The sequence below is a fragment of the Amycolatopsis sp. NPDC045836 genome (assembly GCF_056431745.1).
The window spans coordinates 1-55,621 of record NZ_JBWKKF010000033.1 but is presented as its reverse complement, the minus strand read 5'-3'; the positions used below and the strand labels follow the sequence as shown (position 1 = coordinate 55,621).

The 55,621-nt window shown below is 71.6% G+C and carries 58 protein-coding genes and 1 pseudogene (1 of these 59 cut by a window edge); 30 read left to right on the top strand and 29 right to left on the bottom strand.

The window, feature by feature from the left end; genetic code table 11:
- The 3 genes from aceE to AC07EG_RS37475 all read left to right on the top strand — a co-directional run.
- On the top strand, positions 1 to 59 hold the final stretch of the coding sequence (aceE, locus tag AC07EG_RS37485; RefSeq protein WP_478258018.1) for a pyruvate dehydrogenase (acetyl-transferring), homodimeric type. 2,749 nt of this gene lie to the left of the window's left edge; only the last 59 of its 2,808 coding nucleotides appear in the window; the start codon falls outside the window, past its left edge; the stop codon is at positions 57 to 59.
- 77 nt (positions 60 to 136) lie between these two features.
- Entirely contained in the window at positions 137 to 1,348 is a 1,212-nt protein-coding gene (locus AC07EG_RS37480; protein WP_478258017.1) for an alpha-hydroxy acid oxidase, read from the top strand.
- 485 nt (positions 1,349 to 1,833) lie between these two features.
- Entirely contained in the window at positions 1,834 to 3,444 is a 1,611-nt protein-coding gene (locus AC07EG_RS37475; RefSeq protein ID WP_478258016.1) for an L-lactate permease, read from the top strand.
- Here AC07EG_RS37475 and AC07EG_RS37470 read toward each other — a convergent pair.
- The 3 genes from AC07EG_RS37470 to AC07EG_RS37460 all read right to left on the bottom strand — a co-directional run bounded on the left by AC07EG_RS37470 (position 3,425) and on the right by AC07EG_RS37460 (position 5,412).
- Positions 3,425 to 4,060, bottom strand: a complete 636-nt coding sequence (locus AC07EG_RS37470; protein WP_478258015.1) for a nicotinamide mononucleotide transporter family protein — start codon at positions 4,058 to 4,060, stop codon at positions 3,425 to 3,427. The genes AC07EG_RS37475 and AC07EG_RS37470 overlap by 20 nt on opposite strands.
- Before the next feature lie 160 nt (positions 4,061 to 4,220).
- A complete protein-coding gene (locus tag AC07EG_RS37465) occupies positions 4,221 to 4,988 on the bottom strand; it encodes a membrane protein (protein WP_478258014.1) in 768 nt (255 codons plus the stop codon).
- Positions 4,989 to 5,253: 265 nt separating this feature from the next.
- Positions 5,254 to 5,412 carry a hypothetical protein gene (locus AC07EG_RS37460; protein WP_478258013.1) on the bottom strand — a complete coding sequence of 53 codons (159 nt, stop codon included), beginning with the start codon at positions 5,410 to 5,412 and terminating at the stop codon, positions 5,254 to 5,256.
- Between the two features lie 93 nt (positions 5,413 to 5,505).
- Between AC07EG_RS37460 and AC07EG_RS37455 the strand changes: the two genes are divergently transcribed.
- The 7 genes from AC07EG_RS37455 (at position 5,506) to AC07EG_RS37425 (ending at position 11,533) form a co-directional block, all read left to right on the top strand.
- Complete coding sequence (locus tag AC07EG_RS37455; RefSeq protein ID WP_478258012.1) at positions 5,506 to 6,438, top strand: SPFH domain-containing protein; 933 nt, start codon at positions 5,506 to 5,508, stop codon at positions 6,436 to 6,438.
- A gap of 4 nt (positions 6,439 to 6,442) precedes the next feature.
- A complete protein-coding gene (locus AC07EG_RS37450; protein WP_478258031.1) occupies positions 6,443 to 6,664 on the top strand; it encodes a type II toxin-antitoxin system antitoxin in 222 nt (73 codons plus the stop codon).
- A 17-nt stretch (positions 6,665 to 6,681) separates the two neighbouring features.
- Positions 6,682 to 7,896 carry a PucR family transcriptional regulator gene (locus tag AC07EG_RS37445; protein ID WP_478258011.1) on the top strand — a complete coding sequence of 405 codons (1,215 nt, stop codon included), beginning with the start codon at positions 6,682 to 6,684 and terminating at the stop codon, positions 7,894 to 7,896.
- 158 nt (positions 7,897 to 8,054) lie between these two features.
- A complete protein-coding gene (locus AC07EG_RS37440; RefSeq protein ID WP_478258010.1) occupies positions 8,055 to 8,978 on the top strand; it encodes an ACP S-malonyltransferase in 924 nt (307 codons plus the stop codon).
- Entirely contained in the window at positions 8,975 to 9,958 is a 984-nt protein-coding gene (locus AC07EG_RS37435) for a beta-ketoacyl-ACP synthase III (protein WP_478258009.1), read from the top strand. The genes AC07EG_RS37440 and AC07EG_RS37435 overlap by 4 nt, the downstream gene beginning before the upstream one ends.
- Before the next feature lie 64 nt (positions 9,959 to 10,022).
- Complete coding sequence (locus AC07EG_RS37430) at positions 10,023 to 10,268, top strand: acyl carrier protein (protein ID WP_478258008.1); 246 nt, start codon at positions 10,023 to 10,025, stop codon at positions 10,266 to 10,268.
- Positions 10,269 to 10,300: 32 nt separating this feature from the next.
- A complete protein-coding gene (locus AC07EG_RS37425; protein ID WP_478258007.1) occupies positions 10,301 to 11,533 on the top strand; it encodes a beta-ketoacyl-[acyl-carrier-protein] synthase family protein in 1,233 nt (410 codons plus the stop codon).
- 65 nt (positions 11,534 to 11,598) lie between these two features.
- Here AC07EG_RS37425 and AC07EG_RS37420 read toward each other — a convergent pair whose 3' ends face one another.
- Both AC07EG_RS37420 and AC07EG_RS37415 read right to left on the bottom strand, forming a co-directional pair.
- Complete coding sequence (locus tag AC07EG_RS37420) at positions 11,599 to 12,201, bottom strand: hypothetical protein (RefSeq protein ID WP_478258006.1); 603 nt, start codon at positions 12,199 to 12,201, stop codon at positions 11,599 to 11,601.
- 21 nt (positions 12,202 to 12,222) lie between these two features.
- Positions 12,223 to 12,726: a DUF3145 domain-containing protein gene (locus AC07EG_RS37415; RefSeq protein WP_478258005.1), complete on the bottom strand. Its 504-nt coding sequence runs from the start codon at positions 12,724 to 12,726 to the stop codon at positions 12,223 to 12,225.
- A gap of 223 nt (positions 12,727 to 12,949) precedes the next feature.
- Here AC07EG_RS37415 and AC07EG_RS37410 point away from each other — a divergent pair, with 223 nt between their 5' ends.
- A complete protein-coding gene (locus AC07EG_RS37410; protein WP_478258004.1) occupies positions 12,950 to 14,593 on the top strand; it encodes a hypothetical protein in 1,644 nt (547 codons plus the stop codon).
- Between the two features lie 7 nt (positions 14,594 to 14,600).
- Here AC07EG_RS37410 and AC07EG_RS37405 read toward each other — a convergent pair whose 3' ends face one another.
- Positions 14,601 to 15,992, bottom strand: a complete 1,392-nt coding sequence (locus tag AC07EG_RS37405; protein ID WP_478258003.1) for a dihydrolipoyl dehydrogenase family protein — start codon at positions 15,990 to 15,992, stop codon at positions 14,601 to 14,603.
- A 27-nt stretch (positions 15,993 to 16,019) separates the two neighbouring features.
- On the opposite strand from AC07EG_RS37405, the gene AC07EG_RS37400 reads away from it, so the two are divergent.
- Positions 16,020 to 17,135 (top strand): Lsr2 dimerization domain-containing protein, encoded by a 1,116-nt coding sequence (locus tag AC07EG_RS37400; RefSeq protein ID WP_478258002.1) that lies wholly within the window; start codon positions 16,020 to 16,022, stop codon positions 17,133 to 17,135.
- A gap of 40 nt (positions 17,136 to 17,175) precedes the next feature.
- Here AC07EG_RS37400 and AC07EG_RS37395 read toward each other — a convergent pair whose 3' ends face one another.
- The 4 genes from AC07EG_RS37395 to AC07EG_RS37380 form a co-directional block, all read right to left on the bottom strand.
- Positions 17,176 to 18,558 carry an NAD(P)(+) transhydrogenase (Re/Si-specific) subunit beta gene (locus tag AC07EG_RS37395; protein WP_478258001.1) on the bottom strand — a complete coding sequence of 461 codons (1,383 nt, stop codon included), beginning with the start codon at positions 18,556 to 18,558 and terminating at the stop codon, positions 17,176 to 17,178.
- Complete coding sequence (locus AC07EG_RS37390; RefSeq protein ID WP_478258000.1) at positions 18,555 to 18,851, bottom strand: NAD(P) transhydrogenase subunit alpha part 2; 297 nt, start codon at positions 18,849 to 18,851, stop codon at positions 18,555 to 18,557. The genes AC07EG_RS37395 and AC07EG_RS37390 overlap by 4 nt, the downstream gene beginning before the upstream one ends.
- On the bottom strand, positions 18,851 to 19,951 hold the full coding sequence (locus tag AC07EG_RS37385) for a Re/Si-specific NAD(P)(+) transhydrogenase subunit alpha (RefSeq protein ID WP_478257999.1): 1,101 nt from the start codon (positions 19,949 to 19,951) through the stop codon (positions 18,851 to 18,853). Before AC07EG_RS37385 ends, AC07EG_RS37390 begins: the two co-directional genes overlap by 1 nt.
- 110 nt (positions 19,952 to 20,061) lie before the next feature.
- The gene (locus AC07EG_RS37380) at positions 20,062 to 20,688 is read right to left on the bottom strand and encodes a TetR family transcriptional regulator (protein WP_478257998.1); all 627 of its coding nucleotides are present in this window, start codon (positions 20,686 to 20,688) and stop codon (positions 20,062 to 20,064) included.
- Between the two features lie 123 nt (positions 20,689 to 20,811).
- Here AC07EG_RS37380 and AC07EG_RS37375 point away from each other — a divergent pair, with 123 nt between their 5' ends.
- The 6 genes from AC07EG_RS37375 to AC07EG_RS37350 are packed head-to-tail and all read left to right on the top strand — an operon-like array spanning position 20,812 to position 25,604.
- Positions 20,812 to 21,885 carry a ferredoxin reductase gene (locus tag AC07EG_RS37375; protein ID WP_478257997.1) on the top strand — a complete coding sequence of 358 codons (1,074 nt, stop codon included), beginning with the start codon at positions 20,812 to 20,814 and terminating at the stop codon, positions 21,883 to 21,885.
- Between the two features lie 16 nt (positions 21,886 to 21,901).
- Entirely contained in the window at positions 21,902 to 23,020 is a 1,119-nt protein-coding gene (locus AC07EG_RS37370; RefSeq protein ID WP_478257996.1) for a fatty acid desaturase family protein, read from the top strand.
- Between the two features lie 15 nt (positions 23,021 to 23,035).
- Positions 23,036 to 23,236, top strand: a complete 201-nt coding sequence (locus AC07EG_RS37365; RefSeq protein WP_478257995.1) for a hypothetical protein — start codon at positions 23,036 to 23,038, stop codon at positions 23,234 to 23,236.
- A 49-nt stretch (positions 23,237 to 23,285) separates the two neighbouring features.
- The gene (locus tag AC07EG_RS37360) at positions 23,286 to 24,521 is read left to right on the top strand and encodes a sensor histidine kinase (protein ID WP_478257994.1); all 1,236 of its coding nucleotides are present in this window, start codon (positions 23,286 to 23,288) and stop codon (positions 24,519 to 24,521) included.
- A gap of 11 nt (positions 24,522 to 24,532) precedes the next feature.
- Positions 24,533 to 25,177, top strand: a complete 645-nt coding sequence (locus AC07EG_RS37355) for a response regulator (protein WP_478257993.1) — start codon at positions 24,533 to 24,535, stop codon at positions 25,175 to 25,177.
- Positions 25,178 to 25,193: 16 nt separating this feature from the next.
- Entirely contained in the window at positions 25,194 to 25,604 is a 411-nt protein-coding gene (locus AC07EG_RS37350) for a secondary thiamine-phosphate synthase enzyme YjbQ (RefSeq protein ID WP_478257992.1), read from the top strand.
- On the opposite strand, the gene AC07EG_RS37345 is transcribed toward AC07EG_RS37350, so the two are convergent.
- Positions 25,542 to 26,531 (bottom strand): YhgE/Pip domain-containing protein, encoded by a 990-nt coding sequence (locus AC07EG_RS37345; RefSeq protein ID WP_478257991.1) that lies wholly within the window; start codon positions 26,529 to 26,531, stop codon positions 25,542 to 25,544. The two genes, AC07EG_RS37350 and AC07EG_RS37345, sit on opposite strands and share 63 nt — an antisense overlap.
- Before the next feature lie 104 nt (positions 26,532 to 26,635).
- Here AC07EG_RS37345 and AC07EG_RS37340 point away from each other — a divergent pair, with 104 nt between their 5' ends.
- On the top strand, positions 26,636 to 27,346 hold the full coding sequence (locus AC07EG_RS37340; protein WP_478257990.1) for an HAD family hydrolase: 711 nt from the start codon (positions 26,636 to 26,638) through the stop codon (positions 27,344 to 27,346).
- Here the strand turns inward: AC07EG_RS37340 and AC07EG_RS37335 are convergent.
- Positions 27,324 to 28,094: a DUF8017 domain-containing protein gene (locus AC07EG_RS37335; RefSeq protein WP_478257989.1), complete on the bottom strand. Its 771-nt coding sequence runs from the start codon at positions 28,092 to 28,094 to the stop codon at positions 27,324 to 27,326. The two genes, AC07EG_RS37340 and AC07EG_RS37335, sit on opposite strands and share 23 nt — an antisense overlap.
- Complete coding sequence (locus tag AC07EG_RS37330) at positions 28,091 to 29,839, bottom strand: proline--tRNA ligase (protein ID WP_478257988.1); 1,749 nt, start codon at positions 29,837 to 29,839, stop codon at positions 28,091 to 28,093. The genes AC07EG_RS37335 and AC07EG_RS37330 overlap by 4 nt, the downstream gene beginning before the upstream one ends.
- Positions 29,840 to 29,941: 102 nt before the next feature.
- Between AC07EG_RS37330 and AC07EG_RS37325 the strand changes: the two genes are divergently transcribed.
- On the top strand, positions 29,942 to 30,307 hold the full coding sequence (locus AC07EG_RS37325) for a VOC family protein (RefSeq protein ID WP_478257987.1): 366 nt from the start codon (positions 29,942 to 29,944) through the stop codon (positions 30,305 to 30,307).
- Positions 30,308 to 30,321: 14 nt separating this feature from the next.
- On the top strand, positions 30,322 to 31,221 hold the full coding sequence (locus AC07EG_RS37320) for a 2-hydroxyacid dehydrogenase (RefSeq protein ID WP_478257986.1): 900 nt from the start codon (positions 30,322 to 30,324) through the stop codon (positions 31,219 to 31,221).
- A 644-nt stretch (positions 31,222 to 31,865) separates the two neighbouring features.
- Here AC07EG_RS37320 and AC07EG_RS37315 read toward each other — a convergent pair.
- The gene (locus AC07EG_RS37315; protein ID WP_478257985.1) at positions 31,866 to 32,846 is read right to left on the bottom strand and encodes a GNAT family N-acetyltransferase; all 981 of its coding nucleotides are present in this window, start codon (positions 32,844 to 32,846) and stop codon (positions 31,866 to 31,868) included.
- A 67-nt stretch (positions 32,847 to 32,913) separates the two neighbouring features.
- Here AC07EG_RS37315 and yaaA point away from each other — a divergent pair, with 67 nt between their 5' ends.
- Complete coding sequence (gene yaaA, locus AC07EG_RS37310) at positions 32,914 to 33,657, top strand: peroxide stress protein YaaA (RefSeq protein ID WP_478257984.1); 744 nt, start codon at positions 32,914 to 32,916, stop codon at positions 33,655 to 33,657.
- Here yaaA and AC07EG_RS37305 read toward each other — a convergent pair.
- The 3 genes from AC07EG_RS37305 to AC07EG_RS37295 are packed head-to-tail and all read right to left on the bottom strand — an operon-like array spanning position 33,644 to position 36,733.
- Complete coding sequence (locus tag AC07EG_RS37305; RefSeq protein WP_478257983.1) at positions 33,644 to 34,756, bottom strand: NAD(P)/FAD-dependent oxidoreductase; 1,113 nt, start codon at positions 34,754 to 34,756, stop codon at positions 33,644 to 33,646. The two genes, yaaA and AC07EG_RS37305, sit on opposite strands and share 14 nt — an antisense overlap.
- A gap of 40 nt (positions 34,757 to 34,796) precedes the next feature.
- Complete coding sequence (locus AC07EG_RS37300) at positions 34,797 to 36,332, bottom strand: phytoene desaturase family protein (RefSeq protein ID WP_478257982.1); 1,536 nt, start codon at positions 36,330 to 36,332, stop codon at positions 34,797 to 34,799.
- A complete protein-coding gene (locus AC07EG_RS37295) occupies positions 36,329 to 36,733 on the bottom strand; it encodes a cupin domain-containing protein (RefSeq protein WP_478257981.1) in 405 nt (134 codons plus the stop codon). The genes AC07EG_RS37300 and AC07EG_RS37295 overlap by 4 nt, the downstream gene beginning before the upstream one ends.
- 219 nt (positions 36,734 to 36,952) lie before the next feature.
- On the opposite strand from AC07EG_RS37295, the gene AC07EG_RS37290 reads away from it, so the two are divergent.
- Both AC07EG_RS37290 and AC07EG_RS37285 read left to right on the top strand, forming a co-directional pair.
- Positions 36,953 to 37,906: a serine protein kinase RIO gene (locus AC07EG_RS37290; protein ID WP_478257980.1), complete on the top strand. Its 954-nt coding sequence runs from the start codon at positions 36,953 to 36,955 to the stop codon at positions 37,904 to 37,906.
- A gap of 324 nt (positions 37,907 to 38,230) precedes the next feature.
- Positions 38,231 to 39,688 (top strand): DEAD/DEAH box helicase, encoded by a 1,458-nt coding sequence (locus AC07EG_RS37285; RefSeq protein ID WP_478257979.1) that lies wholly within the window; start codon positions 38,231 to 38,233, stop codon positions 39,686 to 39,688.
- Positions 39,689 to 39,740: 52 nt separating this feature from the next.
- On the opposite strand, the gene AC07EG_RS37280 is transcribed toward AC07EG_RS37285, so the two are convergent.
- Positions 39,741 to 40,436, bottom strand: a complete 696-nt coding sequence (locus AC07EG_RS37280) for a PIG-L deacetylase family protein (RefSeq protein ID WP_478258030.1) — start codon at positions 40,434 to 40,436, stop codon at positions 39,741 to 39,743.
- Between the two features lie 65 nt (positions 40,437 to 40,501).
- On the opposite strand from AC07EG_RS37280, the gene AC07EG_RS37275 reads away from it, so the two are divergent.
- The gene (locus AC07EG_RS37275; RefSeq protein ID WP_478257978.1) at positions 40,502 to 41,662 is read left to right on the top strand and encodes an 8-amino-7-oxononanoate synthase; all 1,161 of its coding nucleotides are present in this window, start codon (positions 40,502 to 40,504) and stop codon (positions 41,660 to 41,662) included.
- On the opposite strand, the gene AC07EG_RS37270 is transcribed toward AC07EG_RS37275, so the two are convergent.
- Together AC07EG_RS37270 and AC07EG_RS37265 are read right to left on the bottom strand one after the other, a co-directional pair.
- The gene (locus tag AC07EG_RS37270) at positions 41,659 to 42,081 is read right to left on the bottom strand and encodes a GNAT family N-acetyltransferase (protein WP_478257977.1); all 423 of its coding nucleotides are present in this window, start codon (positions 42,079 to 42,081) and stop codon (positions 41,659 to 41,661) included. The two genes, AC07EG_RS37275 and AC07EG_RS37270, sit on opposite strands and share 4 nt — an antisense overlap.
- A 58-nt stretch (positions 42,082 to 42,139) precedes the next feature.
- A complete protein-coding gene (locus AC07EG_RS37265) occupies positions 42,140 to 42,919 on the bottom strand; it encodes a S1 family serine peptidase (protein ID WP_478257976.1) in 780 nt (259 codons plus the stop codon).
- Between the two features lie 243 nt (positions 42,920 to 43,162).
- Here AC07EG_RS37265 and AC07EG_RS37260 point away from each other — a divergent pair, with 243 nt between their 5' ends.
- From AC07EG_RS37260 to AC07EG_RS37245, 4 genes and pseudogenes are all read left to right on the top strand, one after another.
- Complete coding sequence (locus AC07EG_RS37260; protein WP_478257975.1) at positions 43,163 to 43,891, top strand: M15 family metallopeptidase; 729 nt, start codon at positions 43,163 to 43,165, stop codon at positions 43,889 to 43,891.
- Positions 43,892 to 43,959: 68 nt separating this feature from the next.
- Positions 43,960 to 45,354: a mycothione reductase gene (locus AC07EG_RS37255; protein ID WP_478258029.1), complete on the top strand. Its 1,395-nt coding sequence runs from the start codon at positions 43,960 to 43,962 to the stop codon at positions 45,352 to 45,354.
- A gap of 361 nt (positions 45,355 to 45,715) precedes the next feature.
- Positions 45,716 to 45,804 (top strand): annotated as a pseudogene (locus AC07EG_RS37250) (IS5/IS1182 family transposase); the annotation flags it as partial.
- Between the two features lie 24 nt (positions 45,805 to 45,828).
- Entirely contained in the window at positions 45,829 to 46,044 is a 216-nt protein-coding gene (locus AC07EG_RS37245; protein WP_478258032.1) for a hypothetical protein, read from the top strand.
- Between the two features lie 15 nt (positions 46,045 to 46,059).
- Here the strand turns inward: AC07EG_RS37245 and AC07EG_RS37240 are convergent, their stop codons facing one another.
- Positions 46,060 to 47,301, bottom strand: coding sequence for a CynX/NimT family MFS transporter (locus AC07EG_RS37240; RefSeq protein WP_478257974.1), 1,242 nt, complete (start codon positions 47,299 to 47,301; stop codon positions 46,060 to 46,062).
- Positions 47,302 to 47,375: 74 nt separating this feature from the next.
- Here AC07EG_RS37240 and AC07EG_RS37235 point away from each other — a divergent pair, with 74 nt between their 5' ends.
- Positions 47,376 to 48,032 (top strand): FadR/GntR family transcriptional regulator, encoded by a 657-nt coding sequence (locus AC07EG_RS37235; protein WP_478257973.1) that lies wholly within the window; start codon positions 47,376 to 47,378, stop codon positions 48,030 to 48,032.
- On the opposite strand, the gene AC07EG_RS37230 is transcribed toward AC07EG_RS37235, so the two are convergent.
- The 8 genes from AC07EG_RS37230 to AC07EG_RS37195 form a co-directional block, all read right to left on the bottom strand.
- Complete coding sequence (locus AC07EG_RS37230; protein WP_478257972.1) at positions 48,016 to 49,782, bottom strand: helix-turn-helix domain-containing protein; 1,767 nt, start codon at positions 49,780 to 49,782, stop codon at positions 48,016 to 48,018. The genes AC07EG_RS37235 and AC07EG_RS37230 overlap by 17 nt on opposite strands.
- A 4-nt stretch (positions 49,783 to 49,786) precedes the next feature.
- Entirely contained in the window at positions 49,787 to 51,130 is a 1,344-nt protein-coding gene (locus tag AC07EG_RS37225) for an MFS transporter (protein WP_478257971.1), read from the bottom strand.
- Between the two features lie 31 nt (positions 51,131 to 51,161).
- Positions 51,162 to 51,908 (bottom strand): SDR family oxidoreductase, encoded by a 747-nt coding sequence (locus AC07EG_RS37220; RefSeq protein WP_478257970.1) that lies wholly within the window; start codon positions 51,906 to 51,908, stop codon positions 51,162 to 51,164.
- Between the two features lie 95 nt (positions 51,909 to 52,003).
- Positions 52,004 to 52,861: a type I methionyl aminopeptidase gene (gene map / locus AC07EG_RS37215; protein ID WP_478257969.1), complete on the bottom strand. Its 858-nt coding sequence runs from the start codon at positions 52,859 to 52,861 to the stop codon at positions 52,004 to 52,006.
- A gap of 33 nt (positions 52,862 to 52,894) precedes the next feature.
- The gene (locus AC07EG_RS37210) at positions 52,895 to 53,338 is read right to left on the bottom strand and encodes a hypothetical protein (RefSeq protein ID WP_478257968.1); all 444 of its coding nucleotides are present in this window, start codon (positions 53,336 to 53,338) and stop codon (positions 52,895 to 52,897) included.
- Complete coding sequence (locus AC07EG_RS37205) at positions 53,338 to 54,192, bottom strand: GNAT family N-acetyltransferase (protein WP_478257967.1); 855 nt, start codon at positions 54,190 to 54,192, stop codon at positions 53,338 to 53,340. The genes AC07EG_RS37210 and AC07EG_RS37205 overlap by 1 nt, the downstream gene beginning before the upstream one ends.
- Before the next feature lie 84 nt (positions 54,193 to 54,276).
- Positions 54,277 to 54,675 carry a VOC family protein gene (locus AC07EG_RS37200; RefSeq protein WP_478257966.1) on the bottom strand — a complete coding sequence of 133 codons (399 nt, stop codon included), beginning with the start codon at positions 54,673 to 54,675 and terminating at the stop codon, positions 54,277 to 54,279.
- A gap of 5 nt (positions 54,676 to 54,680) precedes the next feature.
- Positions 54,681 to 55,511, bottom strand: coding sequence for a helix-turn-helix domain-containing protein (locus AC07EG_RS37195; protein ID WP_478257965.1), 831 nt, complete (start codon positions 55,509 to 55,511; stop codon positions 54,681 to 54,683).
- Between the last annotated feature and the right edge of the window lie 110 nt (positions 55,512 to 55,621).

Genomic DNA, 55,621 nt, shown 5'->3' with positions numbered 1-55,621 from the left:
ACCGCATCGACGACGTCACCGCGGCCGGTCCGCAGACCTCGGACGCTGGGAACGCCTGACCCGAGGTGCTACAAAGGGCCCCGGCAGACATCTGATGTCTGCCGGGGCCTTCTGCTCGGGAAAGGGAGATGATCGCGTGACGAAGCGCCGCCTGCCGCGTCCGGCCGAACTGGCCGAGATCCTGCGCCCGAAGCCGTTCGTGCTCAACCCGACCGAGCGCAGGCTGGCCAGTGCGCACACGATCGCCGACCTGCGCACCATCGCGCGCCGGCGCAGCCCGCGGGCGGTGTTCGACTACACCGACGGCGCGGCCGAGCTGGAGGACAGCCTGCTCCGCGCGCGGCAGGCGTACCGGCGGGTGGAGTTCCAGCCGCACGTGCTGCGTGATGTGTCCGAAGTGGACACCTCGACGGAGATCCTCGGCAAGCGGTCCGCGCTGCCGTTCGCCTTCGCCCCCACCGGGTTCACGCGGATGATGAACCACGAGGGCGAGCCGGCGGTGGCCAGGGTCGCCGAGCGGGCGGGTATCCCGTACGCGTTGTCGACCATGGGGACCACGTCGATCGAAGCCGTCGCCGAGGCGGCCCCGGATGCGCGGAAGTGGTTCCAGCTCTACGTCTGGCGCGACCGCGAAGCGGGCAAGGACCTGGTGCAGCGCGCCGGCGAGTGCGGGTACGACACGCTCCTGCTGACCGTGGACGTGCCGGTCGGCGGGGCGCGGATGCGGGACGTGCGCAACGGCCTGACCATTCCGCCCGCGCTGACCCTGAAGACCTTCGCCGACGGGGCGCTGCACCCGGCGTGGTGGTTCAACCTGCTCACCACCGAGCCGCTCACCTTCGCGTCGCTGACCTCGTGGAACGGCACCGTCGCGGAACTGCTGAACGCGCTGTTCGACCCGGCGCTGAACTTCGACGACCTGGTCTGGCTGCGGGAGCTGTGGCCGGGGAAGCTGGTGGTCAAGGGCATCCAGAACCCGGCGGACGCGCGGGAGGTGGTCAAGCTCGGGGCGGACGCGGTGATCGTGTCGAACCACGGCGGCCGCCAGCTCGACCGCGCCCCGACACCGCTCGAAATGCTGCCGCGGGTGCTCGACGCCGTCGAGGGCGGTGGTGAGGTGTGGCTGGACGGCGGCATTCTCTCCGGCGCCGACATCGTCGCCGCCATCGCGAACGGCGCCGACGCCTGCCTGGTCGGCCGGGCCTACCTGTACGGCCTGATGGCCGGTGGCGAACGCGGGGTGCAGCGGGCACTGGAAATCCTGCAGACCGAGATCGTGCGGACCCTGCGCCTGCTCGGGGTGCGGAACCTCGGCGAATTGACCAGGCAGCACGCCCTCATCCGCTGACCGGGTCCCTGGAACCCCAGATTCGCTTGTCGGATTGTTCAACAATCCTCCAAGCAAATGACAGGACGAGCGACTGGGAACTCCAAGGATCATGCCGCACGCGGCCCTGGTGGATTGTTCAACAATCCTCCGGGCGGACGATGGGACGAGCAATCAGAGCCACCGGGGAACGGTGCCGTGTACTTCTGTGGGATTGTTCAACAATCCTCTAAGAGAACCGGGTGAGCCCACTGGGAACGCGTCAACAAGACGCTCAGCACGTGCTTCACCCAGAAGGCTCGCAAGCGAAGAGCCGCGCGTTCATGGACTTGGAGGATCGACCCCACGCCCTCCCGTCGGATTGTTCAACAATCCCACAGGAGTACGTCGGGAAAATTTACGAGCCGGAACGCCACCCTTGACGATCCGCCAAAACGTGACCAAGATCTCCGCCAGTCGGCGAAAGTCTGTTTTCACGATGCGAAATCGGTGAAAAGAGGTCCGAGGTGTTCGTCCAGGAACTCGCCCCGCTCGGCTCGCTCGCCCTGTCCGCGCTCGTCGCCGCCCTGCCGTTGGCCACCGTGCTCGTGCTGCTCGGCGCGGTCCGGCTCAAGGCGCACTGGGCCGGGCTGATCGGGCTCGCGGTGGCCGCCGTGGTCGCGGTCGCGGTGTTCGGCATGCCGGTCGGCCAGGCCCTCTCCGGCGCGGTCCAGGGCGCGGCCTTCGGCCTGTTCCCCATCCTGTGGATCGTGGTCAACGCCCTCTGGATCTACCGGCTCACCGTGCGCACCGGGCACTTCGACGTGCTGCGCCGGTCGTTCGGCCGGATCTCCGACGACCCGCGCATCCAGGCGCTGATCATCGCGTTCTGCTTCGGCGGGCTGATGGAGGCGCTGGCCGGGTTCGGCGCACCCGTGGCCATCTCCACGGTGATGCTGGTGGCACTGGGCTTCGCGCCGGTGAAGGCGGCGATCGTGGCGCTGGTGGCCAACACCGCGCCGGTCGCGTTCGGCGCGATGGGCACCCCCGTGGTCACGCTCGCGCAGGTCACCGGCCTGCCGCTGGAGAGCGTGTCGTCGATCGTCGGGCGTCAGACGCCGTTGCTGGCGGTGGTCGTGCCGTTGTTGCTGGTGCTGATCGTGGACGGCCGTCGCGGCCTCCGCGAGACCTGGGTCCCGGCGCTGACCTGCGGGCTCGCGTTCGGCTTCGTGCAGTTCCTGGCGTCGAACTTCGTCTCGGCGCAGCTGGCCGACATCGGGGCCGCGCTCGCCGGGGTCGCCGCCGTGGTGCTGGTGCCGTCGGCGCGGAAACCGGCACGGGCGGAGGTCCGCGCGGCCGTGCTCACCGGATCGGCCACCGAGTCCTTCGACGGCCGCGACGAACGCGGTGACGTGGTCAAGGCCTACGCGCCCTACCTGCTGATCATCGCCATCTTCTCGATCGGGCAGCTGCCGCCGGTGAAGAAGCTGCTGGACTCGGCCACCTGGAAGTTCGACTGGCCCTTCCTGGACGTGGTCGCGCCGAACGGCAAACCCGTCTCCGGCAACACCTTCAGCCTGCCGCTGCTGAACACCGGCGGCACCCTGGTGCTGCTCGCCGGGATCGTCACCGCGGTGGTGCTGAAGGTGAGGCTCGGGGACACCGCCCGCGAGTGGGGCGCGACCGTGCACGAACTGCGGTTCGCCGTCCTGACCGTGACCAGCGTGCTGGCGCTGGCGTACGTGATGAACCTGTCCGGGCAGACCACCACCATCGGCAACCTGATCGCCGGGGCCGGTGGCGCGCTGGCCTTCCTCTCCCCCATCCTCGGCTGGTTCGGCGTGGCGGTCTCCGGCTCGGACACCTCGGCGAACGCGTTGTTCGGCGCCCTGCAGGTGACCGCGGCGAACCAGGCGGGCTTCTCCCCCGACCTGCTGGCCTCGGCGAACAGCTCGGGCGGGGTGCTCGGCAAGATGATCTCCCCGCAGAACCTGACCATCGCCTGCGCGGCGGCGCAGCTGACCGGCCAGGAGGGCAACCTGCTGCGGAAGGTGCTGCCGTGGAGCCTCGGGCTGCTGCTGGTGATGTGCTTGATCGTGGCCGGTCAGGCCGGTTTCCTCAGCTGGATGCTGCCGTGAGCCGGTCGGCGAGGACCTGCTTGGCGGTGCGGTTCCAGCTCCACCAGCCGTGCACCACCAGCACCGCGAACACCAGGTAGACCGCGGCGGAGAACCACAGCCCGGAGGCGATCTGCAGCGGCACGCCGACCGCGTCGACCACCAGCCACACCAGCCAGAACTCGACCAGGCCGAGCCCCTGCGCGGCGAAGGCGACCAGGGTGCCGATGAAGATGGCGGCGTCCGGCCACGGCGCCCACGAGGCACCGAGCAGGTGGAGCACCAGGGCCATCGCGGCGGTGCCCGCGGCGAGCGCGCCGAGCAGGACCAGCCGTTCGGTGCGGCTGCCCTTGCGGACCACCACGCCGTAGACCGGGTCGCGGCGGCGGGTCCACGCCCACCAGCCGTAGACGGAGATGGCCAGGATCGCCACCTGCCTGCTCGCCAGCCCGCCCAGGTGCGCGGAGAGGTAGACGGCGAACAGCAGCACGGTCGCGCCCACCTGCACCGGCCAGGTCCACAGGGTGCGGCGTTGCGCCAGGAAAACCACCGCGAGCGCGCACAACTGCCCGGCCAGTTCGGCGATGGAAACCCACTGGCCGAAAACGGTCAGCCCGTGGTTCAGCAAGAAGTCCACCCCGTGCTCCTTCCGTCACCGCACCCAACATGCTCCTCCCACGCCGCATTCCCAAGTGCCTTGTGAGGGGGTAGACACGAATGTGGCCTCCGGGCGCAACGCCTCGGAAGCCACATTCGTGTCGCGAGTTCCGCGACGGTTCCGGATCAGCTGGTCGGGGTCAGCGTTCCGGTTGCTCGATGCCCGCGGGCGGGGTCGGGGCGTCGGTGGCGGTGGTGCGGCCGCTGGCGTGCCTGGCCCCGCCGTCGGCCCCGCCGGAACCGCCGCCGAACTGCGCCTGCAGGCCGTCCAGCCAGCCTTCCCAGCGTTGCTGCGCCGGTTTGACCAGGCCGCCGCCGAAGCCCACCACGATCACCCCGCCGACGGTGGCCAGCACGGTCACCAGCACCGGCGTGGTCACCGTGGTGGCGATGTCGATCTGGTTCAGCGCCGCGATCACCCCGAAGGCCAGGATCAGGTATTGGGCGAGGCCGGCCACCAGCCCGCTCGCCCGGCGGCCGGCCAGCGCGCCGGCGATCAGGTCGCGCACCGCCTTCCCGATGGCCGCGGCCACGACCAGCAGCACGATCGCCACCGCGATCCGCGGCAGGAACGCGATCACGTCGTTGAGCAACTGGCTCACCGGGTTGGCCTCACCGAATACGCCGAACGCCAGCTGCAGCGCGATCAGCAGAATGAAGTAGTACACCAGCTTCGAGATGATGCCGGTGGCGTCGACATTGGCTTTCTTGAGCATCCCGGAGAGGCCGGTTTTCTCGACGAGTTTGCCGAAACCGAGCTTGCCGAGCACCAGGCTGAGCGCTTTTGCCACGGCTTTGGCGATGAGCCAGCCGATCAGCAGGATGATCAGGAAACCGATCAATTTCGGGACGAACGTGGCCACCAGGTTCCACGCCTGCCCCAACCCGTCTTTGAGCTGCTCACCCACAGTGCCCTCCTCGCTCCTCCGGCGAACTCCGCTTTCGGCAAGCCTTGAACACCGGCCAGGCGGCGGCAACTCGGCGTGGGCACGATCGGGTGAGACCAGTGGCGCGAACAGAAAAGTCAGGCCATAGTTGAACTACCGGTGGGGACCGGGGAGACGAGGCCGCTCGGCGCAGCGTAAAACGCAGGCGCCGGGCGGCCTCGAGTTATTTCGGGGTCCTCCCGCGCGGCCGGGGCCGAGTGTTTTTCACCTTTCTTTCAGCCCGCGTTCAGCAGCGCGCCGCGGTCAGTGCCAACTCGGTCACCAAGCGCCACACCAGTCCCGGCCCGCCCGGTTCGGCGAAGACCAGCTTCGCCACCGTCACCGCGCAGGCGGCCAGCACGATCAGCAGCGCGTCCCCCACCACGGCCGTCCGCGTCGGAACCATGCCATCACCCCTGCCCTCGACTGCTATTAAAGTGATATCACTATGCTAGGCTTCGACGCGGGGCACAAGCCCGAGGCAGCAGGAGGACGGAAGATGACCAGCGAAGTTCTGGAGCAGGTGGAGATGCCGACCCCGCAGACGCGGGAGCGCGAGGTCCGGGCGGTGAACGGCTACCCGATGTTCGCCGTGTCCGCGGCCGGGGTGCTCGGCGGGCTGGCGCTGGCCGGGTTCGGTCTGGTGCAGGTGATCGACGGCAGCCGGGGCCTCGGGGTGGCGATGCTCGTGCTCGGCGCGCTGGTTTTCCTCACCGGCGGTGTGCTCGGCCTCGGCCTGACCCCGGTCGCCCCCGGTGAGGCGCGGGTGATCCAGTTCCTCGGCCGCTACACCGGCACCCTGCGCAACGACGGGCTGCAGTGGGTCAACCCGTTCACCGACCGGCACCGGGTCTCCACCCGGATCCGCAACCACGAGACCGCGGTCGCCAAGGTCAACGACGCCGACGGCAACCCGATCGAGATCGCCGCGGTGGTGGTCTGGCAGGTCGCCGACACCGCGCAGGCGATGTTCGAGGTGGACGACTTCGTCGAGTTCGTCGGCATCCAGACCGAGACCGCGATCCGGCACATCGCCAACAACTACCCCTACGACGCGCACGGCCAGGACAGCCTTTCCCTGCGGGACAACGCCGACGAGATCACCGAGAAGCTCTCGGCGGAGATCGGCGCCCGGGTGGCGTCGGCGGGGGTGGACGTGATCGAATCGCGGATCACGCACCTGGCCTACGCGCCGGAGATCGCCCAGGCCATGCTGCGGCGCCAGCAGGCGGGTGCGGTGGTGGCGGCCAGGCAGCGCATCGTCGAGGGCGCGGTCGGCATGGTCGAGATGGCACTGGACCGGCTCGCCGCGCACGACGTGGTGGAACTGGACGAGGAGCGCAAGGCGGCGATGGTGAGCAACCTGCTGGTGGTGCTGGTCGGCGATCGCGACACCCAGCCGGTGGTCAACGCCGGGACCCTCTACCAGTAGGCCACTGGTGACCGAACGCAAGAAGGTCCTGCTGCGGCTCGATCCCGCCGTGCACGACGCCATCGCCCGCTGGGCCGGGGACGAGCTGCGCAGCACCAACGCGCAGATCGAGTTCCTGCTCCGGCAGGCGCTGGCCGACGCCGGCCGGTTGCCGGGCAACGCGGGCCGGATGCGGCCGAGGGGTCGACCGCGCAAGTCGGAGCCGGACGGCGGCGGCGCGGACTGAACTACGATCTGGGCACCATGACCGCACCCACCCCCCGCCGTCACGTCGAGAAGCGGCACGGCCTGTCCGCGAAGACGCTGCGCCGCCTCGAACGCGCATCGGGCAGGCTGGCCGCGGCCAGCGTGGCCGCGATGGAGGAGCGGTTGCCCTGGTTCGGCCGGATGTCGGCCGACCAGCGGGCCAGTGTGCTGCTGATCACCCAGTCCGGGGTGGCCGGGTTCGTCGGCTGGCTGCGGGATTCGCAGGAAGCGCTGAAGTTCACCACCGACGCCTTCCGCGGGGCCCCGGCCGAGCTCTCGCGCTGGCTGAGCCTGCGGCAGGCGGTCGGCCTGGTCCGGCTGGCGATCGAGGTGTTCGAGGAGCAGCTGCCCGAATTCGCCGCCGACGACAGCGAACGCGCCGCGCTGACCGAGGCGATCCTGCGCTACGGCCGGGAAATCGCCTTCGCCGCGGCCAATTCCTACGCCGCCGCGGCGGAGGCCCGCGGGGCGTGGGACGCGCGGCTGGAAGCGCTGGTGGTCGACGGCATCGTGCGTGGGGACGCCGAGGAGTCGGTGCTCTCCCGGTCCTCCGCCCTCGGCTGGGAACAGGCGGCCGAGGCGACCGTGCTGGTCGGCACCCCGGCGTCGGACGACCCGCCCGCCGTGGTGTTCGACGTGCGCAGCCGGGCGGCCCGGATCGGCCGCCCGGTGCTGCTCAGCGTGCAGGGCTCGCGGCTGGTCGTGGTGGTGGCCGGGCCGACCGAGGGCGGGCCGAAGGAACGCGAGGTGCTGGCGAAGCTGGCCACCGCCTTCGCCGACGGCCCGGTGGTCGCCGGGCCGACCGTGCCGAGCCTGGCCGAGGCGCACACCAGTGCCGTCGAGGCGTTGTCCGGCCTGCGCGCGGTGGTCGGCTGGCCGGGCGCGCCCCGGCCGGCGCGGTCGTGGGAGCTGCTGCCGGAACGCGCGCTGGCCGGTGACCCCGAAGCCGAACGCCAGCTGATCGAGGAGATCGCGCGCCCGCTCGAAGAAGCGGGCACCGCTCTGCTGCAGACGGTGGAAACCTATCTGGAAAGCGGCGGGGTGCTGGAGATCTGCGCCAGGACGCTGTTCGTGCACCCCAACACCGTGCGGTACCGGTTGCGCCGGGCGGCCGAGCTGACCGGGCGGCACGCGGCCGACCCGCGGGACGCGCTCGTGCTGCGCATCGCGCTGACCGTGGGCAGACTGGCCAGAGCCCGCGGGATTTGGTGACGCGGCTCACGAAAATTCTGCTCGAACCCGACAAGACATCGGGTTAACAGCGGGACATCCCCGCGTCACATTTGTAGGGTCTCCACAAATCCGGCGAGACGACTTGGTGAGCGGCGGCATGATAGGGAACGGGGCCTAGCGTGTTCCCTAGAGAGGTGATGACCGCCCTCCTCGCGCCCGGACAGGGCTCCCAGGCCCCCGGCATGTTCACGCCATGGCTCGAGTTCGACGGTGCGCGCGAACTCGTCCAGCGCTGGTCCGACCGCGTCGGCCTGGACCTGGTCCGGCTCGGCACCGAGGCGGACGCCGACGAGATCCAGGACACCGCCATCGCGCAGCCGCTGATCGTCGCGCTGGCCCTGCTGGCCGGCCGGCAGCTGGAGGCGCGTGGCCTGGTGGCCGCGGACGCGCCGGTGGCCGGGCACTCGGTCGGCGAACTGGCCGCCGCCGCGATCGCCGGGGTGTTCCCGGCGGAGGAGGCGGTCGCGCTGGCCGCCGTGCGCGGCGCCGAGATGGCCAAGGCGTGCGAGGCCGAGCCCACCGGCATGGCGGCGGTCATGCTGGGCGAGCCCGAAGCCGTGGTGGCCTGGCTGACCGAGCAGGGACTCACCCCCGCCAACCAGAACGGCGCCGGCCAGATCGTGGCCTCCGGTGCCGCGGCCGCGATCCAGAAGATCGTCGCCGAACCGCTGGCGGGCACGAAGGTGCGCGCGCTCAAGGTGGCCGGCGCCTTCCACACCCACTACATGGCCCCGGCCGAGGCCGCGGTGCGCGAGCACGCCGGTGGGATCCCCACCGCCGACCCGGTCCGCCCGCTGCTGTCCAACGCGGACGGCACCGTGGTGACCAGCGGCGCGGAGTACCTGGAGCGGCTGATCACCCAGGTGACCAGCCCGGTGCGGTGGGACCTGACGATGCAGGGCCTGGCCGGGCTCGGTGTCACCCGTACCGTGGAACTCCCGCCGGCCGGCACGCTGACCGGATTGGTCAAGCGCCAGCTCAAGGGCACCGTGACCAGCCCCATCGCGCTCAAGACGCCGGGTGATCTGGCGAAACTGAGCGACCAGGAGGACACCGAATGAGCCAGCGCCCCGCGCTGCGACTACCGCAAGGTTCCACCGCCAGCCGCATCCTCGGCGTCGGCAGCTACCAGCCGGAGCGGGTCGTCACCAACGACGACCTGTCCCAGCTGATGGACACCAGCGACCAGTGGATCCGCGACCGGGTCGGCATCGTCGAGCGCCGGTTCGCCGAGAAGGACGAGCTGCTGGTGGACATGGCGGTCACCGCCGGTTCCCGGGCGGTGGCCGACGCCGGTCTCGATCCGTCCGAAGTGGACACCCTGATCCTGCCCAACTGCACCATGCCGACGCTGATCCCGAACGCGGCCGCCCAGGTGGCCGAGCGGATCGGTGCGTCGAAGGCGGGTGCGTTCGACCTGAACGCCGCCTGCGCCGGGTTCTGCTACGGCCTCGGCGTGGCGTCCGACCTGATCCGGGCGGGTTCGGCCAAGCACGTGCTGGTGATCGGCGCGGAGAAGCTGACCGACTCGGTGGACCCGACCGACCGCGCCAACGCGATCATCTTCGCCGACGGCGCCGGTGCCGCGGTGGTCGGCCCGTCCGACGAGCCGCGCATCGGGCCGGTCGCCTGGGGCAGCGCGGGCGACCTGGTGCACACCATCTACATGCGTGACGAGAAGTACATCTACCAGGAGGGCCAGGCGGTCTTCCGGTGGGCGACCACGCAGATCGCGCCGATCGCCCTGCGCGCGCTGGAGGTCGCCGGACTGCAACCGTCCGATGTGGACGTGCTGATCCCGCACCAGGCCAACCTGCGCATCGTCGAGGCGATCGCGAAGAAGCTGCGGGCCAAGGGGGCCCGCGAGGACATGGTGGTCGCCGACGACATCCGCTACAGCGGCAACACCTCCTCCGCCTCGATCCCGCTCGCGCTGGACCACATGCGCACCGCGGGCACGGTCAAGAGCGGTGACGTGGTACTCATGGTCGGGTTCGGGGCCGGGCTCTCGTACGCCGGCCAGGTTGTCATCTGCCCGTAACCCCCAGCACCCCGGCCGGGCACCGGCCGGAAACAAACCTCAGGTAAACAGGAAAGGGATAGCAGTGGCTGACAAAGAAGAGATCCTGTCCGGTCTGGCCGAGATCGTCGAAGAGGTGGCCGGGGTGGCCCAGGACGACGTGAGCGCCGACAAGTCCTTTGTGGACGACCTGGACATCGACTCGCTGTCCATGGTGGAGATCGCCGTGCAGGCCGAGGACAAGTTCGGCGTCAAGATCCCGGACGACGAGCTGGCGAACCTCAAGACCGTCGGCGACGCCGTGAACTACGTCGCCTCGAACTCGAAGTAACACCTGCCGGTGCCGACCTCGGGGAGTAACCGATGAGCAACAACGACGTCGTGATCACCGGGCTGGGCGCGACCACGCCCCTCGGCGGAGACGTCGCGTCCACCTGGGACGGTCTGCTGACCGGCCGCAGCGGGGTCTCCACCCTGCACGCCGAATGGGTCGAGAAGTTCGGCCTGCCGGTGAAGATCGCCGCCCAGCTCGCGGTCGAGCCCACCGAGGTGCTGCCGAGGGTGCAGGCCCGCAGGCTGGACCGCAGCGAGCAGGTCGCGGTGATCGCGGCTCGCCAGGCGTGGGCGGATGCCGGGCACAACGAGGACACCGTCGAACCCGAACGGCTCGCCGTCGTGGTCGGCACCGGTATCGGCGGCGCGAACACGCTGCTCGACCAAGATGATCTGCTGGAGACCACCGGGCTGCGCAAGGTTTCGCCGCTGACCGTGCCGATGCTCATGCCGAACGGGCCCGCGGCCCACGTCGGCCTGGAGCTGAAGGCCAGGGCCGGTGTGCACGCGCCGGTGTCGGCCTGCGCCTCGGGGGCCGAGGGGCTGGCCTGGGGCTGGCGCATGCTCAAGACCGGTGAAGCCGACGTGGTGGTGGCCGGTGGCGCCGAGGCGTGCATCGCGGCGATCACCATGGCCGGGTTCGCCCAGGCCCGCACGATGAGCACCCGCAACGACGACCCCGAGCGCGCGTCGCGCCCGTGGGACGTCAACCGCGACGGGTTCGTGCTCGGCGAGGGCGCCGGCATCATGGTGCTGGAGCGCGAGGAGTTCGCGAAGGCCCGCGGCGCGAAGATCTACGGCAGGCTGGCCGGGATCGGCACCAGCGCCGACTCCTACCACATCACCGGACCGGACCCGGAGGGCACCGGGCAGGCGCGGGCGATCACCGCGGCCCTGCGCTCGGCCGGGCTGGACCCGAAGGACGTCGACCACGTCAACGCGCACGCCACCTCCACCCCGGCCGGGGACGTCGGGGAAACCGTGGCCGTGCGCAAGGCGATCGGCGAGCACCCGGTGCTGACCGCGCCGAAGGGCGCGCTGGGGCACCTGCTGGGTGCCGCCGGTGCGGTCGAGGCGATCGCCACCGTGCTGTCCATCCGGGACGGTGTCATCCCGCCCACGCTGAACCTGGAGAACCAGGACCCGGGTGTGGTGCAGGAAATCGCGGCCGGTGAACCGCGGAAGATGGACATCCGGGCCGCGATCAGCGACTCGTTCGGCTTCGGCGGCCACAACGTCGCCTTGGCCTTCACCCCCGCGTAGGGATTGTTCGTTCCGGATGGGGCCGTCGCCGACCTGGTGACGGCCCCATCCGCGTGTCCGGCCGCTCAGGTGCAGCGCTGGTGCATGGGCGTGGTGCCCAGCGGGACCGTGTCCAGTTTCCACACGCCGTTCTCCAGCACCATCGGCAGGGTCAGGTGCCAGCGGATGCACGGTTCCTGCAGGTCGACGGGGCCGTCCTCCGGGTCCTGGGTGCTCGTGAAACCGAGCAGCGAATGCAGTTGCCGGCCGTCGCCCGTGGCCTCGATGCGGTAGACCAGGATGCTGCCGTCACGCGTCGAGGTGTAGTCGGCTTCCCATTCCGCCTTGGACTTCGCCTGCGCGCGTTCCTTGGTCACCGTGGTCTTCCACAGTTCGTAGTTGCGCGCGTTGATGGCGTCGAAGTAGTTCTGCAGCAGGGCGCGCACCCCGTCGGCGTGCGGGTGCGCGGCCGCGTCCGGGGTCATCTCCACGGCAGGCGAGCCCGGTTGCTGTTCGGGCGCCAGCGAAGTCGAGGTGGGCGTGGCGATCACACCGGCGTCGGCGGCGGCGTCCGGCTTGCGGTAGACCTCCCTGGCGAGCAACCCGCCACCGACGGTCAGCGAGACGACCACGATCAGCGCGGGCACCAGCCAGCGGCCGCGGGCGGGAACGAGTGGCGAAGCTGGCACACCGGAAGGGTAGTAAACCCCCTACCCCACTTGGTGCAGCCAGGTCACCGGAGCGCCGTCACCGGCGTGCCGGAACGGTTCCAGCGCCTCGTCCCAGGCCGCGCCGAGCAGCTCGTCGAGCTTGTGCGCGAACTGCTCACCGGCCCGGCTGCGGGCCGCCAGGGCACGCAACTGGTCCTCGCCGACGACGATGTCGCCGTTGGCGCTGGTGCGGCCGTGCCACAGGCCGATCACCGGCGCGTAGCAGAACCGCTCGCCGTCGACACCCGGGCTGGGCTCTTCGACGACCTCGAAGCGCAGCATCGGCCACGCCTTCAGCGCGGACGCCAGCCTCGCGGCCGTGCCCGCCGGTGCGCGCCAGGAAACCTCGGTGCGCAACTGCCCCGCGGCGGCGGGCTGGGCCGTCCACCGCAGGTCTGCTCGGCCACCCAGGGTGCCCGAAATCGCCCACTCGACGTGCGGGCACACCGCAGACGGCGACGAGTGGACGTACACCACGCCACGGGTGTTTCCACGGGTGCTCACTGGTGACCTCCGCTGCTCGACGAGATGCGTCTTCCCCTACGACCTCTCGAACCCCGGCGGCCCACTCGTGACGCGCTGCGCACATTGTGCACCTCATCCATGCCTTTTGGCCACATGAACCACAGAAGTCGCAGTGAGATCACCGCCAAGGGGTGCCCGGCCGCCCCGGCCGACCCGCTACCGTGTGCTGCGGCAGCACGGCGAAGCACTGGGAGGGACCGGCATGCGGCTCGTCCGCCTGGCACAGCAGCCCTCCCGGGTGGCCGACGACATCCGGGCCGCACTGGCCTCGCTCGGCCGCGGCAACACCGTGGTCGGCGGGGTGGCGTTGATCGGGGTCACGCCGCCCGGTTCCGCCCAGCCGGTGGACGCCGTGGTCCTGCTCCCGCGTGGCGTGCTCATCGTAGTGGGTGTCGACCTCCCCGACCCGGCGATGCGGCTGCACGCCCCGCTCACCGCCCAGTGGAAGGCCGACGGCTGGCCGCTGGTCGGCACCGAGCAGGCGGTCAACCCGGCCACCGAAGCACTGGCCACCTCCGAGAAGATCGCGCGCCACCTGCGTGAAACCGAGCCGTCGACCACCACGATCGGCACCATCGTGGCCGTCGGGCCCTACGTCGAGACGGTCGACCAGCCACCGGCTGACCTGGCGGGTTCGGTCCGGGTGCTGCACCCGACGCCGACCGCCATGCTCGCCGCCACCGTTTCGCTGGCCTCGGCGGCTCAGCCGAGCACGGTGGCCCAGGCCCGCGCGATGCTCGCCGCGCTGGCCGAAAACGCGCCGGCGCTGAGCGACGAGGTGCTGGCCGCCGAGGGTTTCGCCCGGGTGATCCCGGCCGAGCCGGAGAAGACCGAGCCGGTGGACCCGCTCAGCGTCATCCCGCCGACCGTGCCCGCCGAACACCCGCCGGCGAAGGCGAAGCGGGTGCGCAAGGCGCCGACGACGCCAGCGGTCGCCGTGGTGGCTCCGCCGCGCCCGATCCAGCCACCGCAAGCACCGCAGCAGGCCGCATCGCCGCAGGTGCAGGCGCCGCAGCCACCAGCTCCGGCACAGCAGGCATCGCAGCAGGCTCAGCCCCCAGCCCTGGTTTCGCAGGCACCGCAGCAGGCCCAGGTGCTGCCAGCCCGGCAGCAGGTTCAGCCGCAGCAAACGGCACCGCCGCAAGGGCAGCAGCAGGGGGCGTCGCAGCAAGGGCAGCAGCCGGGGCGGGGCTCGGCGTCGGTGCGGGCGGCGCTCAAGTTGCCCAAGCTGCCGCCGTTGCGGAAGGACGGCAAGCCGGTGCGCTGGCTGCCCTACGCCGCCATCGGCCTGCTCCTGGTGCTGCTCGTCGCGGCCATCTCGGTGGCGGCGAGCCAGGACGGCGGCGAGACCGCAGCGCCGGCACAGGGACCGACGCAGACCACCGCCGCCGCGCCGGGCGGGCAGAGCGTCGACGGCATGGGCTTCACCGAACTCGCCGCCGAATCGGGCACCCAGTGCACCCCGCACGCCTTCGGCGACACCAAGACCGTGCTGGAGACCACGCCCTGCTCACGCCTGCGCCGGGCCAGCTACGAGGTGGCGGTGGACGGCCGCCGCGCCGCGGTGACGCTGGCCGTGCTCGACTTTCCCGACGCGGAGCAGGCGGAGAAGTTCAAGCAGTTCGTCGACTTCCCCGGCAACGGCGGTATCACCGACCTCGCGGTGGAGACCGCGCGCTGGACCGGGCAGCCACCGACGTTCAGCGGGGCGGCCTACGCCAGTGCCGGCACGCAGTCCTCGGTGCTGATCGCGCAGGCGTGCTGGCTGGCCGGGCCGTCCACATCGGACGATCCCGGCCTCGCCAGGGCGGCCAGGGCCGGGCTGACCATGCCGCTGCCCGGCTGAGCACCGCCTACAGGCCGTACTCCTCCAGCATCCGGAGCCAGACCTCGCTGATCGTGGGATAGGCCGGTACGGCGTGCCACAGCCGCTTCAACGGCACCTCCCCGACGACGGCGATGGTGGCCGCGTGCAGCAGTTCCGCGACATCCGGGCCGGTGAACGTCACACCGAGGACGACCTCGCGTTCGGTGTCGACCACCATGCGCACCTTGCCCTGGTACCCGTCCGCGTGCAGCGACGAGCCGGCGACCGCGATGTCGAGGTCGACCACCCGGTGCGGTTTGCCGCTTTCGGCGTCGGTGAGGCCGACCGAGGCCACCTCGGGATCGGTGAAGACCACCTGCGGCACGGCGGTGTGGTCGGCCGTGCTGGCGTAGGGGCTCCACGGCTCCGGCGTGATCCGCTCGCCCTTCGCCCTGGCGGCGATCACGTCGCCGACCGCCCTGGCCTGGTACTTGCCCTGGTGGGTCAGCGGCGCGCGGCCGGTCACGTCGCCCGCGGCGTACAGCCAGTCTCCGTCCACACCGGACACCAGGCCGGAGTCGTCCACGGCCAGCGCGTCGCCGTCGGTCAGCCCGGCGGCGGCCAGGCCGAGGCCGTCGGTGGCCGGGCGGCGGCCGGTCGCGACCAGGAACTCGTCGGCGAGCACCTCGCCGCCGCCGGTCAGCTCGATCCGGATCACACCCTCCTTTTCGGACACCCGCTCGGCGCCGGAGCCGGTGTGCACCCGGACGCCGTCCGCCCGCAGGCCCTCGGCCACCAGGTCACCGGCGAACTCCGGGTACCGCGGCAGCGGGCGCGCGCCGGTGATGATCAGGTCGACCTGGGCGCCGAGCTTCGCGTACGCCTGCGCCATCTCCACGCCGACCACGCCGCCGCCGAGCACCGCCAGCCTGCCCGGCACGGTGCTCGCCGAGGTGGCCTCGCGGGACCCCCAGGTGCGCACGCCGTCGAGGCCGGGGATGGGCGGGGTGCGCGGCACGCTGCCGGTGCACACCACCACCGCGTGCCGGGCGCGCAGCACCCGGTCGCCGACGGTGACCTCGCGCTCGCCGGTGATCCTGCCCACGCCGCGCACCGGGGTGATGCCCGCGCCCTCGGCCCAGCTCACCTGACCGGCATCGTCCCAATGCGACGTGAACGAGTCGCGGCGGGCGAACACGGCGGCCGGGTCGACGCGGTCGCCGACCGGCACGCCCGGCAGCCTGGCCGCCGCGGCGAGCGCGATTCCCGGCCGCAGCAACGCCTTGCTGGGCATGCACGCCCAGTAGGAGCACTCGCCACCGAACCGTTCGGACTCCACCAGCGCGGCGGTCAGCCCACCGCGCACCGCACGGGCGGCGACGTTCTCGCCCACCGGGCCGCCGCCGATAACGACGACGTCATAACCGTTGTCTGCCATGGGTGCCAGCGCACACCAGGCGGGGCTGTGGCGCAAGCAGGACACTCCGCACCGGCGGGTATCCTCGCTGGCGAGTTCTACGACGAGCACTGGGAGCACTTCGTGGCCAGGAACACCGCGGTCCAACTGCTGGACGACATCACGGGCGAACCCGCCGAGGAAACGGTGCGGTTCGAGCTGGACGGGGTGACCTACGACATCGACCTGTCCGGGGAGAACGCGGACCGGCTGCGGGAGATCCTCGACCCGTTCGTGCGCAACGGGCGCCGCACCGGCGGGCGGAAGAAGGTGGTGCGGCGGCGCACCGCGAAGAAGGCCGCCGCGAAGGGCCGGGCCACGAAGGCCGCGGCTGCGGCTCCCGCTCCCCCTGCCGCTGCCGCGAAGAAGGCCGCCCCGAAGAGGGCGGCCAAGAAGGCCACGACCGAGAAGGCCGCCGAAAAGACCACCGCCGCGAAGACCACTGCGGCGAAAGCCACCGCCGAGAAGGCCACTTCCGCCAGGAAGACCGCTCCGGCGAAGACCACCGCCGAAAAGACCACTCCGGCGAAAGCCACCGTCGAGAAGGCCACCTCCGCCAGGAAAACCGCCCCGGCGAAGACCACCGCCGAGAAGACCGCTGCCGCTGGAAAGACCACTTCCGCGGGAAAGGGCACTGCGGCGAAGGCCACCGCCGGTAGGTCCGCAGCCGGAAAGGCCACGGCCGAGAAGGCTCCTGCGGCCGAGAAGACCACCACCGGGAAAGCCGGAACGGAAAAGGCAGCCGCGAAGCCCGTGAGCGAGAAGGCCACCGACACCAAGCCCGCGGCCGAAAAGGCCACCACGGCCAAGTCCGCGGCCGAGGCCACTTCCGCCGAAAAGCCCGCTGCCGAAAAAGCCACCACCGCGAAAGCCAACGCAGCCGCGAAGCCCGCAACCGAGAAGACCACTACGGCGAAAGCCAACACGGCTGAGAAGCCCGCTGCCGAAAAGGGCACCACCGCGGCGAAGAAGCCCGCCAGGAAGGCGCCCGCCAAGAAGACCACCTCGGCTGCCAAGTCCGGCACCACCGCGACCGCCAAGGCCACGCCCGCCGCGGCCAAGAGCGCGCCCGTGAAGAAGGCGCCGCGGAAGGTGCCCGCCGTCACCTTCTCCGCCGCCGAATAACCCTCTGAACGGGGCTCCCCCGCACAAAGGGGAGCCCCGTTCACAACGTTTTCAGTTCCTCCACGATTTCGCCGACCGAGCTCTTCGCGTCCCCGAAGAGCATGCTCGTCCTGGTGTCGTAGAACAGGTCGTTGTCCACGCCCGCGAAACCCGAGTTCATCGAGCGCTTCAGCACGATCACCGAGCGGCTGGTGTTCACCTTCAGGATCGGCATCCCGTAGATCGGGGACGCCGGATCGGTTTCCGCCGCCGGGTTCACCACGTCGTTCGCGCCGATCACCAGTGCCACGTCGGTCTGCGGGAAGTCCGAGTTGATCTCGTCCATCTCCTTGAGCCGCTCGTAGGGCACGTCGGCTTCGGCGAGCAGCACGTTCATGTGCCCCGGCATCCGCCCGGCCACCGGGTGGATCGCGTAGGAGACCTGGATCCCCTTGCCCTCCAACAGGTCAGCCATCTCCCGCACGGCGTGCTGCGCCTGCGCCACGGCCATGCCGTACCCCGGCACGACCACCACCCGCCCGGCGTAGGCCATCTGGATCGCGGTGTCCGCCGCGCTGGTCGCGCGCACCGGCCGCTCCGGCCCCGACCGCCCACCGGCCACCGGCGCCCCGCCGAAGCCACCGGCCACGATCGCCGGGATGGACCGGTTCATCGCCTTGGCCATCAGGTTCGTCAGGATCGAGCCCGACGCGCCGACGATCATGCCCGCCACGATCAACGCGGTGTTGTCCAGCGCCAGCCCCATCGCCGCGGCCGACAGCCCGGTCAGCGCGTTGAGCAGCGAGATCACCACCGGCATGTCCGCGCCGCCGATCGGCAGCACCACCATCACCCCGAGCAACGCGGACGCCACCAGCAGCCCGGCGATCAGCCAGCCCGAGCCCGACCCCACCGCGATCGCCACCCCGCAGCCGAGCGCGACCAGCAACAGCAACAGGTTCAGCGGTTGCTGGAGCCTGCCCACCGAGACCGGCCGCCCGGTGATCAACTCCTGGAGCTTGCCGAAGGCGATGTTCGAACCCCAGAACGAGATCGAGCCGACCACCGCCGAGAACAGCGACGCGATCGCCACGTACGCGGGTTCGTGCGCGTAGCCGTCGGTGGTGTTGAACTCGACCCACGCGATCAACGCCACCGCACCACCGCCGACGCCGTTGAACAACGCCACCATCTGCGGCATCGCGGTCATCTTGACCTTGCGCGCGGCCGGCACGCCGACCAGCACGCCCAGCACCACGCCGAGCACGATCAGGCCCCAGTTGCCCATCCCGGGCGTGAGCAGCGTGGCGACCACCGCGAGCACCATGCCCGCGGCGGCGATCCAGTTGCCGCGCACGGCGGTCCGCGGGCCGGTCAGGCCCATCAGGCCGTAGACGAACAACGCGAACGCGACGATGTAGAGAACCGCGATGAGCTCGGTCACGCGTCCTCCTTCTCCGGGGCGCGCTTGCCCTTGAACATCGAGAGCATCCGGTCGGTCACCAGGAAGCCGCCGACCACGTTGATCGTGCCGAAGGCGATGGCCACCACCAGCAGGACCTTGTTCAGCACCCCGTCCACCCCGAGGCCGAGCACGATCAGCCCGCCCAGCAGCACGATGCCGTGGATGGCGTTCGTGCCCGACATCAGCGGGGTGTGCAGCGTGTTCGGCACCTTGGAGATCACCGCGAAGCCGAGGAAGCCCGCGAGCACCAGGATCGCCAGGTTCTGCAGCATCAGTCCCGTCCCTCCCCCGTGACGCAGGCCCCGGCGACCACTTCGTCGGAGAAGTCCAGCGCCAGCGCGCCTTCGTCGTTCACCAGCAAGCCGAGCAGTTCGGTCAGGTTGCGCGAGTACAGCTCGCTCGCGTGCACCGGCATCCCGGCGGGCAGGTTCAGCGGTGAGCTGATCGTCACCCCGTGCCGCACCACGTCCTGCCCGGGTTCGGTCAGCTCGCAGTTGCCGCCGGACTCCCCGGCCAGGTCGACCACCACCCCGCCGTCCGGCATGCCGCGCACGGCTTCGGCGGTGACCAGCACCGGCGCCTGCCGCCCCGGCACCAGCGCGGTGGTGATCACCACGTCGAACCGGGTGATCGCCTCGGTGAGCCGCCGCTGCTGCTCGGCGCGTTCCTCGGCGGTCAGCTCGCGGGCGTAACCGCCTTCGCCGACCGCCTCGATGCCGAGGTCGAGCCACTGCGCGCCGACCGAGCGGACCTGGTCGGCGACCTCGGGCCGCACGTCGTAGCCGGTGGTCTGCGCCCCCAGCCGCCGGGCGGTGGCCAGTGCCTGCAACCCGGCCACCCCGGCGCCGAGCACCAGCACCTTCGCCGGGGGCACCGTGCCCGCGGCGGTGGTCAGCATCGGGAAGAACCGGGTCAGCCGTTCGGCGGCGAGCAGCACCGCGCGGTACCCGGCGACGCTGCTCTGCGAGGACAGCGCGTCCATCGCCTGCGCACGGGTGATCCGCGGGACGGCCTCCACCGCGAACGCGGTCACCCCGCCCTCGGCCAGCTCCTTGATGCGCTCCACATTGGACAGCGGGGCGAGGAAGCCGATCAGCACGGTGCCGGGGGCGAGGCGGGTCACCTCCACCGCGGTCGGTGGCGCGACCTTGAGCACCACGCTCGCCGACCAGGCCTCGCCGATCGCCGCCCCGGCCGCTTCGTAGTCACTGTCGGTGATCAGCGCGGCTTCACCGGCCCCGCGCTCGACGACCACCCGCAGCCCGCGGGCGACCAGCCGCTCGACCGCCTTCGGCACCAGCGCGACCCGGCGTTCACCAGGTAGCGACTCCTTCACCACGCCGACCGTCACCGGTCCGGACTCGGTCACCACGCGACCTCCTCGACAGCTGAGGATGAAGCTCCGACGAGCACGCGCGACCACACACTGTGCTCTGGATCACCTCAGGTGTAGCACACAGCGTGGCGTGATCGCTCCCGCCTTCAGGAGGTCCTTTGCCAATTCGGTACCCCGAGCACGATCAGCCGGAGCCGCTTTTCGGCCGTTCGCACCACCCTGGCGGTCGCCTCGGGGCCGTTCGCTTCGAGCAGTTCGAGCACGGTCGCCTGCATGGCGGTGACGATGAGTTCCGCCATCATGTGCAGGTCCTCGGTGTCCCACTCGCGCAGGTAGTCGAAGCGCGCGAGGTCCACGGCCAGTTCGGTGGAGAACAACTTCAGCTCCAGCCCGATCGCCGCGGGCACCGCGCCGGTGCCGGCGTAGCGCTCCCGGAGCAGGAACCGGAAGTGGTCGGCGTTCCCGCGAACGTGTTCTTCCAGCAACGAGACCGATGCGCGGATGACATCCTGGAACGGCCGCTGGTCGCGCCGAGCTGAGCGCAGCATGCCGCGCAGCGTCTGCATCGACTCCTCGACCAGCACCACGCCGAGTTCCTCCATCGACGCGAAGTGGCGGTAGAAGGCGGTCGGCACGATGCCGGCCGCCTTGGTGACCTCGCGCAGGCTGAGCGTGGCGAACACCCGGTCGGCCAGCAGGTTCAGCGCCCCGTCCAGCAGCGCGCGGCGGGTGCGCTGCTTGCGCTCGGAGCGGCTGACGGGTTCGGCGGTCACGAGCACGAGCCTATCCGGCCGTTCCCTATCGCCCACGTCACATCGGGGGGCGCTCACGTTGACATCCCGCGTCGGTGCTCCACACTGTTCAGTGTACAGATGTTCACTGAATGGAGAGGTGCCATGGGCAAGCTCGCTTCGGTCGCCGAGGCCCTGCTCACCCCCCACGGCGTGGACCGCTATCTGGAGCTCATCGATCCGATGCTGGTGCGGCGGGAGGTCCGGGGGCGGGTCACCGCCGTGCGGCGGCAGACTCCGTCCACGCTGACGCTGACGCTGCGCCCGAGCCGCGCCTGGCGGGGCTTCCAGGCCGGTCAGTACGTGCGCGTGACGGTCACCATCGACGGTGTCCGGCGCACCCGCTGCTACTCCCCCGCCTGCTCGCAGCACCGGGCCGACGGGCAGCTCGAGCTGACCGTCAAGGCCGTCGACGACGGCCTGGTCTCGGGTTACCTGCACCGCCACGCCGAGGTGGGCACGGTGCTCGGGCTCTCCGAGCCGGAGGGATCGTTCCGCCTGCCGGACCCGCGGCCCGAGCACGTGCTGCTGATCAGCGGCGGCAGCGGGATCACCCCGGTGCTGTCGATGCTGCGCACGCTGGCCGACGAGGACCACCCCGGCCGCGTCACGCTGCTGCACTACGAGAACGAGCCCGCGGATCTGCCCTACCGCGCCGAACTGGCCGAACTGGTGGCGGGCAGGCCCGATTTCCGGGTGCGGTTCGCCTGCACGATGACCGAGCGCGGCGGCGACCTGCACGGCTTCTTCTCCCGCGCGCACCTGGAGCAGGCAGCGCCGTGGTTCGGCGAGGCGGAGACCTTCCTGTGCGGCCCGGTGCCGCTGATGGACTCGGTGCGCAAGGAGTACGCCGACGAAGGTTTGGGTGAACGACTGCACACCGAGGAGTTCACCCCGCCCCCGCTGGCCGCCGAAGCGGGCGACAGCACCGGCCAGGTGCGCTTCACCCGCAGCGGCAAGGAGTTCGCCAACACCGGCAAACCGCTGCTGGAGCAGGCCGAGGACGCGGGCCTGCGCCCGGAGCACGGCTGCCGGATGGGCATCTGCTTCTCGTGCACCCAGCTGAAGACCAGCGGCCCGGTGCGGAACCTGCGCACCGGCGAGGTCTCGGCCGAGGACAACGAAGAAATCCAGCTGTGCATCTCCGCCCCCTGCGGGGACGTCGAGATCAACGCGTGACCGAAAGGACTCCGGAATGACTGGCTTGCAGGACCGGCTCACCCCCGAACAGGTCGAGGAGTTCGGCCGCGAACTGGACGCGCTGCGCCAGCGCGTCGTCGACGACCTCGGCCAGGAGGACGTCGACTACATCCACCAGCTGATCCGGACCCAGCGCGGCCTGGAGGTCGCCGGGCGGGCGCTGCTGTTCGCCGGCTTCTTCCCGCCTGCCTGGTTCGCCGGGGTCGGCGCGCTGTCGCTGGCGAAGATCCTGGACAACATGGAGATCGGGCACAACGTCATGCACGGCCAGTACGACTGGACCCGCGACCCGGCGCTCAGCTCGCAGAACTTCGAGTGGGACACGGTGGCGCCCTCGGACAACTGGCGCCACTCGCACAACTACATCCACCACACCTACACCAACATCCTCGACAAGGACCGCGACATCGGTTACGGCATCCTGCGGATGGACCCCGAGCAGAAGTGGCACCCGTACTACCTGGGCAACCCGGTCTACGCCACGCTGCTGGCGGTGCTGTTCCAGTGGGGCGTGATGCTGCACGACCTCGAGGTGGACCGGGTGCTCAGGGGTGAGCGCAAGTGGTCGGAGTTCAAGGAGGTCCGGGCGAAGATCGTGCGCAAGGCCGCGCGGCAGTTCGGCAAGGACTACGTGCTCTTCCCGCTGCTGACCGGGCCGATGGCGCCGCTGACCCTGCTCGGCAACGCCGGCGCGAACCTGATCCGCAACCTGTGGGCGTTCTCGATCATCTTCTGCGGGCACTTCCCGGCCGAGGTGGAGAGCTTCACCGAGGCCGAGACCGAGGAGGAGAACCGCGGCCAGTGGTACCTGCGGCAGATCCTCGGCTCGGCGAACATCACCGGCGGCAAGCTGTTCCACATCCTGTCCGGCAACCTCTCGCACCAGATCGAGCACCACCTGTTCCCGGACATCCCGGCGCGCCGGTACCCGAAGATCGCGCCGGAGGTCCGCGCCATCTGCGAGAAGTACGGCCTGCCCTACCACACCGGCCCGCTGCGCAAGCAGTTGTTCTCGGTGGCGCGCAAGATCGTGAAGCTGGCCCTGCCGGACCGGGAGCGGTCCGGCCCGTCGCCCACTACCGTGGTCGGTGACCGGCGACCAGTGGCGGCTTGAGGCGGGTACGAGGACATGGTGGGTCAGTTCGAAAGCGGCAAGGACACCGTGCAGGAGCTCACGGAGTCGGCCGCCACCCATATCGGCAACATCGCGACCATCATCACCGGCGCGGTGCGAGACATCGCCAGGGAGACCGGCGACTGGCTCACGGACGTGATCGAGATGCGCGAGGCGGCGGTGCGCGCCCGCGAGGACGACGAACTCCCGAAGTAGGGGGATAACCCGGTGGCCGGCCCACCGCCGGAAGGGGCAGTCTGGCCCCGTGCGAGATCTCTTCCGGCGCTGGGCCGCCGAGCCGTTGCGGGGGCGGTTCTGGGCCGAACTCGGCTGGGTCCTGCTCGGCCTGCCGCTGGCCCTGCTCTGCCTGGTCGGGCTCGCCCTGGTCCTGCTGCCGGGGATCGCCCTGAGCCCGCTGCTGATCGGGCTGCCGATGGTGGCCGGGGCGCTGCTCGCCGCCCGCGCCCTCGCGTCGGTGCACCGGCGGCTGGTCGCGTCGCTGCTGGGCACCCGGGTCCCCGGGCCGGTCGGCAAGCCGTCGTCGTTCCGCGCCTACCTGACCGACGGCCCCGGCTGGCGCGCGGCGGGCTACCTGGTGCTGCGGCTGCCGCTGTCGGTGGTGAACCTGGCGGTGGCCGTGTTCCTGCTGCTCTACGGGCTGGGCACGCTGACCTACCCGTTCTGGTGGCTGGTGCTCGACGGGCAGCCGCTGCCGGTGTTCGGCATCGGCTCGTCGGGGGTGGTGCTGTCCGTGCCGCTGGCGTTGATCGCCGCCGCGCTGCTGGTGGCCACGCCGGCGCTGCTGCACCTGCTGCTGGGCGTGGACCGGTGGCTGGCGCGGGCGTTGCTGGGGCCGAGCACGCTCAGCGAACGCGTGCGGGACCTCGAAGAGAGCCGGGCCGTGGCGGTGGAAACGGCCGACGTGAAGCTGCGGCGCATCGAACGCGACCTGCACGACGGGGCGCAGGCGCAACTGGTCGCGCTGGCGATGAAGCTGGGCGTGGCCAAGGACGAACTGGAAGCCGCCGAGGTGGACCTCGACCGGGTGCGGGCGCTGATCGCGGGCGCGCACACCGGGGCGAAGGACGCGCTCACCGAACTCCGCGACCTCGCCCGCGGCATCCACCCCGCCTCGCTGGACACCGGGCTCGAAGTAGCGCTGTCCACTTTGGCCGCCCGCAGCGGCGCCGAGGTCAAGGTGCTGGTGTCGCTGCCCGAACGGCCACCGGCCGCGGTCGAGACCATCCTGTACTTCAGCGCGGCGGAACTGCTCACCAACGCGGTCAAGCACGGCGGGGTGAGCCGCGCGGAACTGCAGTTGTTCCAGCTGGATTCGATGGTGCGGCTCTACGTCTCCGACCGCGGCCGAGGTGGTGCCGGTCCGCGTCCCGGTGGCGGGCTGGCCGGACTGGCCGACCGGCTGCGCGCGGTGGACGGCTGCCTCTCGATCGACAGCCCACCCGGCGGGCCTACCGTGGTCGCGGTGGAGATCCCGGTCTGAAGGAGGCCCTGGTGCGGGTGGTGATCGCCGAGGACTCGACCATCCTGCGCGCGGGCCTGGCCGAACTGCTCACCCTGCGCGGGCACGAGGTGGTGGCCGCGGTGAAGGACGGCGAGGCGCTGCGGGCCGCGGTGGCCGGGCACCGGCCCGATGTGTCCATTGTGGATATCCGGATGCCGCCGACGCGCACCGACGAGGGGCTGCGCGCGGCGATCGCGTTGCGGGCGGAGTTCCCCGGCGAGCCGATCCTGCTGTTCTCCCAGTACGTCGAGACGAAGTACGCGGCGGAACTGCTGGCCGACCGGGCGGGCGGGGTCGGTTACCTGCTCAAGGACCGGGTGGCCGAGGTGTCCGACTTCCTGGCCGCGCTGACCAGGGTGGCCGGCGGGGAGACCGTGCTCGACCCCGAGGTGGTCACCCAGTTGTTCGGCGCCACCAGGAGGACCGGGGCGCTGGCGGCGCTGACCCAGCGCGAACGGGAGGTGCTGGAGCTGATGGCGCAGGGCCGGTCGAACGCGGCCATCGCGAGCACGCTGTTCCTCTCGCCCGGTTCGGTGGAGAAGTACGTGACCAGCCTGTTCGGCAAGCTGGGCCTGGCGCCGTCGGAGGGGGACAACCGGCGGGTGCTCGCCGTGCTGCGGTACCTGGGGTCGTGAGGTTACCGTGGCAGCCATGCACTCCACCGAGATCGAGGTCCGCACCGGCGGCACCGCCGTGGTGCACGACCTGACCAAGGCGGCCGAGGCGTTCCTGGCCGAGCACGGTGCGGAAGACGGCCTGCTGCACGTGTGGGTGCCGCACGCCACCTCCGGGCTGGCGATCCTGGAGACCGGGGCGGGCAGCGACGACGACCTGCTCGCCGCGCTCGACGACCTGCTGCCCCGCGACGACCGCTGGCGGCACCAGCACGGCACCCGTGGTCACGGCCGGGACCACGTGCTGCCCGCGCTGCTGCCGCCGTACGCCACCGTGCCGGTGATCGGCGGGGTGATGGCGCTGGGCACCTGGCAGTCGGTCTGCCTAGTGGACACCAACGTGGACAACCCGGTCCGGCGCGTCCGCTTCAGCTTCCTGGCCGGCTGACCGGGCGGGCCACAGCAGCAGCACCAGCCCGGCGGCGAGCACCCCGCCGAGCACCCACACCCCGGTCGCCACGTCCGGCGCACCCGGGGTGCCCTGCAGCAGGCTGCGCATGCCCTCGGTGGCGAACCGGAACGGCGTCCACGACCAGAGCAGCCAGCGGTACGCCTCGTGCAGCAGTTCCGGGACCTGCCCGGCGACCGCGGGCGCGAGCAGGTACAGCGGGCCGAGGATCGCCATCGCGCGGACACCGAGCAGCCGCAGCAGCCCCGTCTGCACCGCGGCGAAGGCCGTGGTGGTGAGCAGCAGGAAGCCGAGCACGTCCCAGCCCACCGGCAGCGACGAGTCCCACAGCTCCGCGAACCCGGCGAGCACCGCGGTGACCAGCAAGCTGGTGCCCGCGACCTGGGCGAGCCGCTGCGCGGTGCCCGGCTGGTGCCCCCGCCGCGCGGAGACCAGCACCAGCACGGCCCCACCGGCCAGGCAGCCCACCCAGGCGAGCGCGCTGAGCGCCAGCGGTGCCGTGCGCCCGGCCACGCTCGCCGGGTGCAGCGTCTCCACCCGCGGTTGCCCCGTAGCCGATGCTACCGTGGTGAGCACCTGCTGGACCACCTGCGTCCCGGCCGGGTTGACCGCGCCGGAGACCACCACGACCGGCGGCTGCCCCAGTTCCAGCACGCCGTAGACCTCCTTGTCCGCCAGCAGCCGCCGCCCCTCCTCCGGGGTGGTGACCCGCCAGTCCAGCCGGCCACCGCCCTGCGCCGCGATCCGTTCGGCGGCCGCCCGCGGCGGACCGTCCGCGGCGGCCACCGCCACCGGCAGTCCGTCGGGCGCGACCGTCGCCTGCACGCCGAAGGTCAGGAAGCCGAGCACCACCGCGGCCACCACGCCGGCCAGCGCCGCGGCCGCCGGCCACATCCGGTTGACCATCACCCTCCAATTTTCATCGTTTGTTGAATTCTGCGGCCAAGGTAGTCCCGGGACCGACTGGAAGTCAACGCGTGTTGAAAAGTCACCCCGGTACCGTCGGCCGGGTGAACTCCACTCCACCCCGGCTGGTGCTCTGGGACATCGATCTGACCCTGGTCGACCTGCGTGGCCTCGGCGGCCGCTGGTACACCGACGCGCTGCTCGCGGTCACCGGCACCACGCTGCGCGAGCTACCGGCCTTCCCCGGGCGCACCGAACGCGCGATCACCACGGAAATCCTCACCGCGCACGGCGTCGAGCCGACCGACGAGCTGATCCAGCGCATGTGGCGTGAACTGGTGCGCCTGTCCGAGGGCGGCCGGGACACGCTCGCCGACTTCGGCCACGCCCTGCCCGGCGCCGCCACCGCCCTGTCCACCCTGGCCGGCCGGGGCGTGGTGCAGTCGCTGGTCACCGGGAACCTGCCGGAGATCGCCCTGCACAAGCTGGCCGCTTTCGGCCTGCACGACCACCTGGACCTGGAGATCGGCGGTTACGGCACGCTCTCGGCGCACCGGCCGGACCTGGTCGCCCACGCCATCGCCCGCGCCTCGGAGAAGCACGGGCTGGTGTTCGCCCCGGACACGGTCGCCGTCGTCGGCGACACCCCGCACGACGTGACGGCGGCGCTGGCGCACGGCGCCATCGCGGTCGGCGTCGCCACCGGGCGGCATTCGGCGGCGGAACTGGCCGATTCGGGCGCGCACACCGTGCTGACCGACCTGTCGGACACCGAAGCCGTCGTCCGCGCCCTCACCGGCTCGGCGGAACGGTAGTCCGCTGCGACGCGGGCACGCCCCGGTAGCTGCGCAGGATGCGCTCGATCTCGTCCTTCGTGGTGAAGTCCGGGGCGGTCTGGTCGGCGTAGACCACCAGCAGCACGGTGCCCGGCTTCGCGGCGTCGAGTGAACTCGTGCCGATCACGCCGACCATCGCCTTCTTCGCCAGGCACGGGTGCCCGCCGGTGGTGGTCACGTCGATCAGCCGGAGCGTCGCCGGCCGCGTTTTGCCGTCCCCGAAGGACATTTCGGTCGCCACCGGCGGGCCGACGCCCAGTTGCGGCGGCGGACCGTCCCAGGTGAACGCCCGGTTCGCCACCTCGGTGGCGAACTGCTCGGTGGCCAGCGCCGCATCGGCCCGCGGGTCCGGCTTCACCCCGGCGCCACCCAGCCGCGCGTCCTCGTCGGCCGGGCAGAAGCCGTCGCCGTAGAAGGCACTTGTCGACATGACGACTTCGGGGCGGCCTTCGCCTTCCCAGCCGTGCACGGTGCCCGGCTTCGGGGTCCAGCGCGCGGGCACGTCGTAGGCGTAGGTGCCGTCACGACCGGCGACGGACTGCCAGCCCTCGACCACCGGGGGCACCACGACCTTCGGCGGCGGGGTGTACGTCGTCCGGGAGGTCGGCGGCGGGGTGTAGTCCGTCGTGTCCGATTCCTGCCGGCTCAGGTACGCCCCCGCGCCGACCAGGATCACCGCGAAGAACCCGAACGCCGCGCCCGACCCGCGACGCGGCTGCCCGCTCATTTCGCGACGAGCTGCTTGAGGTGCTCGACGACGGCGTCCACGGCCACTTCGGCGCGCTCACCGGAAAGCCGGTCCTTCACCTCGACCACGCCGTTGGCCAGGCCGCGCCCGACCACCAGGATCGTCGGCACGCCGACCAGCTCGGCGTCGGCGAACTTCACGCCCGGCGTGGCCTTGCGGTCGTCGAGCAGCACCTGCAGCCCGGCCGCGTCCAGCTCGGCCGCCAGCTTCTCGGCCCCGGCGGCGACCGCCTCGTCCTTGCCCGCGATGACCACGTGCACGTCCGCCGGGGCGACCGCGCGGGGCCACACCAGGCCCAGTTCGTCGTGGTGCTGCTCGGCGATCACCGCGACCAGCCGCGAAACGCCGACGCCGTAGGAACCCATGGTGATCCGCACCGGCTTCGAGTCGGGGCCCAGCGCGTCCAGTTCGAAGGCGTCGGCGTACTTGCGGCCCAGCTGGAAGATGTGGCCGATCTCGATGCCGCGGGCGGCGACCAGCGTGCCGCGGCCGTCGGGCGAGGCGTCGCCCTCGCGGACCTCGGCCGCCTCGATGGTGCCGTCCGGCGTGAAGTCGCGCCCGGCCACCAGGTCCACCACGTGGTGGTCGGCCTGGTCGGCGCCGGTCACCCAGGCGGTGCCGGTGACCACGCGGGGGTCGACCAGGTAGCGGACCCCGTTGTCCAGCAGTGCCTTCGGCCCGATGTAACCCTTGACCAGGAAGGGGTTCGCGGCGAAGTCGGCTTCTTCGAGCAGGGCGACTTCGGCGGGTTCGACCGACGCTTCGAGGCGCTTGAAGTCGACCTCGCGGTCTCCGGGAACGCCGACGGCCAGCAGCTCCCACTCCTCGGCGCCCGGCTGCCGGGTCTTCACCAGCACGTTCTTCAGCGTGTCCGCCGCGGTGAACTGCCTGCCCAGATCGGCCTGGTTGAGGAAGTCGACCAGGGTCTCGATGGTCGGCGTGCCGGGCGTGTGGTGCACCTGCGCGGCGGGCTTGTCCTCGACGGGCTGCGCGGGGGGCGCGGGCGTGGTGACCGCTTCGACGTTGGCCGCGTAGTCGGACTCGGTGCTGCGGACGTAGGTGTCCTCACCGGTCGGCGCGACGGCGAGGAACTCCTCCGAGGCCGATCCGCCCATCGCCCCGGAGGTCGCGGCGACCACGACGTACTCCAGGCCGAGGCGGTCGAAGATCTTGATGTAGGCCTCGCGGTGCGCCTGGTACGACCGCTCCAGCCCGGCGTCGTCGAGGTCGAAGGAGTAGGAGTCCTTCATCACGAACTCGCGGCCGCGCAGGATGCCCGCGCGGGGGCGCGCTTCGTCGCGGTACTTGGTCTGGATCTGGTACAGCGTGACCGGGTAGTCCTTGTACGAGCTGTACTCGCCCTTCACGGTGAGCGTGAACAGCTCCTCGTGGGTGGGGCCGAGCAGGTAGTCGGCGCCGCGGCGGTCCTTGAGGCGGAACAGGCTGTCGCCGTACTCGGTCCAGCGGTTCGTCGCCTCGTAGGGCTCCTTCGGCAGCAGCGCGGGGAACTGGATCTCCTGGCCGCCGATGGCGTCCATCTCCTCGCGGACGATCTGCTCGATGCGCCGCAGCACCTTGATGCCCAGCGGCAGCCACGAGTAACCGCCCGGGGCGACCCGGCGGACGTAGCCGGCGCGGACCAGCAGGCGGTGGCTGGGCACTTCGGCGTCCGCCGGGTCCTCGCGCAGGGTGCGGAGGAACAACGACGACATCCTGGTGATCACTGCGGGCTCCTCGGGCGCTCGGGCGTTCAGCGCAGGATAGTCAACCGGCCGCGAGCAGCTCCAACGGGTTAAATTGTCGGTGGTGGCGCCTACCGTGCCGGCATGACTGTTCGAACTGTTCAGCTGGGCGCGGTGACCATCGACTGCGCCGATCCGCGGAAGCTCGCCGGGTTCTGGACCGAGGCGCTCGGGGTGGAGGTCGTCAACGACCACGAGGGGGAGTACCTGCTGCTCGCCCCGGTGTCGCCGGACGGCGTGATGATCGGCCTGCAGCGGGTGGAGGAGCCGCGGGCCGGGAAGAACCGCCTGCACCTGGACCTGCGCACCGAGCACCGCGAGGAGGAGGTGAAGCGGCTGGTCGCCCTGGGCGCGAAGGAGGTGGCGGAGCACCACCTGCCCGGCCTGTCCTGGACGGTGCTGACCGATCCCGAGGAGAACGTGTTCTGTGTGGGGTCCGCGCACCCGTAGGCAAGAATCGGGGCATGACGTCACGAGTGCTGGTGCCCTGGTCCGATCTCGGCGAACTGCCCGAGGGGTTGCGGGTGGAGGTCTACGACGGGGTGTCGGCGCCGCCCGCCGACCTGTCCGATGTGGCCTTCTACGTGTTGCCGTACGACCAGGGCATCGAGCCGGTGCGCCTGATGTCGCGCATGCCGGGGTTGAAGGCGGTGCAGACGCTGTCCGCCGGGGTGGACACGATCCTGCCGTACCTGCCCGACGGGGTGCCGCTGGCGAACGGCCGGGGTTTGCACGACCTGAGCGTGGCGGAGCACGCGCTGGCGCTGATCCTCGCCGCGCAACGGGACCTGCCGCGGTGGTTCCGCCAGCAGGGCGAGGGTTCGTGGGCACGCGAGCACACCCGGTCGCTGGCGGACAGCCGGGTGCTGCTGCTCGGTTACGGCTCGATCGGCCAGGCCATCGCCCGGTTCCTGCACGCCGCCGAGGCGGCGGTCGTGCCGGTGGCCAGCCGCGCCCGCGACGGCGTGCACGGGGTGGACGAGCTGGCGGGTCTGCTGCCGTCGGCGGACATCCTGGTCTCCGTGCTACCCGGCTCCCCGAGCACCAAGGGCCTGCTCGGCGCCCGAGAACTCGCCCTGCTGCCCGACGATGCCCTGATCATCAACGTCGGCCGGGGCTCCACCCTGGACACCGAGGCCCTCACCAGCGAATGCCGCACCGGCCGCCTGCGTGCCGCCCTCGACGTCGTGGACCCGGAACCCCTCCCCGCCGACCATCCACTGTGGACCCTGCCCAACGTCGTCATCACCCCCCACGTCGCCGGCGGTTCCGCTTCGTTCTACCCGCGGGCCAAGAAGCTGATCGCGCAGCAACTGAGCCGCTTCGCCAGCGGCGCTCCCCTGCACCACCTGGTCACCCCGTAACTCCACCCGCACCCGAATCCGGGTTCGGGAAGCCGCACCACGGGCAGCCGCCCCTCAGGTGAGCACCCCCGCGACCCAAGCCCGCCTCCGGGGAGCAACCCGCAAAGCGGCTCCACCCGAACCCACCCCGGCAGACCAAACCCGAACCGAGGCGCACCACCCAACGCAACTCCCCGACCCACCAGCCGAGCCGAGGCGCGCCGTCCAATCCAACCCCGGCAGCTCAAGCAAGCCGAGGCGCACCACCCAACGCAACTCCCAGCACGACCAAATCGAGCCAAGGCGCAACCTCCAGCTCAACCCCGGCAGACCAAACCGAGGCGCGCCACCCGAAACACAACCCCAGCACACGAACCAAGCCGAAACGCCTCGCCCAAAACACAGTCCCAGCAGACCAACCGAACCAAGGCACGCCACCCGAACTCAACCCGGCAGACCAAGCCGAGGCGCGCCACCCAACTCAACCCCAGCCCACCAAATAAACCAAACCCACCCGCCGCCCACTCCCCCGAATCCCAACCCACCAAACCGAAAACCGAAGCCCCTCAACCCAATCCCGACCCCGGCGCCCCAAACCGCCACCCGGGCACCCACCCCACCCCGCACCCGCCCCACCCCGGTCCAAAGCCAAAAAAACGGCGAAATCAGGAACCGGGGTGGTCCACCGCCCGGACATACCCGTACCAGCGCCCCGAAACCTCGAACCCGCAACGCTGATAGATCCCCAGCGCCGCATTCACATTGTCCACATCCACCCCGAGCGAAGCCCGCTCGAACCCGGCATCCCGAGCCCGCACCAACGTGTGCCCCAACAACGCCGAAGCAATCCCCCGCCCCCGCACCTCCGGCAAAGTAGCGACGTGCGAGACGTACAACTCCCGCACCCCCGTCGCCTTGGCGTCGCTTTCGTAGAAATCGCTCAGCACCATCGAGACCACCTCGTCCCCGCGCAGCAACAGGTACGAGAGCTCCGGCCGGAAAGCCGCGCTCTCCGTGGTCATGTGCCGCCAAGCCGCCTCGCTCTGCACCGTGCTGCCCCAGTGCTCGGCGAAGGTGATGTTCCGCGCGGTCAGCACCGCGTCGAAATGGTCCTCCGTGTAGGTGACCAGCTCGAACTCCGGCGGCAACTCCCGCTTCGGCGGCAGCGCACCGAGGTCGGCGCGCATGTCGACGAACGAGCGGGCGTGGTGGAACCCGGCCCGCTCGAGCTGTCCCCGGTACCAGCGCTGGCTCTCGTGCCCGTGCCCGTGCAGCTCCAGCGGCGCGTCCGGGAACACCTTCCGGTGACGCTCCCGGCTCACCCGGTCGACCCAGGCGAGCAGGTGGTCACCCAGGGCGTCGGTCCGGAACTCGGGGTGCACCGTCACCTCGAACCGCATCTGGTGCACCGGATCGGCCGCGTCGCGCACCCGCACCGCGGCGTAGGCGATCAGCCGTTCACCCACCCAGCCACCGAGCGAACCGGCCGCCAGGTCGACGTTCGGGCTGGTCAGGCTCTCGGTGATGTCCTCGGCGCTCTCGTGCTCCCCCGTCGGGTCGACGGCCTCCGCCGCGGCGAGCAGCTCGGCGATCGCCGCCGCGTCGGGCAGGGTCAGCGGCCGCCACGCCGGCTCGGTGTGCTCCATGTGACGCAGCCTAAGTCGGCGCCGGTCACCCGGCCCACCGATTTTCCCCGGCGGTTACCCTGCTGGCGTGCTGGTGCTGCTCCCTCCCTCCGAGACCAAGGCGACCGGCGGGGACGGGCCACCACTGGACCTCGACTCGCTCTCCTCGCCCGAGCTGAACCCGGTGCGCGGCAAGATCGCGGACGCGCTGGCCGAACTCGCCGAGGACCTGCCCGCCAGCCTCGCCGCGCTCGGCATCTCCGAGCGCCAGGCCGAGGAGGTCGAGCGCAACGCCGAGCTGTGGACCTCCCCCACCCTGCCCGCGCTGCGCCGCTACACCGGCGTGCTCTACGACGCCCTCGACCTCACCTCGTTCAAGAAAGCCGAGCTGGCCAGGGCCGGTGCACGGCTGGCGGTGGCGTCGGCGTTGTTCGGCATCGCCCGCGCCACCGACCGCATCCCCGCCTACCGCCTCTCCGCCGGCAGCACGGTGCCCGCGCTCGGCGGGCTCCGGCCGCTGTGGCGCCCGGCGCTGGAACCGGTGTTCGCCGGGATCGACGGCCTGGTGGTCGACCTGCGTTCGGGTGGTTACGCGGCACTGGCCCGGATCCCCGGCGCGGTGACCGTGCGGGTGGTGACCGAGGACGCCAACGGGCAGCGCAAGACGGTCAGCCACTTCAACAAGGCCTACAAGGGCAGGCTCGCCGCGGTACTGGCCAGGACCGGCCGCGCACCGTCCACTGTGGACGGCATTGCCCGGGTCGCTACCAGGGCCGGGCTCACCGTGGAACGCACCGGCGAGCACGAGCTGGAGCTGCTCACCGGCGAATGAGCCGATCCGGGTGGTACGGCCCGAGATCGCTGTCGACCGGCGCCCCGAGCACCTGGGCCGCGATGACGTGACCCGAGTACGGCGCCAGGGTCAAGCCCGCCGGGCCGAAACCGGTGACGATCACCAGTTCCGGGTGCCCGTCCGGGCTGCCGAGCACGGGCAGGCCGTCGGGGGAAGCCGGCCGGAAGCCGATCCGCGTCTCCAGCAGCGTCGCGCCGGCCAGTCCCGGTGCCACGGCCAGCGCGTGGTCGAGCACCTCGCGCTGCCCCGCCGCCGTGACGCGGTGGTCGAAGCCGGAGCCGGTCTCCCGCGTCGCGCCGACCACCACCCGTGAACCGGGGAACGCCAGCAGGTAGTGGCTGGAGACCGGCAGCACCACCGGCCAGGCGCCGGTGGGTGTGCCGGGCAGTTCGAGGTGGCTGATCTGCCCGCGCTGCGGCTCGATGCCGAGCCGCAGGTGCACCGGCGCCAGCAGTTCGTCGGTCCACGCCCCGGCGGCCACCACCACGACGTCGGCGGACACCACCTCGTCACCGATGCGGGCACCGGTCACCTTGCCGCCGTCGACCAGCAGCTCCGCGTTCCCGGCGATCGAGCGCACGCCCCGCGTCGCCGCCGCGCCGAGCAACGCCGAACGCAGGTGCCTGCCGTCGACGCGGCCGCCGCCGGAGATGTGCACCGCACCGAGTTCGGGGGCGAGGACCGGGAAGTGCGCCCTGGCGTCGGCGGGGTCGAGCCGCTGCACCACCCCCGCGGCCGGCGCGGTGGTCGCCCGCTCGGTCACGCGCTCCTCCGCGGCGTCCAGTTCGCCCTCGTCCGCCGAGACCACCATCGCGCCGACGATCTCGAACGACGAGTCCTCGCGTCCGTCCTCGGCGAGCTGCTCGATCAGGTTCGGGTAGAACGCCGCCGCCCGAGCCGCCAGGTGGTACTCCTCGTCGGTGCGGCGCGAGGTCCACGGCGAGACGATGCCCGCGCCCGCCGAGGTCGCCACCCCGTCCCGATCGTGCCCGGCCAGCACCACCTCGGCACCGCGGCGGGCGAGCTGATAGGCCGTCGAGGCCCCGGCGATGCCGGAGCCGATCACCAGAACGCGCATGATCACCACCCTGGAGCACGGCGACGGCGCGGGACAACCCTTACCGGCCGAGCACCGCCATCGCGGCGTTGTGCCCGGGAACGCCGCTCACCCCGCCACCGCGCACCGCGCCCGCGCCGCACAACAGGATCCGCTCGTGCGCGGTCTCCACCCCCCAGCGGCCGGTGCCCTCGGTGGCGTACGGCCACGACAGGTCGCGGTGGAAGATGTGGCCGCCGGGCAGGCCGAGTTCGGCTTCCAGGTCGAGCGGGGTCTTCGCCTCGATGCACGGCCTGCCGCCGGCGTCCCGCCAGAGGCAGTCCTCGATCGGTTCGGCGAGCACGCTGTTCAGCGAAGTCAGCGTCGCCGACAGGGCCGCCTCCCTGGCCGCGTCGTTGTCCTCCCGGAACAGCCGGGCGGGCAGGTGCAGGCCGAACAGGGTCAGCGTCTGCGCACCGGCCGCGCGTTCGGCGGGACCGAGGATCGACGGATCGGTCAGCGAATGGCAGTAGATCTCACACGGCGGCAGCGACGGGATGCGCCCCGCTTCGGCCTCGGCGTGGGCGGTGGCCAGCTGCCGGTAGTCCTCGTTGACGTGGAACGTGCCGCCGAACGCCTCGTGCGCGGTGACCCCGCCGTCCCGCAGCCGCGGCAGCCCGGTGAGCACCATGTTGACCTTGAGCTGGGCACCTTCCGGCTGCTCGGCGGGCGGTTCCTCGCCGAGCAGCCGGGCCAGCACGGGTGCGGCGAGGTTGGCCAGCACGTGCCCGCCGTGCACCACGTGCTCGGTGTCGCCGTGGCGGTAGCGGACCTCACCGTCCGGCTGGATGCCGAGCACTTCGGCGCCGGTCAGCAGCTCGGCCCCGGCGGCGCGGGCGGCGTCCGCGAGCGCGCCGGTGACCGCGCCCATGCCGCCGACCGGCACGTCCCAGTCACCGGTGCCGTTGCCGATGACGTGGTAGAGCAGGCAGCGGTTCTGCCGCAGCGCGGGATCACCGGCGGCGGCGAAGGTGCCGATCAGCGCGTCGGTCAGGACCACGCCGCGCACGGTGTCGTCGGTGAACTCGGTTTCCAGCGTCTCGCCGAGCGGGCGTTCGAACAACGCCGTCCACGCCTCGTCGTCGCCGACCCGTTCGCGTAGTTCTTCCTTCGTGGGCAACGGTTCGGTGAGCGTGTCGAAGGTGCGCTCGGCGACCCGGCCGGTCATCGCGTAGAACCGCTGCCAGGCCCGGAAATCCGCGTCACCGCCGGTGAGCGCGGCGAACGAGGCGGCGGTCCTGGCGGTGTCACCGGTGTCCACCAGCAGGCCACCGGAGCCGGACGGCGTGTAGGAGGACATCCGGCGGCGGCGCAGTTCCACCGGCAACCCCAGCTCCGCCACGATCCGCCGCGGCAGCAAGCTGACCAGGTACGAATACCGCGACAACCGCACGTCCACGCCGTCGAAGGCGCGGAACGAGACCGCCGCCCCGCCGAGTTCGGCCCGCCGTTCCAGCAGCAGCACCGACCGGCCCGCCCCGGCCAGGTAGGCGGCCGCGACCAGCCCGTTGTGCCCGCCGCCGGCGATCACCACGTCGTACCGGGTCGTTCTCGTCACGCGATCCCCTCCACTTCCCACGGCCCTTCCCAGACCCGTGCCTCGTCCTCGGCGGCCAGCGGCCACGGTGGCGCGGTCATCGCCACCACCCGCAGGCCGGCTTCCTCCGCCCGGAACTGGAACACCGTGCCCAGCGGAACGGTCACGCAGGTGCCTTCCCGCAGGCGCACCACCTCCTCCCGCTCGCCCTGGCGGCGCCACATGCGGCCCTCCCCCGCCACGACGTACCAGATCTCCGACACCGTGGCGTGCGAGACGGCGCGCGAGACCTGTCCCGGCGCGAGTTCGAAGTGCGCGAAGCTGCCGGCGCCCGGCAGGCGGAGCAGCGGGCGCACGGCGGAACCGTCGGGGGCGACGACTTCCGGTGCGTCGGCCAGCTCGAGGGTGGCGAAATCGGCCATGCCCCAACTGTGTCAGTTAATTCGGTTGCGCGGTCCCGGCACCGCCCGGCAGGATCGTGGCGATCGACCGACGGGCCGGATGCGTGCCGGTGGAAAGCGGAGGAGGTGCCCTGTGACCGAGGCTGTCCCGGGCTTGCCCTGCGCCCAATCCACCACCCCGGCCGGCTGACGCGCGCTCGCGCTCCGGCGGGGTCCCACTTTCCGTTCAGGAGCCCACCAGTGCGCAAGCACGAACTCGATTTCGACCGCTTCGACGACCAGCCCGCGCGCCGGAAGAGCCGCCGCCCGCGCTTCGACGACGAACCCGAACCGAGCCGCCGCGGGCGGCTCACCGAAGAAGAACGCGTCCGGCTCGCCCACCAGCGCGCGGACGCCTACACCGAGACCGCCATCCCCGGTGGTGGCGACCGCTGGTCCACCTGGGCCGACGGCGAGCAGGGCCCGGAACCGCGCCCGAGCTGGGTGATCACCCAGCTGGCCGCGGTGGACACCGAACTCGGCGTGCTCAAGACCGGCAAGGAGGCCGACGTCCACCTCCTGCGCCGGGGCCTGCCGGACGGCCCGCAGTCGCTGCTGGCCGCCAAGCGGTACCGCAGCAACGAGCACCGGATGTTCCACCGCGACGCCGGTTACCTGGAGGGCCGCCGGATGCGGCGGTCGCGGGAGATGCGGGCGATCGAGACCCGCACCGCCTTCGGCCGCAACCTGATCGCCGAGCAGTGGGCGGTCGCCGAGTTCGCCGCGCTGTCCCGGCTGTGGAGCGCCGGTGTGCCGGTGCCGTACCCGGTCCAGCGCAGCGGGACCGAACTGCTGCTGGAGTTCGTCGGCGACGAGGACGGCACGGCCGCGCCTCGGCTGGCCCAGGTGCGCGCGGACGAGGAGGAGCTGCGCGACCTCTGGTACCAGCTGGTTTCCGCGCTGGAAACGATGGCCACCCACGGCCTGGCGCACGGCGACCTCTCGGCCTACAACCTGATGGTCCACCACGGGCGGCTGGTGCTGATCGACCTGCCGCAGGTGGTGGACGTCGTGGCCAATCCGCGTGGCCTGGAGTTCCTGGCCAGGGACGTGCGCAACGTGGCGGACTGGTTCGCCGCCCGCGGCCTGCCACCGGAGGTGCTCGACCCGGACGGGCTGGTCGGCGAACTGCGCCGGGCGGCGGGGCTGCCCTGAAGCGGGACGCGGGGAGGTGAGCGGGCTCACCTCCCCGCGTTACCGGGATGGGTTGTTGCCCACAGTTCCCGCCTCGGCTCGGCAGCCGGAAAGCTCCTCCGGTATTGTTGTGACCAGACCGCAACCGGCGGCGTGGATGAGTGGTGTCCGTCGCCTCCAAGGCCAAAACCGTACGGCCCGCGGTATCCATCAAGCGGCGCGTGGTGTTGCAGAACACGGCGTGCCGGGTATGTCCCTGTGAAAGCCCACCGCAACACCACCTTGTCCTGCCTGCGTGCGGACAACCGGGCCTCCCTTGCGACGTGCCACGTCCGAGAGGCATTTGTGACAGTCACGCTCGATTCCGGCAACACCTCCGCGCGCTCCGGCAACCGCAAGCCGCGGAATCGGAACCACGACGGCGCCCCCGCCGTCACCGCCAGCACGGCACCCCTGAAGAGCTTCGCCGAACTGAACATCCCGGAGCCGCTGCTGCGCGCGCTGCGGGACGCGGGCATCAACTCCCCGTTCCCCATCCAGTCGGCCACCCTGCCCGACGCGCTCGCCGGGCGCGACGTGCTCGGCCGCGCGCAGACCGGGTCCGGCAAGACCCTCGCCTTCGGCCTGGCCCTGCTGGCCCGGCTCGACGGCGGCAAGGCCCGCGCCAAGCGGCCCCGCGCGCTGGTCCTGGTGCCCACCCGTGAGCTGGCCATGCAGGTGGCCGACTCGCTGACCCCGCTGGCCAAGTCGCTCGGCCTGTGGTGCCGCACCGCGGTCGGCGGCATGGCCTTCAACCGGCAGGCGGACGCCCTGCAGCGCGGGGTCGACCTGCTGATCGCCACCCCCGGCCGGCTCTCGGACCACGTCCGGCAGGGCACCTGCGTGCTCGGCGACGTCAACTTCGTCGCGCTCGACGAGGCCGACCAGATGGCCGACATGGGCTTCCTGCCGCAGGTGCGGGAGATCCTCGACCTCACCCCGGCACGCGGGCAGCGGCTGCTGTTCTCGGCCACGCTCGACGGTGACGTCAAGAAGCTGGTCGACCGCTACCTGACCGACCCGGTGGAGCACTCGGTCGCGCCGGTCACCGCCAGCGTCACCACCATGGACCACCACGTGCTCCAGGTGTCCTACCCGGACAAGCAGGCCATCGTCACCGAGATCGGTGCCCGTGAGGGCCGCACGATCATGTTCGTGCGGACCAAGCACCACGTGGACCGCCTGGCCGAGCGGCTGCGCGAGTCCGGTGTGCACGCCGCGGCCCTGCACGGCGGCAAGACCCAGGGGCAGCGCAACCGGGTGCTGGCCGACTTCAAGGCCGGGCACACCCCGGTGCTGGTCGCCACCGACGTCGCCGCCCGCGGCATCCACGTCGACGGCATCAGCCTGGTGCTGCACGTGGACCCGCCCGCCGACCACAAGGACTACCTGCACCGCGCCGGGCGCACCGCGCGGGCCGGGGCGTCGGGCACCGTGGTCACGCTGATCACCCACGACCAGCGCCGCACCATGAAGCGGCTGACCGACCGCGCCGGGGTGCGTGCCGAGACCGCCAGCGTGCGGCCCGGCGACGCCGAACTGGCCCGGATCACCGGGGCGCGCCAGCCCAGCGGTGAGCCGGTCGTCGAGCGGGAGCACCGCCGGGACACCCCGCGCCGGGGTGGCCCCCGTGCCCACGGTGAAGGCCGTGGCGGTCGTCCCGGCTTCGGCGGCCGTGGCCGTCAGCCGCGCAACAGCGGCGGCTCGGGCCGTCCGCAGCGTCCGGGTCGCGGCCCGGCGCGCCGCGGCTGGTCCAACGACTGACCTCGCGTTGAGCAGGGGCCTTCTCGCCGTCCGCGGCGGGGAGGCCCTTTTGCTACATCGGGAAGAGTTCGAAGTCGGTGGCCAGCCGGCCGCCGAAGCGCTTGCCGGTTTCCTCGGCCGCCGCGCGCAGGAAGGTCTCCGGCTCCCCCATGTCTCCGCCGAGGGCCGCCAGGTACGCCTTGTGCTCCTTCAGCGACGCGATCGCGCGGTCCAGGGTCGAGGTGATGTCGACGGCGTGCGTCGACCGGGGTGAGGACGCGCCGGCCACCCACCGCACGCCCCGCCACGGCTCCAGGTCCAGGTCGCGGAAGACCCAGCGGTTCGCGGCGTCGCGCACGGCTTCCAGCACCGCCTCGCCGACCACCCGGTGGTCGGCGGTGTTGAGGTAGCCGCCCGGCCAGGTCTCCCGGTGGTTGGTCATCAGCACCAGTTCCGGCCGGTGCCGCCGGATCGCCGCCGCGATGTCCCGGCGCAGCGGCAGGCCGTACTCCAGTACCCCGTCGGGGTGGTCGAGGAACTCCACGTCGTGCACGCCGACCACGGCGGCGCTGTTGAGCTGCTCGGTGGTGCGCAGCGGGCCCGCCTCCTCCGGCGGCAGGGTGTCGATGCCCGCCTCACCCCTGGTCACCAGCAGGTAGGCCACCGATTTGCCCTGGTCGGTCCACTTCGCCACCGCCCCGCACCCGCCGTACTCCAGGTCGTCCGGGTGCGCGACCACCGCCAGCGCGCGCTCCCAGTCCTCCGGCATCGGCTGCAGCTGGTCCCCGGTCACCGTTGTCCTCCTCGATCCGGCCGCATGCGAGACTGCCAGGCGTGAACGCACCCGGTCCAGCCCCCGACCACGTTTTCGACTGGCTCGACACCGAAGCGGAGAAGCGTGCCGCCGCCGGGCTGGTCCGGCGGTTGCGCCCACGGCAGCCGAACGCCGGGGAGGTCGACCTCGCCGGCAACGACTACCTCGGCCTGGCCCGCGACAAGCGCGTCGCCGGGGCCACCGCCGCCGCCGCGTTGCGCTGGGGTGCCGGGTCGACCGGTTCGCGGCTGGTCACCGGGTCGACCGAACTGCACGCCGAGCTGGAGCACGAACTCGCCCGGTTCTGCGGGGCGCAGGCGGCACTGGTGTTCTCCTCCGGGTTCGCCGCGAACCTCGGCGCGGTCACCGCGTTGTCCGGGGCCGAGTCCGCGATCGTCACCGACAAGTACATCCACGCGTCGCTGATCGAAGGCTGCCGCCTCTCACGCGCGGACGTCGCCGCCATGGCGCACAGCGACATCCCCGCGTTCACGCACGCGCTCGCCACCCGCCGCAAGCAGCGCGCGCTGGTGGTCACCGATTCGGTGTTCTCCGTCGACGGCGACCTGGCCAAGCTCGGTGCGCTCACCGAGGCGTGCCGCACGCACGGTGCGGCGCTGCTGGTCGACGACGCCCACGGTTTCGGGGTGCTCGGCGAAGGCGGTCGCGGCGCGGTGCACCAGGCGGGCCTGGCCGGCGCGCCCGACGTGGTCACCACGATCACGCTGTCGAAGGCGCTGGGTGCGCAGGGCGGCGCGGTGCTCGGGCCGCGGCGGGTGATCAAGCACCTGGTGGACACCGCGCGCAGCTTCATCTTCGACACCGCGCTCGCCCCGGGCAGCGCCGCCGCCGCGCTCGCCGCGCTGAACGTGCTGCGGGCCGAGCCCGACCTCCCCGGCAAGGTGCTCGCGGTGGCGAGCCGCCTTTCCGAACGGCTCGCCGAAGCCGGGTTCACCGTGAGCAAGCCGGACGCGGCGGTGGTCTCGGTGCAGGCGCCGTCCCCGGAGAAAGCGGTCGCCTGGGCCGAAAGCTGCGCCGAGCAGGGCGTCCGCGTCGGCTGCTTCCGGCCGCCGTCGGTGCCGGACGGCATCTCCCGGCTGCGCCTGACCGCCCGCGCCGACCTGAGCGAGTCCGATGTGGACGCCGCGGTCAAGGTGATCGTGGACAGCGCGCCCCGTTAACGACGCATGGTGATGTGCGGGATGCCGTCCTCGAGGAACTCGTCGCCGACCGGTTCGAAGCCGAACTTCGCGTAGAAGCCGGCGGCGTAGGTCTGCGCGTCCAGCACCGCCGGTGAGTCCGGAATGGACTCCAGTGCGGCGGTCATCAACTGCCCGGCCAGGCCGCGCCCGCGGGCGGCCGCCGCGGTGACCACCCGGCCGATCCGGAAGCCACCACCGGGTTCTTCGAGCACGCGCAGGTAGGCGTCCACCCCGGAGTCGCCGTCGAACCAGAGGTGCCGCGTGCCCGGCAGCAGGTCCCGGCCGTCCAGTTCGGGATAGGGGCATTCCTGCTCGACGACAAAAACGTCGACGCGCAGCCTGAGGAAGGAATAGAGATCACCGGCGGACACCCGGTCCCCGGTCGCCGCCCGAACCATGCTTTCAACCACGGCGTATGCCTAGCACACGCCGTGGCCGGAAGCCGGAGCGGAGGGTTCAGCGCTGGGCGCGGACCTCCTTGGTGAACGCGGCCACCCGCGCGTACACCCCGGGCCGGTTCGGCCGGGCGCACCCCTCGCCCCAGGAGACGAGGCCGATCACGGTGTCGCCGACCAGCAGCGGACCGCCGGAGTCACCCTGGCAGGCGTCGACACCGCCCTCGGGATAACCCGCGCAGACCATGGTCGACTTGTCGAAGCTGCTGAGGCTGGCCTCGCACTTCTCGTCGGACACCACCGGCACGACCGCGCCGCGCAGCGTGTCCGACCGCGGGCCACCGTCGGAGGTGCGGCCCCAGCCGAGCACGCGGGCCTGGGTGCCCTCGGCGTAGAGGGCGGTGTCCTGCGCGGCGGGCAGCTTCGCCGCCTGGTACGGCACTTCCTGGTCCAGGGTGAGCAACGCGATGTCGTTGCCGGTGGTCGGGTCCTGGAACAACGGCGAGATCCACACCTTCGCCACCGAGCGGACCACCCCGGCGCCGGTGCGCTGGTCCTGCCGCCCGGCCACCACCCGCATCTGCTGGCGCTTGACCGCCTGCGCGCAGTGCGCCGCGGTCAGCACGCCCCGCGGCGAGACCAGCACCCCGCCGCAGAACTGCTGGTTGCCGCTGTCGGTGAGGTAGACCGTGTACGGGTGGTCCTCGATGGACACCTCGGTCCCGCCGACGATGTAGGGCTGGGTGTTGGTCGCCTGCGCCGCGGGGATCAGGGTCACCGCCCCGGCCAGCACGGCCGCGGCCGCCGCCAGTACCCCGCGGCGGCGGGACTTGTTCGGCATGGAGGCTTCCTTTCGGCCGGACGAGCGGTCCGACTAGCCTAAATGGCCTACGCCGTTCGCGGTGTCCCTGAACCGGGTGGACTGCCGGTCACGCTGCGGCTCTGTCACAGTGGACGGGTGCGACTCAAGGCTCCGGTGGCGGTTCTCGGTGTCCTGCTGCTCACGCTCCCCGCGTGCGGCACGGAGCCCCCACCAGCGCCTTCGCCCACCCCCACCACCGTCCCCACGATCGGGCAGCCGCCGGTGACCCGGACGAGTGAGCCGCCCGCGCCGACCCCGGCCTGGCGGGTGGGTGCGCGGCCGCTGCCGCTGCGCGCGGACGGTTACGGACAGGTGCTGCCGACGCCGGCCGAGCTGGCCGACCGCCACCTGCCGACCGCCGACCTGCTGCCCCCGCCACCCGGCGGGGACTACGCCTCGACCATCGAAGCGGTGCCCGGCGCGGTGCTGGCGCGCAGCACCTGGGAGCCCGGCTGCCCGGTCGACGCCTCGCAGCTGCGGTACCTGACCATGTCGTTCTGGGGCTTCGACGGCCGCCCGCACACCGGCGAGATGCTGGTCCACGCCTCCGTCGCGCAGCCGGTCACCGAAGCCTTCGGCGCGTTGTTCGCGGCGAAGTTCCCGATCGAGGAGATGCGGGTGACCAGGGCGGACGAACTCGACGCCCCGCCGACCGGGGACGGCAACAACACCAGCGCCTTCGTCTGCCGCCCGGTGCGCGGGCAGAGCAGCTGGTCGGCGCACGCCTCGGGGCTGGCCGTGGACGTCAACCCGTTCTGCAACCCCTACCTCAAGGGCGACCTCGTGCTGCCGGAACTGGCCTCGGCCTACACCGACCGCGCGCACGAGCGGCCGGGCATGGTCCTGCCCGGCGGGGTGGCCGTCCGGGCCTTCCGCGCCATCGGCTGGACCTGGGGCGGCACCTGGACCGCACCGAAGGACCTGATGCACTTCTCCGCCACCGGCGGCTGACGGGAACAAACCGGGCCCCCGGCGCGGTTGAGGCGACGAGACCCCTTTTGACTGACGGGATGGCAAGCGTGCCCCACTACGACCTGGTGATCATCGGCACCGGCTCCGGCAACTCCGTGCTCGACCCGCGGTTCGCCGACTGGAAGACGGCGATCGTGGAGAAGGGCACCTTCGGCGGCACCTGCCTGAACGTGGGCTGCATCCCGACCAAGATGTTCGTCTACCCGGCCGATCTGGCCGCCGCCGTACCGGCCGGCGCCAAGCTGGGCGTGGACCTGAAGCTGGACGGCGTGCGCTGGCGCGAGATCCGCGACCGGATCTTCGGCCGCATCGACCCGATCGCCGCCGGGGGCAGGCAGTACCGCATCGAGCACGAGGACAACCGCAACGTCACCGTGTACGAGGGCGAAGGCCGGTTCACCGGGATGAAGCAGCTCCAGGTGAGCTTCCCCGACGGCCGCACGGAAACGCTGACCGCGGACCGGTTCGTGCTGGCCGCTGGCGGACGGCCGAGGATCCCGGACATCCCGGGGCTGGCCGACAGCGGGTACCACACCTCGGACACGGTCATGCGGATCGACGAACTGCCCGAGCGGCTGGTCATCCTCGGCAGCGGGTTCATCGCCGCCGAGTTCGCGCACGTCTTCTCCTCGTTCGGGGTGGCCGTGACGCTGGTCGCGCGGTCCGGCGCGTTGCTGCGCGCGGAGGACGAGGCGATCAGCGAGCGGTACACCGAACTGGCGGCGGAGAAGTACGACGTCCGGCTCAACCGGCGGACCACCAAGGTGCGCCGCACCCCGGCCGGGGTGTCGCTGGACCTGGCGGGGCCGGACGGGGCCGAAACGCTCGACGCGGACCTGCTGCTGGTGGCCACCGGCCGCCGGCCCAACTCGGACCTGCTCGACGTCGCCGCCACCGGTGTGTCCACAAAGGACAGTGGACACGTGGAGGTGGACGAGTACCAGCGGACCGCGGTCGAGGGCATCTACGCGCTCGGCGACATCTCCTCGGTCCACGAACTCAAGCACGTGGCGAACCACGAGCAGCGCGTGGTCCAGCACAACCTGCTGCACCCCGACGCGCCGATCGCCGCCGACCACCGGTTCGTGCCGCACGCGGTGTTCAGCGCGCCGCAGATCGCGTCGGTGGGCCTGACCGAGACGCAGGCCAAGGCGCGGGGCGTGGACTACGTGAGCTACACCCAGGACTACGCCGGCATCGCCTACGGCTGGGCGATGGAGGACACCACCGGTTTCGCCAAGCTGCTCGCCGATCCGGCCACCGGGCAGCTGCTCGGCGCGCACATCATCGGGGCGCAGGCGGGCAGCCTGATCCAGCCGGTGATCCAGGCGATGAGCTTCGGCCTGGACGCCAGGCAGCTGGCCAGGGGCCAGTACTGGATCCACCCGGCGATGCCGGAGCTGATCGAGAACGCCCTGCTGAACCTGCCGCTGAACGACTGACCGCCGTCGCGCCCGGGCGCGCGTCCGAGCGGACTCGCCGGACCGCGACTGGGGCGTGTCCGGTAAGTGGTTGAGCTGGCCCTCTGGTAGTTGTGCCCAGTGGTTGGTCGCGGTGAGTTGACGGACGAGGCGTGGGCGGTGATCGAGCCGTTGCTGCCGCCGCAGCAAGGCGGTGGCGGGATCACCGCCAGGTGCCTGGGACAGGATCCTCCACCGGGTGATCGTCAAAAGACGACGCCGTCGGCGACCTGGAATGGATCATCTCGGTCGAATCGAGCGTGGCCCGGGCGCACCAGCACGCCGCGGGCGCCCGGAAAGGGGATGCAGCGACGGCGTCGAAGCCCTGGCCCTCGACGGGGCAGGACTTGGGCGCTCCCGCGGCGGACTGAGCACCAAGGTTCCTCTCGCCGTCGACGGGCGGGGTCTGCCGGTACCTATTCGGCTCACCCCGGCCAAGCCGGGGACAACCCGCGGTTGCTGCCGCTGCGAGACCGGCAGCTCGCCTTCGCCAGCCCGGAACCGGGACGACCACCCGCATCCGATCCTGAGGTTCACACACAGCGCAACGCGGTCGAACGCTGCTTCAACCGGCTCGAACAGTTCTGTGACCTGGCCACCCGCTACGCCAAACGAGCCGCCTGCTACCAGGCCGAACTCACCATCGCAGCGATCGTGCTCTGGCTCCGATGACTTACCGGACCGCGACTAGACGAGCTTGTCGCGGCCCGCCAGGCCGCCGAAGATCGTCTGCGCGACCACCACGCCGAAGACCATGGCCAGTGGCGCGGTCCACCCGGCGGTGACGTCGTGCAGCAGGCCGAAGAGGAAGGGGCCGACCGCGGCGAGCAGGTAACCGAGGCCCTGCACCATGCCGGACAGCCGCGCGGTCTCGTCCCCGGCCCTGGCGCGCAGCGCGATCACCATGACCGCCATGGAGAACACGCTCATCCCGATACCGGTCAGCACGGCCCACAGCAGCGGCGCCGCCGACGGCGCCAGGATCAGCCCGCCCAGCCCGGCGAGGGAGAACACGCCGAGGCCGACGATCCACCAGGTCTGGTTGCGCTGCCGCGCCGCCAGCGCCGGCACGGTGAGGCTGATCGGCACCGCCAGCAACGACATCAGCCCGACGGCCAGCCCGGCGTCCCCGCGGGTCATCCCGGCGTCCATCAGCACCTGCGGGAACCAGCCCATCACGATGTAGGCCAGGAACGACTGCAGGCCGAAGAACAGCGTGACGATCCAGGCGAGCGGGCTGCGCAGCAGCGAACGCCGCGGCTCGCCGGGGTGTTCGGTGCGCTCGGTGTGCCGGGAACCACCGCGGATGGCGAGCTTCCACACCACCAGCGCGAGGAAGGCCAGCACCGACCAGGCCGCCAGCGCCGGGCGCCAGCCGCCGAGCAGGGCGTCCAGGTTCGGCGAGAGCGCGGAACCCGAAGCCCCGCCGAGGTTCAGCGAAGCGGTGTAGATGCCGGTCATCAGGCCGACCCTGGCCGGGAAGGAATCCTTGACCACCACCGGGACCAGCACGTTCGCCAGCGCGATGCCCGCACTGGAGACCAGCGTGCCGCCGAGCACCAGCAGCGGGCCGTCGAGCACGCGCACGATCAGGCCGACGCCGAGCACCCCGAGCGCCAGCGCGACCGCGCTGCCCATACCGACCTTGCGCGCCAGGCGCGGTGCGGCGAGTCCCGCGACGGCGAAGCACAATCCTGGCAGAGTGGTGAGCAGTCCGGCCCAGGTGCCGGAAGCGCCGAGGGAAACCCTTGCCTCGTCGAGCAGCGGCCCCACACTGGTAATCGCGGGTCGCAGGTTCAACGCGGCGAGCACCACGGCCAGCGCGATCAGCGTGCCACCGGCGACGGCGAGATTCCGTGACCGGCGGACCGGTTCGATCGCACCGGCCAGGGCACGTTGCTTTATCGAAACCTCGGATTCGACGGACACGGGGCTAGTATGACAGACGTAGGATGATTGGTTGAACCCCGAAATTGCCCGGAGCACGCGAAAGGAATGTCACAGTGCCGTTGGCCACCACCCGCCGGACCGGGCTCGTCGACCAGGTGATCGGGCAGTTGCGCGAAGCCGTGACCGGGGGCGAATGGCCGGTCGGCGAACGGATCCCACCGGAAAGCGAATTGGTGTCAGCGCTCGGTGTCGGGCGCAACACGGTGCGTGAAGCGGTGCGGGCGTTGTCCCACAGCGGCCTGCTGGAGGTGCGCCAGGGCGACGGCACCTACGTCCGGGCGACCAGCGAGGTCTCCGGTGCGGTCCGGCGGCTGTGCGGCACCGAACTCCGCGAGGTGCTCCAGGTGCGCCGGACGCTGGAGGTCGAGGGCGCGCGGCTGGCCGCCACCGAACGCACCCAGGACGAACTGGCCCAGCTCACCGAACTGCTGCAGGTCCGCGACGCGGCGCTGGCGGGCAAGCAGTTCGACGAGTTCGTGCAGGCGGACGCGCGGTTCCACCTCGCCGTTGTCCAATGTGGACACAACAACCTGCTGACCGAGCTGTACCGCGGGCTCAGCGAGGTGGTGACCGCTTCGGTCGAGGCGACCAAGCACGCCGACAACGTCTCGCACACCGGGTTGCTCGAAGCGATCGCCGCCGGGGACCCCGAGCGCGCGGTCACCGAGGCCAGCGGTTTCCTCGACGACCTGCTCAAGGGGATCGAGTAAGCCGGTGCAACCGCAGCGCCAGCTGGAGTTCCAGCGCGCCGGCCGGTGAGGACCAGTCCGGGCCCAGCAGCGCGGTGATGCGTTCCAGCCGCTGCGCCACCGTGTTCACGTGCACGTGCAGCGAATCCTTGGCGCGCGCCAGGTTTCCGCCCGCGGCGAAGTAGCAGTTCAGCGTTTTGACCAGTTCCGTGCCCCGTCGCGCGTCGTAGTCCAGCACCGGCCCGAGCACCGAACGCACGAATCCGGCGGTGTCCGCCCGGTCTCCGAGCAGCACCCCGACAAATCCGAGTTCGCCGGCCGTCGCGCCTTCACCCGCCCGGCCGAGCGCGAGCATCGCCCGCAGGCAGCGCGCGGCTTCGGCGTGGGCGGCGGCCAACCCCGCGGGACCGGCGGCCGGTCCCGCGGCGGCGACCGTCACCGGTCCGCCGGCGGGTCCGGCGAGCATCGAAGCCAGCTTTCCCGGATCGGCGGCGGCTTCGTCCGGTGGCACCAGTGCGACCACCTGTTCGGCGTGCAACCCGGCCAGTGCCGCGTGCCCGGCGACCGCGGCGGCCAGCCGTCCGCGCGAACACGCCTCCGACTGCAGTACCAGCACCACGTGCCCGGCACCGAGGTCGACGCCGACCCGGCGGGCGCGGTCGACCAGCGCCCCGGGATCGCGTTCCGGTGCGGTGAGCAGGTCGGCGACCAGTTCGCCGCGCACCCGGTCCTCGGCTTCGGCGGTGGATCGGCGCAGCAGCAACAGGAGCGCGGTGACCACGCTCGCCCGTTCGAACAACCGCCGGTCGCCGTCCACCAGTTCGGCCCGGCCGGTGAGCGTGATGCTGCCGAGCAGTTCGGGCCCGGCGAGCACGGCACAGGTCCACGCCCCGTCGTCGGCCACCGCCCGGCCGCTGGCCTGCGATGCGGCCACGGTCCCGGCGGACGGCTGCCGCGCCGGGACCCCGGATCGGCCGAGTTCGGCACCGTTCGCGTCGTGCACGGTGATGCCGCCGCCGAGCACCCCGGCGACGGCTTCGGCGACCTCGCGCACCCCGCTGCCGCCGAGCACCAGCGCGGTCAGCCGGTCGTGCGCCTCCTGCGCCCGCGCGATCGTCGCGTGGTGCTCCTGGATGGTCTCGATCAGGCGCGCGTTGTCGATCGCGATGGCGGCGTGGTCGGCCAGCGACGAAAGCAGCGCGACCTCGGCCGGCGAGAACCGCCGGGGACGGCGATCGGAGGCGTAGAGCACGCCGATCACCTCGTCGCCGAGCGCCAGCGGCACACCGATGATGGCGATGAGCCCTTCGTCGCGCACGGCTTCGTCGATCGGGCCGGTGTGGCGGAACCGCGGGTCCGTCGGGTAGTCGGCCGTGGCGTACGGCCGGGCGGTCTGCGCGACCAGCCCGCCGAGCCCCTCCCCCATGCCCAGCCGCAGCGCCTGGAACAACGCCGAGGTCGATCCGTCGGTCACCCGCATGTACGTGCCGCCGGTGCCGGGGCGGTTCATGCTCAGGTACGACACGTCCACCCGCAGCAGCATCCGCGCCCGGTGCACGATCGACTGGAGCACCGCGTCGGTGTCGCGCAGCCGGGCGAGGTCGCTGGCGGTGTCGAACAACGCCGCCAGCTCGGCCTCGCGCCGGGTGTGCCCGGCGAGCGTGGCGTGGATCCGCAGGGCCGCCTCGGTGGCCCGCGGATCCGCGCCGGCCGCCGCCAGTTCCTGCGCGCTCGCCCCGGCGGCGATCAGCTCGAGCAGTTCCACGCTCATCCGGTCATGGTGTCACCGGCGTGCGGTCGCTGGGTGCCGCCGCCTGCTCCGGCTCGGCCAGCGACGACCCCCTGGTCTCCTTGGCCAGGGAGACCGCCACGATGGTGAGCACGCAGGTGGCCGCCACGTAGATCGACACCGGCAGGCTGCCGCCGAGGTCGCGCAGCATCGCGGTGGCGATCAGCGGGGCCAGCCCACCGGCCACGATCGAGGCCAGCTGGTAGCCGATCGACGCACCCGAGTACCGGACCCTGGTGCCGAACAGCTCGGAGAAGAAGGCCGCCTGCGGGCCGTACATCGCGCCGTGCAGCACCAGGCCGACGGTGGTGGCGAGCACCATCACGCCGAACGACCTGGTGTCCAGCATGGCGAAGAACACGAACGACCAGACCAGCATCCCGCCGGCCCCGAACAGGTACACCGCGCGGCGGCCGAACCGGTCCGACAGCGCACCCCACACCGGGATGGTGACGAAGTGCACGGCCGAGCCGATCAGCACCGCGTTCAGCCCGACGCCCTTCGGCAGCTCCAGCGCAACGGTGAGGTAGACCAGGATGAACGCGGTCAGGATGTAGTAGGAGACGTTCTCCGCGAAGCGCGCGCCCATCGCGATCAGCACCTCGCGCCAGCTGTGCCGCAGCACCGTCACGATCGGCGCCTTCTCCACCTTGCCGCCCGCCTTCTTCGCGGCTTCGAGGAACAGCGGCGACTCCTCGACCGAGAGCCGGATCCACAGCCCGATCGCCACCAGCAGCCCGGAGAGCAGGAACGGGATGCGCCAGCCCCACGACTCGAACGCGGCGTCGGACTGCACGGCGGCGAGGATGGCCAGCACCGCGGTGGCGAGCAGGTTCCCGCCGGGCGCACCGGCCTGCGGCCACGACGCCCAGAACCCGCGCCTAGCCGGATCACCGTGCTCGGAAACGATCAGCACCGCTCCGCCCCATTCGCCGCCGAGCGCGAAGCCCTGCACCAGCCGCAGCACGGTGAGCAGGATCGGCGCGGCCACGCCGATCGCGGCGTAGGTGGGCAGCAGGCCCATCGCGAAGGTGGCGCCGCCCATCAGCAGCAGGCTGAGCACCAGGAGTTTCTTGCGGCCGATCTTGTCGCCGTAGTGGCCGAACACCAGCCCGCCCAGCGGCCGGGCGACGAAGCCGATGGCGTAGCTGCCCAGTGCCAGCAGGGTGCCGGTGAGCGCGTCGGTGCCGGGGAAGAACAGCTTGTTGAACACCAGGGTCGCGGCCGAGGCGAAGAGGAAGAAGTCGTACCACTCGATGGTCGTGCCGACCAGGCTGGCGCCGACGATCTTGACGATCTTGCGGCGCGGCGGGGACGCGGGTTCAGCCATGTACATCACCACTTCGTTGTGTGATCCGGGATTAGGCAGCGGTCCAGCCGCCGTCGATCGGGATGGCGGCACCGGTGAGGTAACCGGCCGCGTCACCGCACAGCCAGGTCACCACGGCGGCGACCTCCTCGGGTTCGATCAGCCGCTTGATCGCGGTGCGGCGGAGGAACACCTCGTCGAGCACCTCGTCCTCGCCGATGCCGTGCGCCAGCGCCTGGGCCCGCACCTGGCCCTCGACCAGTGCGGTCCGCACGTAACCCGGGTTGACGCAGTTGCTGGTGACCCCGTGCTCGGCGCCTTCGAGCGCGGCCACCTTGCTCAGCCCTTCGAGCGCGTGCTTGGCCGAGACGTAGGCGGACTTGCCCGCGCTCGCCCGCAGCCCGTGCACGCTGGACACGGCGATGAGGCGGCCCCAGCCCCTCTGGTACATCGAGGGCAGGCAGTGGCGCATCAGCCGGAACGGGACCTGCACCATCAGCTCGTGCAGCTCGGCGAACCGGTCCGGCGGGAACTCGTGGATGGGCGCCACGTGCTGCACCCCGGCGTTGTTGACCAGGATGTCCACGTCATCGGGCAGCGCCTCGACCGCGCCGGGTTCGGTGAGGTCGGCGACGTGCGCGACCGCCCCGGTCTCGGCGGCCACCTCGTCGGCGGGCTCCCGGTCGACCAGGTGCACCTTGGCCCCGGCCGCGGTCAGCGCGACCACGCACGCCCGGCCGATCCCGGCCGCACCACCGGTGACCAGCGCCGTCCGTCCGCGGAGCATGGGCTCGTTCATGCCCCGGAACGCTACGAGCCGCGCTCCGGCGAGACCATGTGGTGGGTGACCACAGCCGTGGCCACTTCGATGTGGGAGTCAGCTACCCCGGCGTTTCAGGGCAGCGTCAGGATCTCCGCCCCGGATTCGGTCACCACGATGGTGTGCTCGAACTGGGCCGTCCACTTCTTGTCCTTGGTGGTGACGGTCCAGTCGTCGGACCAGATGTCGTAGTCGATGGTGCCGAGGGTGATCATCGGCTCGATGGTGAAGGTCATGCCCTGCAGGATCTCCGTGGTGACCGACGGCTCCTCGTAGTGCAGCACCGTCGGCGCCGTGTGGAACGCCGGGCCGACGCCGTGACCGGTGAAGTCCCGCACCACGCCGTAGCCGAACCGCTTCGCGTACGCCTCGATCACCCGGCCGATCACGTTCAGCTGCCGTCCCGGCCGGACCGCCTTGATCGCGCGCATGGTCGCCTCGTGCGTGCGCTCGACCAGCAGCCGGGCCTCCTCCGACACGTCGCCCGCCAGGAACGTCGCGTTGGTGTCGCCGTGCACGTCGCCGATGTAGGCGGTGACGTCGATGTTGCAGATGTCGCCGTCCTCGATCACCGTCGAGTCCGGGATGCCGTGGCAGATCACCTCGTTCAGCGAGGTGCAGCACGACTTCGGGAAGTTCCGGTAGCCCAGCGTCGAGGGGTAGGCGTGGTGGTCGAGCAGGAACTCGTGCACCACCTTGTCCACGTCGTCGGTGGTGGCCCCCGGCTTGACCGCCTTGCCGCCCTCCTGCAGCGCCTGCGCGGCGATCCGGCTCGCCACGCGCATCGCCTCGATCACCTCGGGGGTGCGCACGCCGTTGCCGGTGTCGCGCTTGGGGGCCGGCCGGTCCACGTACTCGGGACGCTTGATGGACGCGGGAACGGCGCGGCGCGGTGACTGCACACCGGGCTTCAGAGGAGCACGCTGGAACATACCCCCAGCCTACGACTTCGGCCGAGCCGGGTTTCAGGCCGTGCGGTCGGTGAACCGGACGTGCTCCGGCGCGTGCGCGGCGACCAGCGCCGCGAGCCGGTCCCCTTCGTAGCGCTCGGCGTCCACCAGCACCCGGAACCCGCCGACCTCGGCCTCCACCGTGCCCGGCGGCCCCGGCCGCACGAGGACCGCGTCGAGTTCGTCCCAGGCGACGAAGTCCTTGTCCACCTTGATCCCGGCGGCGTTGACCAGCAACGCCACCCGCGAACCGCGGTACCAGCCGAAAACCGCGGGCAGCACGGCCACCGGCGGCACGGTCGCCCAGAACCCCAGCGTCAGCGCGCACAGCACGGCGATCGCCGCGAACACCACCAGCACCGCCAGCACCAGCAGCCGGGCCCGCGGATCCACCGGTTTGACCACCGAGTAGCGCTTGCGGTCGTCGGCCAGCATGCGCAGGGTCGCCATCGTCGACATCAGAACAGCACCGTCGCGTAGCGGCCGACCTGCTGGAACCCGATCTTGCGGTACGCCGCCAGCGCCGGGTCGTTGTAGGCGTTGACGTACAGGCTGGCCGTGCGGCCCATGCCGCGCACCAGCCGCGAGACCACCGCCGCGGTGCCCTGCGTGCCGAGGCCGTGGCCGCGGCGGTCCGGGCGCACCCACACGCCCTGGATCTGCCCGACGGTCGCCGACAACGCGCCGATCTCGGCCTTGAACACCACTTCCCCGTTCTCGAACCGGGCGAACGCGCGGCCGCTGGAGATCAGCTCGGCGACCCTGGCGCGGTAGCTGGCACCCCCGTCACCCGCCCGCGGATCGATGCCGACCTCCTCGATGAACATGGCGATCGCGGCGGGCAGGTAGCGCTCCAGCTCGTCCGGGCGGACCGGGCGGACCAGGTGGTCCGGGGTGCAGGTGGGCGGTGCGTCCAGCGCGAGCAGCGGCTGGTCGTGGCGCACCTCCCTGGCCGGGCCCCATTCGGTGGTCAGCTCCTCCCACAGCCCGAGCACCTGCTCGGCCGGGCCGACCAGGGAGGAGCAGGTGCGCTGGCGCCGCAGCGCGCGATCGGCGAACGAGCGCAGTGCCGAGGCGTTGCCCCGCAGCGGGATCAGGTTGGGGCCGGAGAAGCACAGCCCCTGGATGCGGCCGGAGCGCAACGGCCGGGCATCGGCGGCCCACAGCTCGCCACCGAGGCGCCACGGATCGAGCCCGGCCACCTCGATCCGGGCGCTGACCATGCAGCTGCCAACGGGATCGGCGGCCAGTGCGGCGCGCACCGCCGGAAAGTCCCGATCATCGAGGAGCCGCGCACCTGCTAGCCGCAACACTCCCTCAGCCTGCCAGATAACGCCGGAGGACGGAAAGCGAACCGGCCGGGCACGGCGGCCGGTTTCACCCTGACGGCCCCGGTCTCAGGCCCCGCGGTAGGTGCCGAAGGTCCACACGTTGCCTTCGGGATCGGCGATCGTGACGTTGCGTGAGCCGTAGTCGGTCTCGTACGGCTCGTTCAGCACCTCGGCCCCGGCCGCTGAAGCGCGCTTGTGCACCGCGTCCGGATCATCGGTGGCGACGCACAGCCATTGCCCGCCTGACGTGGGCTTCGGCAGGCCGGACTCGTTCAGCGTGGAGCCGTACATCACGCCGCCGCCCTCGGGCCACTTCAGCTCGCCGTGTGCGATCGAGACCCCGTCCTCACCACGCACGGTGAGCGCCTCGGTGAAGCCGAGCACCTCGGTGAGGAAGATCCGCGCGGCTTCGGCGTCGTCGTACTTCAGGCAGGGCCACACACCCGGGTTGTTGAGTTCGCTCATGCCGGTCAGTCTGCGAGCGGGTCCGCGGCACCGTCTTGGAGAAACGGGAGTTCCTCGGCGAGCCAGGTGCTCGGCGGGCAGCCCGCCAGCGAACGCCAGTCGTTGGTCATGTGCGCCTGGTCGTAGTAGCCCGCCTGCGCGGCGACGTCGGCGAGCGTGCGCCACCCACCGGCCCGCAGCAGGCCCCGGCTGCGTTCGAAGCGCATCAGCCGCGCGGCCTGCTTCGGCGGGACGCCGACCTCACGGGCGAACCGCTCGCTGAAGTGCCGCCTGCTCCAGCCGATCTCCCCGGCCAGCTCGGCCACCCCGACGTCACCGTGCCCGGCGACCATCGAGCGCCACGCCCACTGGATCTCCGAGGCCGGCGTCACCGGCGTCACCGCCGCCACCAGCACGCGGTCGAGCAGGTCGAACCGCGTCCGCCAGTCCGGCAGCTCGTGCAGCCTGCCGGGCAGCTCGCGGGCCCACGGCACCGGCAGCTCACCGGCGTCGATCGTGGTCGAGACGAGTTCGGTGGCCGGAACGCCGAGCAGGGCCCGCACCCCGAGCGGGTTCAGCTCGAGGTGCAGGCCCTGCTGGAAGCTGTCCTGCTCGATCAGCACCGGCACCAGGTGCAGCCCGCCGACCACCCCGTGCCGGTGCAGCGGCCCGTGCTCGGTGCCCGGCCCGGCGACCACCCGGACCGGCGCGGCGAGGCTGATGATCAGCGTGACCGACCGCGACGGCAGCCCGCGGTGCACGGGCAGCGTGACGCCGTGCTGGGTGTACCCGGCGTAGCGCCGCACCACCTGCCGCAACGCCGGGTGCGGCAGCCGGGCCGCCCACTGGTCACTCACCTGACCAGCGTAAACCGCTCAGCCGACGGTGACGGTGGGTTCGCCCGCACCGGCCGTCTCGCCTGCTTCTTCGGCGATGCGCATGGCTTCTTCGATCAGCGTTTCCACGA

Bases quoted from the DNA above. Each gene is read 5' to 3' on its own strand.
- AC07EG_RS37460 (WP_478258013.1), bottom strand. From the start codon at position 5,412: ATGGTTCCGACGCGGACGGCCGTGGTGGGGGACGCGCTGCTGATCGTG.
- AC07EG_RS37455 (WP_478258012.1), top strand. From the start codon at position 5,506: ATGACCAGCGAAGTTCTGGAGCAGGTGGAGATGCCGACCCCGCAGACG.
- AC07EG_RS37445 (WP_478258011.1), top strand. From the start codon at position 6,682: ATGACCGCACCCACCCCCCGCCGTCACGTCGAGAAGCGGCACGGCCTG.
- AC07EG_RS37440 (WP_478258010.1), top strand. From the start codon at position 8,055: ATGACCGCCCTCCTCGCGCCCGGACAGGGCTCCCAGGCCCCCGGCATG.
- AC07EG_RS37435 (WP_478258009.1), top strand. From the start codon at position 8,975: ATGAGCCAGCGCCCCGCGCTGCGACTACCGCAAGGTTCCACCGCCAGC.
- AC07EG_RS37425 (WP_478258007.1), top strand. From the start codon at position 10,301: ATGAGCAACAACGACGTCGTGATCACCGGGCTGGGCGCGACCACGCCC.
- AC07EG_RS37410 (WP_478258004.1), top strand. From the start codon at position 12,950: ATGCGGCTCGTCCGCCTGGCACAGCAGCCCTCCCGGGTGGCCGACGAC.
- AC07EG_RS37405 (WP_478258003.1), bottom strand. From the start codon at position 15,992: ATGGCAGACAACGGTTATGACGTCGTCGTTATCGGCGGCGGCCCGGTG.
- AC07EG_RS37390 (WP_478258000.1), bottom strand. From the start codon at position 18,851: ATGCTGCAGAACCTGGCGATCCTGGTGCTCGCGGGCTTCCTCGGCTTC.
- AC07EG_RS37375 (WP_478257997.1), top strand. From the start codon at position 20,812: ATGGGCAAGCTCGCTTCGGTCGCCGAGGCCCTGCTCACCCCCCACGGC.
- AC07EG_RS37370 (WP_478257996.1), top strand. From the start codon at position 21,902: ATGACTGGCTTGCAGGACCGGCTCACCCCCGAACAGGTCGAGGAGTTC.
- AC07EG_RS37365 (WP_478257995.1), top strand. From the start codon at position 23,036: ATGGTGGGTCAGTTCGAAAGCGGCAAGGACACCGTGCAGGAGCTCACG.
- AC07EG_RS37350 (WP_478257992.1), top strand. From the start codon at position 25,194: ATGCACTCCACCGAGATCGAGGTCCGCACCGGCGGCACCGCCGTGGTG.
- AC07EG_RS37345 (WP_478257991.1), bottom strand. From the start codon at position 26,531: ATGGTCAACCGGATGTGGCCGGCGGCCGCGGCGCTGGCCGGCGTGGTG.
- AC07EG_RS37335 (WP_478257989.1), bottom strand. From the start codon at position 28,094: ATGAGCGGGCAGCCGCGTCGCGGGTCGGGCGCGGCGTTCGGGTTCTTC.
- AC07EG_RS37325 (WP_478257987.1), top strand. From the start codon at position 29,942: ATGACTGTTCGAACTGTTCAGCTGGGCGCGGTGACCATCGACTGCGCC.
- AC07EG_RS37320 (WP_478257986.1), top strand. From the start codon at position 30,322: ATGACGTCACGAGTGCTGGTGCCCTGGTCCGATCTCGGCGAACTGCCC.
- AC07EG_RS37315 (WP_478257985.1), bottom strand. From the start codon at position 32,846: ATGGAGCACACCGAGCCGGCGTGGCGGCCGCTGACCCTGCCCGACGCG.
- AC07EG_RS37305 (WP_478257983.1), bottom strand. From the start codon at position 34,756: ATGCGCGTTCTGGTGATCGGCTCCGGCATCGCCGGGGCCTCGACGGCC.
- AC07EG_RS37295 (WP_478257981.1), bottom strand. From the start codon at position 36,733: ATGGCCGATTTCGCCACCCTCGAGCTGGCCGACGCACCGGAAGTCGTC.
- AC07EG_RS37280 (WP_478258030.1), bottom strand. From the start codon at position 40,436: ATGCCGGAGGACTGGGAGCGCGCGCTGGCGGTGGTCGCGCACCCGGAC.
- AC07EG_RS37270 (WP_478257977.1), bottom strand. From the start codon at position 42,081: ATGGTTCGGGCGGCGACCGGGGACCGGGTGTCCGCCGGTGATCTCTAT.
- AC07EG_RS37265 (WP_478257976.1), bottom strand. From the start codon at position 42,919: ATGCCGAACAAGTCCCGCCGCCGCGGGGTACTGGCGGCGGCCGCGGCC.
- AC07EG_RS37230 (WP_478257972.1), bottom strand. From the start codon at position 49,782: ATGAGCGTGGAACTGCTCGAGCTGATCGCCGCCGGGGCGAGCGCGCAG.
- AC07EG_RS37225 (WP_478257971.1), bottom strand. From the start codon at position 51,130: ATGGCTGAACCCGCGTCCCCGCCGCGCCGCAAGATCGTCAAGATCGTC.
- AC07EG_RS37220 (WP_478257970.1), bottom strand. From the start codon at position 51,908: ATGAACGAGCCCATGCTCCGCGGACGGACGGCGCTGGTCACCGGTGGT.
- map (WP_478257969.1), bottom strand. From the start codon at position 52,861: ATGTTCCAGCGTGCTCCTCTGAAGCCCGGTGTGCAGTCACCGCGCCGC.
- AC07EG_RS37210 (WP_478257968.1), bottom strand. From the start codon at position 53,338: ATGTCGACGATGGCGACCCTGCGCATGCTGGCCGACGACCGCAAGCGC.
- AC07EG_RS37200 (WP_478257966.1), bottom strand. From the start codon at position 54,675: ATGAGCGAACTCAACAACCCGGGTGTGTGGCCCTGCCTGAAGTACGAC.